General features: G+C 43.4%; 63 protein-coding genes and 1 pseudogene (1 of these 64 only partly in view). 27 read left to right on the forward strand and 37 right to left on the reverse strand.

Annotation, left to right across the window (positions count from 1 at the left end):
- The coding region (locus tag V756_RS0105055) for a hypothetical protein (RefSeq protein WP_024713722.1) at positions 1 to 862 on the reverse strand (862 nt) is incomplete at its 3' end.
- A gap of 126 nt (positions 863 to 988) precedes the next feature.
- Entirely contained in the window at positions 989 to 2,077 is a 1,089-nt protein-coding gene (gene cotH / locus V756_RS0105060; RefSeq protein ID WP_024713723.1) for a spore coat protein CotH, read from the reverse strand.
- 143 nt (positions 2,078 to 2,220) lie between these two features.
- Here cotH and V756_RS0105065 point away from each other — a divergent pair, with 143 nt between their 5' ends.
- Complete coding sequence (locus tag V756_RS0105065) at positions 2,221 to 2,835, forward strand: CotG/ExsB N-terminal domain-containing protein (RefSeq protein WP_024713724.1); 615 nt, start codon at positions 2,221 to 2,223, stop codon at positions 2,833 to 2,835.
- Between the two features lie 172 nt (positions 2,836 to 3,007).
- A complete protein-coding gene (locus tag V756_RS0105070) occupies positions 3,008 to 3,625 on the forward strand; it encodes a flavin reductase family protein (protein WP_024713725.1) in 618 nt (205 codons plus the stop codon).
- Positions 3,626 to 3,949: 324 nt separating this feature from the next.
- Here V756_RS0105070 and ggt read toward each other — a convergent pair whose 3' ends face one another.
- On the reverse strand, positions 3,950 to 5,527 hold the full coding sequence (gene ggt / locus V756_RS0105075; protein WP_024713726.1) for a gamma-glutamyltransferase: 1,578 nt from the start codon (positions 5,525 to 5,527) through the stop codon (positions 3,950 to 3,952).
- Between the two features lie 214 nt (positions 5,528 to 5,741).
- Between ggt and chrS the strand changes: the two genes are divergently transcribed.
- Genes chrS through chrA form a run of 3 tightly spaced genes read left to right on the forward strand, consistent with a single transcriptional unit; the run spans position 5,742 to position 7,358 of the window.
- Positions 5,742 to 6,218, forward strand: coding sequence for a chromate efflux transcriptional regulator ChrS (chrS, locus tag V756_RS0105080; RefSeq protein WP_024713727.1), 477 nt, complete (start codon positions 5,742 to 5,744; stop codon positions 6,216 to 6,218).
- A gap of 13 nt (positions 6,219 to 6,231) precedes the next feature.
- A complete protein-coding gene (gene chrB, locus V756_RS0105085; RefSeq protein WP_024713728.1) occupies positions 6,232 to 6,825 on the forward strand; it encodes a chromate efflux transporter subunit ChrB in 594 nt (197 codons plus the stop codon).
- Positions 6,822 to 7,358: a chromate resistance efflux protein ChrA gene (gene chrA / locus V756_RS0105090; protein ID WP_024713729.1), complete on the forward strand. Its 537-nt coding sequence runs from the start codon at positions 6,822 to 6,824 to the stop codon at positions 7,356 to 7,358. Before chrB ends, chrA begins: the two co-directional genes overlap by 4 nt.
- 26 nt (positions 7,359 to 7,384) lie before the next feature.
- Here the strand turns inward: chrA and V756_RS0105095 are convergent, their stop codons facing one another.
- Both V756_RS0105095 and V756_RS0105100 read right to left on the reverse strand, forming a co-directional pair.
- Positions 7,385 to 7,606, reverse strand: a complete 222-nt coding sequence (locus V756_RS0105095) for a hypothetical protein (RefSeq protein ID WP_024713730.1) — start codon at positions 7,604 to 7,606, stop codon at positions 7,385 to 7,387.
- Positions 7,603 to 8,148 (reverse strand): flavodoxin family protein, encoded by a 546-nt coding sequence (locus tag V756_RS0105100; protein WP_024713731.1) that lies wholly within the window; start codon positions 8,146 to 8,148, stop codon positions 7,603 to 7,605. The genes V756_RS0105095 and V756_RS0105100 overlap by 4 nt, the downstream gene beginning before the upstream one ends.
- Before the next feature lie 122 nt (positions 8,149 to 8,270).
- Between V756_RS0105100 and V756_RS0105105 the strand changes: the two genes are divergently transcribed.
- Positions 8,271 to 9,152: a LysR family transcriptional regulator gene (locus V756_RS0105105; RefSeq protein ID WP_024713732.1), complete on the forward strand. Its 882-nt coding sequence runs from the start codon at positions 8,271 to 8,273 to the stop codon at positions 9,150 to 9,152.
- 87 nt (positions 9,153 to 9,239) lie between these two features.
- On the opposite strand, the gene V756_RS0105110 is transcribed toward V756_RS0105105, so the two are convergent.
- The 5 genes from V756_RS0105110 to V756_RS0105130 all read right to left on the reverse strand — a co-directional run bounded on the left by V756_RS0105110 (position 9,240) and on the right by V756_RS0105130 (position 13,335).
- Positions 9,240 to 9,956 (reverse strand): endonuclease V, encoded by a 717-nt coding sequence (locus tag V756_RS0105110; protein WP_024713733.1) that lies wholly within the window; start codon positions 9,954 to 9,956, stop codon positions 9,240 to 9,242.
- A gap of 402 nt (positions 9,957 to 10,358) precedes the next feature.
- Positions 10,359 to 10,838 (reverse strand): toxin-antitoxin system YwqK family antitoxin, encoded by a 480-nt coding sequence (locus tag V756_RS0105115; protein ID WP_024713734.1) that lies wholly within the window; start codon positions 10,836 to 10,838, stop codon positions 10,359 to 10,361.
- Positions 10,822 to 12,624, reverse strand: coding sequence for a T7SS effector LXG polymorphic toxin (locus V756_RS0105120; protein WP_024713735.1), 1,803 nt, complete (start codon positions 12,622 to 12,624; stop codon positions 10,822 to 10,824). The genes V756_RS0105115 and V756_RS0105120 overlap by 17 nt, the downstream gene beginning before the upstream one ends.
- Before the next feature lie 18 nt (positions 12,625 to 12,642).
- Positions 12,643 to 12,903 carry a YwqI/YxiC family protein gene (locus V756_RS0105125; RefSeq protein ID WP_003227825.1) on the reverse strand — a complete coding sequence of 87 codons (261 nt, stop codon included), beginning with the start codon at positions 12,901 to 12,903 and terminating at the stop codon, positions 12,643 to 12,645.
- A 9-nt stretch (positions 12,904 to 12,912) separates the two neighbouring features.
- On the reverse strand, positions 12,913 to 13,335 hold the full coding sequence (locus V756_RS0105130) for a YwqH-like family protein (RefSeq protein ID WP_024713736.1): 423 nt from the start codon (positions 13,333 to 13,335) through the stop codon (positions 12,913 to 12,915).
- A gap of 393 nt (positions 13,336 to 13,728) precedes the next feature.
- On the opposite strand from V756_RS0105130, the gene V756_RS1000000124855 reads away from it, so the two are divergent.
- Positions 13,729 to 13,905 (forward strand): hypothetical protein, encoded by a 177-nt coding sequence (locus V756_RS1000000124855; RefSeq protein ID WP_497006351.1) that lies wholly within the window; start codon positions 13,729 to 13,731, stop codon positions 13,903 to 13,905.
- Here the strand turns inward: V756_RS1000000124855 and V756_RS1000000123280 are convergent.
- From V756_RS1000000123280 to V756_RS01000000121880, 6 genes and pseudogenes are all read right to left on the reverse strand, one after another.
- Positions 13,902 to 14,092: pseudogene (locus tag V756_RS1000000123280) on the reverse strand (DUF1963 domain-containing protein); the annotation flags it as partial. The gene V756_RS1000000124855 and the pseudogene V756_RS1000000123280 overlap by 4 nt on opposite strands.
- Positions 14,093 to 14,150: 58 nt before the next feature.
- The gene (gene uglF, locus V756_RS0105140; RefSeq protein WP_024713738.1) at positions 14,151 to 15,470 is read right to left on the reverse strand and encodes a UDP-glucose 6-dehydrogenase UglF; all 1,320 of its coding nucleotides are present in this window, start codon (positions 15,468 to 15,470) and stop codon (positions 14,151 to 14,153) included.
- A gap of 196 nt (positions 15,471 to 15,666) precedes the next feature.
- Positions 15,667 to 16,431: a tyrosine-protein phosphatase gene (locus V756_RS0105145; protein WP_024713739.1), complete on the reverse strand. Its 765-nt coding sequence runs from the start codon at positions 16,429 to 16,431 to the stop codon at positions 15,667 to 15,669.
- Between the two features lie 49 nt (positions 16,432 to 16,480).
- Positions 16,481 to 17,197, reverse strand: a complete 717-nt coding sequence (ptkA, locus tag V756_RS0105150) for a tyrosine-protein kinase PtkA (RefSeq protein WP_024713740.1) — start codon at positions 17,195 to 17,197, stop codon at positions 16,481 to 16,483.
- The gene (tkmA, locus tag V756_RS0105155; protein WP_024713741.1) at positions 17,187 to 17,933 is read right to left on the reverse strand and encodes a protein-tyrosine kinase activator TkmA; all 747 of its coding nucleotides are present in this window, start codon (positions 17,931 to 17,933) and stop codon (positions 17,187 to 17,189) included. The genes ptkA and tkmA overlap by 11 nt, the downstream gene beginning before the upstream one ends.
- A 230-nt stretch (positions 17,934 to 18,163) precedes the next feature.
- The gene (locus V756_RS01000000121880) at positions 18,164 to 18,307 is read right to left on the reverse strand and encodes a YwzD family small protein (RefSeq protein WP_003242876.1); all 144 of its coding nucleotides are present in this window, start codon (positions 18,305 to 18,307) and stop codon (positions 18,164 to 18,166) included.
- 203 nt (positions 18,308 to 18,510) lie between these two features.
- Between V756_RS01000000121880 and V756_RS0105165 the strand changes: the two genes are divergently transcribed.
- Positions 18,511 to 20,121 (forward strand): SWIM zinc finger family protein, encoded by a 1,611-nt coding sequence (locus V756_RS0105165; RefSeq protein WP_024713742.1) that lies wholly within the window; start codon positions 18,511 to 18,513, stop codon positions 20,119 to 20,121.
- Positions 20,108 to 22,876, forward strand: coding sequence for a DEAD/DEAH box helicase (locus tag V756_RS0105170; protein WP_024713743.1), 2,769 nt, complete (start codon positions 20,108 to 20,110; stop codon positions 22,874 to 22,876). Before V756_RS0105165 ends, V756_RS0105170 begins: the two co-directional genes overlap by 14 nt.
- A gap of 124 nt (positions 22,877 to 23,000) precedes the next feature.
- On the opposite strand, the gene V756_RS0105175 is transcribed toward V756_RS0105170, so the two are convergent.
- The 4 genes from V756_RS0105175 to V756_RS0105190 form a co-directional block, all read right to left on the reverse strand.
- Positions 23,001 to 23,858: a Cof-type HAD-IIB family hydrolase gene (locus V756_RS0105175; protein ID WP_024713744.1), complete on the reverse strand. Its 858-nt coding sequence runs from the start codon at positions 23,856 to 23,858 to the stop codon at positions 23,001 to 23,003.
- Between the two features lie 5 nt (positions 23,859 to 23,863).
- Entirely contained in the window at positions 23,864 to 24,637 is a 774-nt protein-coding gene (glcR, locus tag V756_RS0105180; protein WP_024713745.1) for a transcriptional regulator GlcR, read from the reverse strand.
- Positions 24,638 to 24,854: 217 nt separating this feature from the next.
- On the reverse strand, positions 24,855 to 25,196 hold the full coding sequence (ssbB, locus tag V756_RS0105185; protein ID WP_024713746.1) for a single-stranded DNA-binding protein SsbB: 342 nt from the start codon (positions 25,194 to 25,196) through the stop codon (positions 24,855 to 24,857).
- A 76-nt stretch (positions 25,197 to 25,272) separates the two neighbouring features.
- On the reverse strand, positions 25,273 to 25,656 hold the full coding sequence (locus V756_RS0105190; RefSeq protein ID WP_024713747.1) for a hypothetical protein: 384 nt from the start codon (positions 25,654 to 25,656) through the stop codon (positions 25,273 to 25,275).
- Positions 25,657 to 25,829: 173 nt separating this feature from the next.
- On the opposite strand from V756_RS0105190, the gene V756_RS0105195 reads away from it, so the two are divergent.
- Positions 25,830 to 26,240, forward strand: coding sequence for a YwpF-like family protein (locus V756_RS0105195; protein WP_024713748.1), 411 nt, complete (start codon positions 25,830 to 25,832; stop codon positions 26,238 to 26,240).
- Positions 26,241 to 26,697: 457 nt separating this feature from the next.
- On the opposite strand, the gene mscL is transcribed toward V756_RS0105195, so the two are convergent.
- Positions 26,698 to 27,093 (reverse strand): large conductance mechanosensitive channel protein MscL, encoded by a 396-nt coding sequence (mscL, locus tag V756_RS0105205; protein ID WP_024713749.1) that lies wholly within the window; start codon positions 27,091 to 27,093, stop codon positions 26,698 to 26,700.
- Between the two features lie 75 nt (positions 27,094 to 27,168).
- On the reverse strand, positions 27,169 to 27,594 hold the full coding sequence (gene fabZ / locus V756_RS0105210) for a 3-hydroxyacyl-ACP dehydratase FabZ (RefSeq protein WP_024713750.1): 426 nt from the start codon (positions 27,592 to 27,594) through the stop codon (positions 27,169 to 27,171).
- 191 nt (positions 27,595 to 27,785) lie between these two features.
- Here fabZ and rapD point away from each other — a divergent pair, with 191 nt between their 5' ends.
- Positions 27,786 to 28,850: an aspartate phosphatase RapD gene (rapD, locus tag V756_RS0105215; RefSeq protein WP_024713751.1), complete on the forward strand. Its 1,065-nt coding sequence runs from the start codon at positions 27,786 to 27,788 to the stop codon at positions 28,848 to 28,850.
- A 20-nt stretch (positions 28,851 to 28,870) separates the two neighbouring features.
- Here rapD and flhP read toward each other — a convergent pair whose 3' ends face one another.
- From flhP to V756_RS1000000123285, 5 genes are all read right to left on the reverse strand, one after another.
- Positions 28,871 to 29,680, reverse strand: coding sequence for a flagellar hook-basal body complex protein FlhP (gene flhP / locus V756_RS0105220; protein ID WP_024713752.1), 810 nt, complete (start codon positions 29,678 to 29,680; stop codon positions 28,871 to 28,873).
- Positions 29,681 to 29,712: 32 nt separating this feature from the next.
- Complete coding sequence (gene flhO, locus V756_RS0105225; RefSeq protein WP_024713753.1) at positions 29,713 to 30,525, reverse strand: flagellar hook-basal body complex protein FlhO; 813 nt, start codon at positions 30,523 to 30,525, stop codon at positions 29,713 to 29,715.
- Positions 30,526 to 30,684: 159 nt separating this feature from the next.
- Complete coding sequence (mbl, locus tag V756_RS0105230; RefSeq protein WP_003227776.1) at positions 30,685 to 31,686, reverse strand: cell shape-determining protein Mbl; 1,002 nt, start codon at positions 31,684 to 31,686, stop codon at positions 30,685 to 30,687.
- A 179-nt stretch (positions 31,687 to 31,865) separates the two neighbouring features.
- Positions 31,866 to 32,147 carry a sporulation transcriptional regulator SpoIIID gene (gene spoIIID, locus V756_RS0105235; protein WP_003221804.1) on the reverse strand — a complete coding sequence of 94 codons (282 nt, stop codon included), beginning with the start codon at positions 32,145 to 32,147 and terminating at the stop codon, positions 31,866 to 31,868.
- Between the two features lie 14 nt (positions 32,148 to 32,161).
- Positions 32,162 to 32,272, reverse strand: coding sequence for a protein usd (locus tag V756_RS1000000123285; RefSeq protein WP_010886628.1), 111 nt, complete (start codon positions 32,270 to 32,272; stop codon positions 32,162 to 32,164).
- Positions 32,273 to 32,496: 224 nt separating this feature from the next.
- On the opposite strand from V756_RS1000000123285, the gene V756_RS0105240 reads away from it, so the two are divergent.
- Together V756_RS0105240 and V756_RS0105245 are read left to right on the forward strand one after the other, a co-directional pair.
- Entirely contained in the window at positions 32,497 to 32,910 is a 414-nt protein-coding gene (locus V756_RS0105240; protein ID WP_024713754.1) for a MarR family winged helix-turn-helix transcriptional regulator, read from the forward strand.
- Between the two features lie 21 nt (positions 32,911 to 32,931).
- Positions 32,932 to 34,122: an MFS transporter gene (locus tag V756_RS0105245; protein WP_024713755.1), complete on the forward strand. Its 1,191-nt coding sequence runs from the start codon at positions 32,932 to 32,934 to the stop codon at positions 34,120 to 34,122.
- Positions 34,123 to 34,202: 80 nt separating this feature from the next.
- Here the strand turns inward: V756_RS0105245 and V756_RS0105250 are convergent, their stop codons facing one another.
- The 5 genes from V756_RS0105250 to V756_RS0105275 all read right to left on the reverse strand — a co-directional run bounded on the left by V756_RS0105250 (position 34,203) and on the right by V756_RS0105275 (position 39,924).
- Positions 34,203 to 35,609, reverse strand: a complete 1,407-nt coding sequence (locus V756_RS0105250; protein WP_024713756.1) for a right-handed parallel beta-helix repeat-containing protein — start codon at positions 35,607 to 35,609, stop codon at positions 34,203 to 34,205.
- A gap of 96 nt (positions 35,610 to 35,705) precedes the next feature.
- Entirely contained in the window at positions 35,706 to 37,178 is a 1,473-nt protein-coding gene (gene pucI, locus V756_RS0105255; protein ID WP_024713757.1) for an allantoin permease, read from the reverse strand.
- 169 nt (positions 37,179 to 37,347) lie between these two features.
- The gene (locus tag V756_RS0105260) at positions 37,348 to 38,706 is read right to left on the reverse strand and encodes an MFS transporter (RefSeq protein ID WP_024713758.1); all 1,359 of its coding nucleotides are present in this window, start codon (positions 38,704 to 38,706) and stop codon (positions 37,348 to 37,350) included.
- Positions 38,706 to 39,275, reverse strand: a complete 570-nt coding sequence (locus tag V756_RS0105265; protein WP_024713759.1) for an isochorismatase family protein — start codon at positions 39,273 to 39,275, stop codon at positions 38,706 to 38,708. The genes V756_RS0105260 and V756_RS0105265 overlap by 1 nt, the downstream gene beginning before the upstream one ends.
- Before the next feature lie 184 nt (positions 39,276 to 39,459).
- On the reverse strand, positions 39,460 to 39,924 hold the full coding sequence (locus V756_RS0105275; protein ID WP_081719783.1) for a hypothetical protein: 465 nt from the start codon (positions 39,922 to 39,924) through the stop codon (positions 39,460 to 39,462).
- Between the two features lie 281 nt (positions 39,925 to 40,205).
- On the opposite strand from V756_RS0105275, the gene amtB reads away from it, so the two are divergent.
- From amtB to V756_RS0105290, 3 genes are all read left to right on the forward strand, one after another.
- The gene (gene amtB / locus V756_RS0105280) at positions 40,206 to 41,420 is read left to right on the forward strand and encodes an ammonium transporter AmtB (protein WP_024713761.1); all 1,215 of its coding nucleotides are present in this window, start codon (positions 40,206 to 40,208) and stop codon (positions 41,418 to 41,420) included.
- A gap of 11 nt (positions 41,421 to 41,431) precedes the next feature.
- Complete coding sequence (locus V756_RS0105285) at positions 41,432 to 41,782, forward strand: P-II family nitrogen regulator (protein WP_024713762.1); 351 nt, start codon at positions 41,432 to 41,434, stop codon at positions 41,780 to 41,782.
- Positions 41,783 to 41,960: 178 nt separating this feature from the next.
- Complete coding sequence (locus tag V756_RS0105290; protein WP_024713763.1) at positions 41,961 to 42,542, forward strand: undecaprenyl-diphosphatase; 582 nt, start codon at positions 41,961 to 41,963, stop codon at positions 42,540 to 42,542.
- 40 nt (positions 42,543 to 42,582) lie between these two features.
- Here the strand turns inward: V756_RS0105290 and V756_RS0105295 are convergent, their stop codons facing one another.
- Together V756_RS0105295 and spoIIQ are read right to left on the reverse strand one after the other, a co-directional pair.
- Positions 42,583 to 43,005: a VanZ family protein gene (locus V756_RS0105295; RefSeq protein ID WP_024713764.1), complete on the reverse strand. Its 423-nt coding sequence runs from the start codon at positions 43,003 to 43,005 to the stop codon at positions 42,583 to 42,585.
- Positions 43,006 to 43,092: 87 nt separating this feature from the next.
- Entirely contained in the window at positions 43,093 to 43,968 is an 876-nt protein-coding gene (spoIIQ, locus tag V756_RS0105300; RefSeq protein ID WP_024713765.1) for a stage II sporulation protein SpoIIQ, read from the reverse strand.
- A gap of 140 nt (positions 43,969 to 44,108) precedes the next feature.
- On the opposite strand from spoIIQ, the gene V756_RS0105305 reads away from it, so the two are divergent.
- The 9 genes from V756_RS0105305 (at position 44,109) to pseI (ending at position 52,150) form a co-directional block, all read left to right on the forward strand.
- Positions 44,109 to 44,600, forward strand: coding sequence for a GNAT family N-acetyltransferase (locus V756_RS0105305; protein WP_081719784.1), 492 nt, complete (start codon positions 44,109 to 44,111; stop codon positions 44,598 to 44,600).
- A complete protein-coding gene (locus tag V756_RS0105310) occupies positions 44,597 to 45,115 on the forward strand; it encodes a DUF5362 family protein (RefSeq protein WP_024713767.1) in 519 nt (172 codons plus the stop codon). Before V756_RS0105305 ends, V756_RS0105310 begins: the two co-directional genes overlap by 4 nt.
- A gap of 262 nt (positions 45,116 to 45,377) precedes the next feature.
- On the forward strand, positions 45,378 to 46,382 hold the full coding sequence (locus tag V756_RS0105315; protein ID WP_024713768.1) for an SDR family NAD(P)-dependent oxidoreductase: 1,005 nt from the start codon (positions 45,378 to 45,380) through the stop codon (positions 46,380 to 46,382).
- 19 nt (positions 46,383 to 46,401) lie between these two features.
- Positions 46,402 to 47,346: a dTDP-glucose 4,6-dehydratase gene (locus tag V756_RS0105320; protein WP_024713769.1), complete on the forward strand. Its 945-nt coding sequence runs from the start codon at positions 46,402 to 46,404 to the stop codon at positions 47,344 to 47,346.
- 14 nt (positions 47,347 to 47,360) lie between these two features.
- On the forward strand, positions 47,361 to 48,557 hold the full coding sequence (gene pseC / locus V756_RS0105325; protein ID WP_024713770.1) for a UDP-4-amino-4,6-dideoxy-N-acetyl-beta-L-altrosamine transaminase: 1,197 nt from the start codon (positions 47,361 to 47,363) through the stop codon (positions 48,555 to 48,557).
- A gap of 11 nt (positions 48,558 to 48,568) precedes the next feature.
- On the forward strand, positions 48,569 to 49,318 hold the full coding sequence (locus V756_RS01000000121885) for a cytidylyltransferase domain-containing protein (RefSeq protein ID WP_032681781.1): 750 nt from the start codon (positions 48,569 to 48,571) through the stop codon (positions 49,316 to 49,318).
- Between the two features lie 24 nt (positions 49,319 to 49,342).
- Positions 49,343 to 50,434: a UDP-2,4-diacetamido-2,4,6-trideoxy-beta-L-altropyranose hydrolase gene (pseG, locus tag V756_RS0105335; RefSeq protein ID WP_024713771.1), complete on the forward strand. Its 1,092-nt coding sequence runs from the start codon at positions 49,343 to 49,345 to the stop codon at positions 50,432 to 50,434.
- Between the two features lie 15 nt (positions 50,435 to 50,449).
- A complete protein-coding gene (pseH, locus tag V756_RS0105340; RefSeq protein ID WP_024713772.1) occupies positions 50,450 to 51,037 on the forward strand; it encodes a UDP-4-amino-4,6-dideoxy-N-acetyl-beta-L-altrosamine N-acetyltransferase in 588 nt (195 codons plus the stop codon).
- Between the two features lie 63 nt (positions 51,038 to 51,100).
- Positions 51,101 to 52,150 (forward strand): pseudaminic acid synthase, encoded by a 1,050-nt coding sequence (gene pseI / locus V756_RS0105345; protein ID WP_024713773.1) that lies wholly within the window; start codon positions 51,101 to 51,103, stop codon positions 52,148 to 52,150.
- 112 nt (positions 52,151 to 52,262) lie between these two features.
- Here pseI and V756_RS0105350 read toward each other — a convergent pair whose 3' ends face one another.
- Positions 52,263 to 52,694 (reverse strand): DUF5392 family protein, encoded by a 432-nt coding sequence (locus tag V756_RS0105350; protein WP_024713774.1) that lies wholly within the window; start codon positions 52,692 to 52,694, stop codon positions 52,263 to 52,265.
- A gap of 242 nt (positions 52,695 to 52,936) precedes the next feature.
- Here V756_RS0105350 and cls point away from each other — a divergent pair, with 242 nt between their 5' ends.
- The gene (gene cls / locus V756_RS0105355; protein ID WP_024713775.1) at positions 52,937 to 54,385 is read left to right on the forward strand and encodes a cardiolipin synthase; all 1,449 of its coding nucleotides are present in this window, start codon (positions 52,937 to 52,939) and stop codon (positions 54,383 to 54,385) included.
- A gap of 21 nt (positions 54,386 to 54,406) precedes the next feature.
- Here cls and V756_RS0105360 read toward each other — a convergent pair whose 3' ends face one another.
- On the reverse strand, positions 54,407 to 55,180 hold the full coding sequence (locus tag V756_RS0105360) for a MerR family transcriptional regulator (protein ID WP_024713776.1): 774 nt from the start codon (positions 55,178 to 55,180) through the stop codon (positions 54,407 to 54,409).
- 144 nt (positions 55,181 to 55,324) lie between these two features.
- Between V756_RS0105360 and V756_RS0105365 the strand changes: the two genes are divergently transcribed.
- The gene (locus V756_RS0105365) at positions 55,325 to 55,714 is read left to right on the forward strand and encodes a DUF5362 family protein (RefSeq protein ID WP_024713777.1); all 390 of its coding nucleotides are present in this window, start codon (positions 55,325 to 55,327) and stop codon (positions 55,712 to 55,714) included.
- A gap of 34 nt (positions 55,715 to 55,748) precedes the next feature.
- On the opposite strand, the gene V756_RS0105370 is transcribed toward V756_RS0105365, so the two are convergent.
- Positions 55,749 to 56,088: the 3' portion of an NAD(P)-dependent oxidoreductase gene (locus V756_RS0105370; protein WP_024713778.1), read on the reverse strand. The gene runs 302 nt beyond the window's last position; only the last 340 of its 642 coding nucleotides appear in the window; its start codon lies off the right edge, out of view; it ends in the stop codon at positions 55,749 to 55,751.

The raw sequence follows: 56,088 nt of genomic DNA on the forward strand, positions 1-56,088 counted from the left end.
GGTGGGATTTTGACGATTGATGACCTGAAGACCCCGGTGATCGTTTAGATGATTTTGATGAACGATATGGTTTTGAAGATCGTAACGAACTGCTGTACACTTCTTCTTGTTTTTGGTCTGAATCTTTATTGTCTTCTTGATCATCATGTTCTTTTTTTTTATCTTCTTTTTTGTACGATCCTTTTGGGCCTAAGCTGATGCTTTTGATGTGAAAAGGATAGATGCGAAGCACCTCTTGATTTTTCACTAACGTATAATGACCGTCGGCATTATCTACAAGGATACCTTCAATTGCTTCCGGACCTCCGCGATTAATGGAAACCCATTTATGAGTTAGGCTCTTAAACACTTCGCTTAAATAATCAGCTTCCAAAACATCTGCGGGCGTCTGTTCTTCCATTTTCAAATCGGGCTCATGTTTACTTATACTTTTGATGTGATGAATATTAAAATACACTACTCCATCCTCGTTTGTGTTTAATGCAGCGTAATCATCTCCCAGCCAGACCAAACAACCTTTTTTGGATTCCGGTCCCCCTTGATTTAATTGAACGAATTGGTTCGTCAATTGTCCGATTAAGCTATGAAAATCATCAGCATCGGCCATTTCCTCAGTCTCAAGTGTTGTAGTGTTGTTATTGGTATCCTCAGTAATACTTTTCACATGTTCCAATTGGTAATAAATTATTTTTTTTTCAACTTGTAAAGCAATATAATCTGATTTTACAGCTGCTAATTTTCCTTGTTTAGATTCCGGGCCTCCACGATACACAGTAACAATTTTATCTTTCATTGAGTGCAAAAAGTTATAATAAGATATTTCATTATTATTTGAATGATATTTCATTCTCCTCTTGCTCATTCAAATTCCTCCTAGTCACTTATACATAGATGATAAACATACTGCATATATACGTGTCACATTTATTTGTTGAACTAATTCAATAGCCTAATTGTCTGTTTTTCAGCGAATACCTATATGATGCATTTACAAAATATTTAAATGATTCTTGAGGTATTGCGATCGGTTTTTAATATACTCACAAATTACAGCCGGCTCACGGTCAAAACGCTCAATATCATTCTTTTTGTATGGGTCCATCAGAACAAACGGCCTAATTTGTTCATACATCGCCATGATTTTCGGTTTCAAATATTCTATTGTAAAAAGAGATTGGAGCGTTTTTTCTAACAGGCGCTTGTAGGACTTGCGAAATTCGGGTTCATCCAATATCCGGGCGGTTAGTGTATTGAATCCTTGAATTCTTACATAATCGGCAGCCATCCGCTCTCCATGGATATCCCTGCCCCAGGTCGCATCATAATCCCAAGGAAGCACCTCAAATAATCCGGTTTCACTGCTTCTGTACAGCGCGTAATTGTGGACAAACCCGTCATAGTTTGAGGTGAATACAATGCCGGCGAGCCAGCGCAAATACTTATCAACATCCACATGCTTTGTCACTTCTGATTTAAACTGGGCTTTAGGGACAGTATTAATTTTAAATATCATATCCTGTAAATAAAAATCGTCTTCCTTAGTCCCTGTCTTCTTTTCATATCCAAGCTCCAGCGAGGTCTTCGTTTCTCTTTCCAAATCGCTCATCAGAGAAAAGTTAGCATCATCATCAACCGCGTAAAAAACCGCCCCGTCCGCCAGCTTCCTTTTTGCTAAATAATATTCATCGACGGATTCAAGTTCTAGATAAACCCCTTCATTCTTCCCGTTCACCTTTAAAAACACGAACTCTGCCTGTGGAGACAGCGTTCCAAGCTCCGAGAAAAAATCCAAAGACAATTTGTTTCTCATCATGGAAGGATCTTTATACTCCGCATTTAAGTGAATTTCTCGTGCACCGCGGAATGTTTTCGGCTGATAAAAAGAAATATGGTATGACTTCTTTTTAAAGTCTCTGATATGTGATCCCCGGTAAGCGATATCAATATCCAGCCTTTTTTGATTTACCTTCATCACAGCGGGCACCGGATCATCGTCCCATATATCCTTTTTTAATTCACGCAAATCTTTTGGATGAACAAACAGCTGATAAAGCGGCAATCTGGATTGATTCTTCATCCATAATCCCCCTTATAAATTTTAGGCTTTTATTTTTATGAGATCTCAGCGGAACACTTATACACTTTTTAAAACCGCGCGTACTATGAGGGTAGTAAGGATCTTCATCCTTAACATTATTTTTACAAAAGGAGGATTTCGAATTGGGCCACTATTCCCATATTGACATCGAAGAAGCGGTGAAATCCGCAAAAAAAGAAGGTTTAAAAGATTATTTATACCAAGAGCCTCATGGAAAGGAACGCAGCCATAAAAAATCACACCGCTCTCACAAAAAATCGCGCAGCCAAAAGAAATCTTACAGCTCTCACAAAAAATCACGCAGCCACAAGAAATCTTACAGCTCTCACAAAAAATCACGTAGCCATAAAAAATCTTACAGCTCTCACAAGAAATCACGCAGCTATAAAAAGTCTTACAGCTCTCACAAGAAATCACGCAGCCACAAGAAATCTTACAGCTCTCACAAGAAATCACGCAGCTACAAAAAGTCGTACCGTTCTCACAAGAAAAAATCACGCAGCTACAAAAAGTCGTACTGTTCTCACAAGAAGAAATCACGCAGCTATAAAAAGTCGTACTGCTCTTACAAAAAGAAATCACGCAGCTACAAGAAGTCATACCGCACGCATAAAACATCATATCGTCCCGATAAGAAAAAATCGCACCACGATTACTACAAACAAGACGATTACCACAGCAAAAAAGAATTCTGGAAAGACGGCAATTGCTGGGTAGTTAAAAAGAAATACAAATAAACTTAACATTTCACCATTTCATAGGCTGCCGGCGGATGTACGGAAGCCTATTTTTACATTTTCTTTATATAGATATATGTCATGACATAACATATGCAACACGCATCATTTGGTTTCCTTAAAACCAGTTCGTTATAATTAAGATATCCTAACGATAAAGGCGGTTGCTGCTATGTACATATTTCAAGCTGATCAGCTTAGTTCCAAAGACACATACAAGCTATTGTCGGGTGCAGTCATCCCCCGTCCCATTGCATTTGTAACAACACTTTCTTCAAGCGGAGCGGTAAATGCCGCGCCTTTCAGTTTTTATAACGTTGTCAGTTCAGACCCTCCGCTTCTCAGTGTTTCGGTTAACAGAACCGAAGGACGCCAAAAAGATACAGCCCGAAACACAGTGGAAAACGGAGAATTTGTCGTTCATGTCAGTGATGAGTCCATCATTGAAGACATCAATGAAACGGCAGCGAGCTTAGAGCCGGAGGAAAGCGAGCTCATACGCACCTCGCTTCATCCCGTCGAAAGCAAATCTGTTTCAGTTCCCGGCATTAAGGAAGCCCGCATTCGGTTCGAATGCACGTTAGAGCGGCATATCACATTTGACAATGACCAGGGCGTGACCACAGCGGATCTGCTCATCGGCAGAGTCGTCTGCTTCCACCTCGATGAAAAGGTGTATGATGCAGAAAAAGGATATGTTTTGACAGATGAATTACAGGCTGTCTCAAGATTGGCAGGAAACCACTATGCGAAGCTCGGCGAAGAATTTACACTGATTCGTCCCAGCTGAACAAAAGGACTATTTAAATAGAAGAAACTAGTCAAAAAGACCTTGTGATGACAACTTGCAGCCTTTAAAAAAGAACACCCGGAGAAAGCTTCGGGTGTTCTTTTATCCTTTTCCAGCGTGGATTGGAATGACAAGCTTTTGGATTTCAATGATGATCGTTTTTTAATTAAGAAAAAATTTGGTATTGGTAAATCCGGCTGATTGTGATTGACTCACTGCGTATTTTAGGGAACGGAATGATAGGCTGAAGGCAAACAGTATATGTACCACTTCATTGAGGTCTCATGTTTGCGCTTTTGATTTATATTTGTATCCTCTAGTTATTCAAATCCCCACAGCCGCCCCATCTCCCCGCGGGTCGGCTCCGCCTTGGAGAAAGCCCTCATCATCCACTTTGATTGCTGCTGCGTGTCCCATCAGCGGATCATAGTCACCGACTATCTCCACGAGATGTCCGCTGTCTTTCAGCTTTTCAATGATTTCCTCTGAGAATCTGCCCTCGACTCTCAGCCCCTCATATTCCTCTCCCCATGTTCTTCCCCATACCCAGCGCGGTTCGCTGATTGCCTGCTGTGGATGCATTCCATAGTCCAGCATTCGGGTAATAATGGCCGTCTGGGTCTGCGGCTGGCCCTCGCCGCCTTGTGTGCCGTACAGGATTTTCGGTTTTCCATCTTTGCAGACCATAGCCGGCATAAGCGTATGGAAGGTGCGCTTTTTCGGTTCAAGCGTGTTGACATGATCTTGATCCAATGAGAAAAATGATCCGCGGTTTTGCAGTAATATGCCCGTATCACCAGCAGTGACAGCCGAGCCAAATTCAAAGTACAAGCTTTGAATGAAAGACACTGCGTTGCCATCCACATCGATGACGGCCGCATATGCCGTATCACTTCCAACCGGCCTGCTTTCTGCCGGTTTTGCCAGATAGCCGATGTCTTCCGCCAATTGTTTCGCGTATTTTTTGTCTAAAAGCCTTTCAAGCGGAATGTCCGCAAAAGCCGGATCAGTCAAGACAGCATTTCGATCCAGGAAACTCTTTTTCAATGCCTCCACAAGCACATGATAATACTCAAATGAACCGTGTTCGATTTTGTTGAAATGATAGTTTTCCAGAATGTTCAGTGTTAATAAACCGGTAAAACCTTGTGAATTCGGCGGTGCCTGATACACACTATAACCTCGGTAATCACTTAATACAGGCTCCGTCCATTCGCCCCGGTGCGCTTTAAAATCATCAAGTGTCATGCAGCTGCCGTTGTGTTGTAAATACGAGACAATCCGCTGAGCAATATCACCTTCATAGAATGCGCTTCTTCCTTTTTCAGCAATCATGTTCAAGCACTCGGCAAGCTCTTTTTGCACAAAGCGCTCTCCCGGGGCAGGCGCTTTGCCGCTTCTCGTGAAGATGTCGGCTGTGTAAGGTGTGGAGGCCAGCAGTTCAAGATTCATTTCTGTGTGACGGCACTGATCGGCTGATACTGGAAACCCATTTTGGGCATAGTCGCGTGCGGGCTCCAACACGTCTGCTAGAGACATACGCCCATACTCCTTCAATACGGCATCCCAGCTATCAACCATCCCCGGCACGGTAATGGCACTGTCGATTCCCCGCAGCGGAATCGCGCTTTTTCCCTTATATACATCTCTCGTTACATTTTTCCCAGAACGGCCGCTGCCATTGTAGACTCTTACTGCATTTGATTCCTGATGAAAGGCCAGCCAAAAGGAATCCCCGCCAAGCCCCGTCATATGCGGATACACAACAGCCAGACATGCACTCACAGCAACAGCGGCGTCAAACGCGTTTCCTCCCTTATCCAGTATGCGGTTTCCGGCTTGAGAAGCGAGATAATGAGGGCTGACGACCATTTGCTTTGTACCGATCACAGATTTGTTCATCACAAGTCCCCTTTTTTTTAGAAATTTTCTTCAGTATAGGAAGCCTGATTTCCCACATCTACTGGTACGGCAGAAAAACTGACGAACTTTCTTCTTTTCGAAAACAACAAAACAGTATTTTATTCATTTTGAAAACAAATATAAAATTGATCTTTCGAAACGTAACTTTTGTGATAAAATGATCTCTAAAAGGCAATGAAAGCAGGTGAAGCAATTGAGTCATGATTATCAAATCCCCAACCTTGTTCTTGATGAGATCGACAAACAAATTCTCAGCATTTTGCACGAGGAAGGCAGGATATCTTATACGGATCTTGGCAAAAGAGTCGATTTGTCACGGGTTGCTGTCCAAGCTCGAATTAATCAATTAATCGAAGCCGGGGTTATCGAAAAATTCACTGCGGTCATCAATCCCGCTAAAATCGGCATCCATGTATCCGTGTTTTTCAATGTCGAGGTCGAACCGCAGTTTTTAGAAGAGGTCGCTCTTAAGCTTGAAGAAGAGCCTGCGGTCACCAGCCTCTATCACATGACAGGTCCGAGCAAGCTGCATATGCATGGGATTTTTGCCAACGATCAAGAAATGGAAGAGTTTTTAACAAAACGGCTGTATCCCCTGCAAGGCGTCGTCAGTGTTGATTGCCAGATGCTGATCAAACGATACAAAAGCCGTATGGGAATGAAGCTGTAAAGGAGAGAAACGAATGAAAAACCATCCTTATCGGGATATGACGGCCGCAATGGTGCGCACCGGCATATTGGGGTTCGGCGGCGGACCTTCCGTGATTCCGCTGATCCGCCATGAAGCGGTCAATAAATATAAATGGATTGATGATGATGAATTCGGAGAAATATTAGCAATCGCTAATGCGCTTCCCGGACCGATTGCCACAAAAATGGCGGCGTATCTGGGCTTTAAGCTAAAAGGCACGTTAGGCGCAATCGTGGCAACCCTCGCCCACATTCTGCCTACATGCCTTGCTATGGTAGGCTTGTTTGCCGCTGTAAATGTCTTAAGCCACTCAGCAGTTGTTGCCGGCATGATTGGCGCCGTAACACCGGTGATCGCCGTCATGCTCGGCATCATGGCGTACGAGTTTGGCCAAAAAGCGCTAAAAGGTTTCGGCTGGGTCACCGGCATCCTGTTTTTTATCATCGCTTTTATCGGCCTGCAAACGTTACAGATTAATCCAGGCCTTGTCATTATCATTTTCTTAGCGTACGGTGCGTTTCATTTTAAACTGAAGGACAAAATCACTAATAAACAATCAAAAGACAAAGGAATGTCGGCCTCATGATTATGATTTATCTATTTATGGCGTTTTTTATCGCAAACGTACTCGGGTATGGCGGCGGACCTGCGTCTATCCCGTTAATGTTTGAAGAAGTCGTCAATAGATACAGCTGGCTGTCAAACGACCAATTCTCAAACATGCTCGCCCTTGCGAACGCATTGCCGGGCCCGATCGCAACCAAAATCGCCGCGTACGTCGGCTACAGCGCAGGCGGGTGGCCCGGCTTCCTGATTGCGCTGATCGCAACCATCGTGCCGTCAGCGCTCGCCTTGATCGTCCTGCTGCGCATCATTCAGCGCTTCCGCCAATCCCCCATCATCAAAGGCATGACGCTGTCCGTTCAGCCTGTCATCGCGGTCATGATGCTCATTCTTACCTGGCAAATCGGCGCAGATGGCATCAAAGCAATCGGCTGGATCCAATCTATTGTGATTGCGGGAATTGCTCTCCTCGCCATGACAAAATTCAAGATGCATCCGGCCTTTCTGATTATCGCGGCGTTTTTATATGGGGGCCTTGTCATCCCTCATTTATAGAAAAAAGCACCTGGACAGGTGCTTTTTTATTTTGGCCCGGAAATGCCGTTTGATATGACTACTGTTTCTTCTCCTGCATCACTCTTGATGATTTGCTTGACTTGCAGCGTTGTGCCTGCCATTCTCACAGATTGCTGAACCTGACGCGAATTGGTTTCAACATGTATCCAAACAGGAGGCTGGACCTTCCAAAATAAAAAGAATGCAAGAATCAGCATGCCAGCCATGACCGACAGCAAACACTTCATATCGCATCGCTTCTTTTCAGTAAGCGGCTCGCAGCGGACAGCGCCTGATGATCATGAAGAATATCACCGGGACGATTGCCTTCTCCCAGCACATAGCCTTTAAAGGGCATCCCTATAAAATCAAAAATATGTTCAAATTGCTGAATCATCGGCAGCCCCTTTATTTTTGGATTATCTCCGCCCACTGCTGTTACATATGCCTGCTTCGCTGACATTTGCTGTTTAAAATCAGGAAATCTCGGATCTCTTAACGTCTGTGACCAGCGATCAATAAACAGCTTTAATGGCCCTGACATGCCAAACCAATAAATTGGGGTGGCGAATACAAGAATATCGCACGGCATTATCCGCTCAATAATAGAATCGTAGTCATCTTGAACAGGGCGAAAGCCGCCATGGGCGTGACGCAGATCTTCAATTGGCTGGATTCGATATTTCCGCAAATAAATGTGCTCCGCATCGAATCCTTGAACAGCCTTCTCCGCAAGAGTATCCGTATTTCCGCCAGACCGAGTTCCGCCATTAATAACCGCAATTTTCATGATGCATCTGCTCCTTTGTTTACGAATGTTTTTCTTCATCATATAATGGATTCATCAATCAATACAGATGATTATTTCGATTATTCCAATCGATGAAACCGATTTAGAAAGGGCGAGAACAAATGGAAATGAAGCAGCTGATCACCTTTATTACCGCAGCAGAACATGTAAACTTCACCTTAACCGCCAAGATGCTTAACTATGCACAATCAAGCGTTACCTCTCAGATCAAATCACTTGAAGAAGAAATTGGAACTCCTTTGTTTGAACGGCTTGGCAAGCGGCTTATCCTGACAGAAGCCGGTAAAACGTTCAAATCCTATGCGGAGAAGATCATTGCGTTAACAGAAGAAGCAAAAATGGCCGCAAATCAAGTAAGAGAAACAACCGGAACCTTGAAAATCGGGGCGACGGAAAGCCAATGCACATACCGCCTTCCGCCTATCATAAAAGAATTCAAACAGACTTTTCCTCAAGTAAAGCTGATATTCAAACCGTATATTTCCAACGAACAAGCGAAAGAACAGCTCTTACAGGGCCAGCTTGATATCACCTTTATTTTGGATGTGAACCGAACGGAAGACGCACTGCACGTTGAATCTCTGATTCAGGATGAAATCAAAATGGTAGCCGCCAATGACCATCCTTTTCCAGCAGACTCACCAGCAACCTTGAAGGATCTTCAAAACGAAACCCTTCTGTTGACAGAGGATGGGTGCTCATACCGCACGCTCTTTGAGAACACTTTACATGACGCCGGAGTCTACCCTAACAAATTAGAATTTGTCAGCATAGAAGCCATCAAACAATGCGTGATGGCCGGACTTGGAATTGGGCTATTGCCTGAAATGACAGTAAAAGACGATATTGCCGAAGGACGGATGAAAGAACTCAACTGGCAGAGTGATTGCCCCGTTTTCACTCAATTAGCATGGCATAAGGACAAGTGGATGTCTGCGCCATTAAAGGCTTTTATCGATTTGACGCGAAAAACACTCAAATAAAAATCTTATCTGCAAGGACGACAAGGTTTTTGATAAAGCAGACACCAAGCATACAAAAAAACACTTGATGGCTTAGAGCCTCAAGTGTTACACGTGATTTTTCTGATAAAATGTTCGCAAAACGTGCGTTTCAAGATCAGCCAAGCGTACAGGGATCGGCAGCCTGCTTTCTTGATTGATCAGGCTCATCGTGATCTGATAGCTGCTTTCTAAATCAATGTCATTTCCGCAAGACAAAAAGATAGGCTTCACGTCCCGCCGCGTCCGCAGCGCCCGGCCATATACCTCGCCGTCAATGATAATATCGGTATATGCACCGACTTCATTTTCAGGCATGACGAAATCGCAGCCTTTGATTTTGAGATAGGTTTTCGCAATCCCTATCGTCGGCTTATTGAGAAAAAAAGCCGCATGGGTGGCAACGCCCATATGATTGTAATGCAGATACCCGTTGCCATCAAACAAAAACACATCCGGCTCCGCCTCCAGCTTTTTCGCCGCTTCGATGATCAAAGGCAGCTCGCGAAACGCGAGAAAACCAGACACATACGGCACGCTGATTTTCCCCATGCTGTGCACCTTTTCAATGACTTCTTTCGTATCAGCGTCAATGACGATGATACTGCACACCCCGTACGGTTCCCCGTCCTGTTCCCAATAGGCGAGATCGACGCCTGCGCAGGTGTTGATGGAGTTTGGAGGGATGGTGGGTGATAGGTTGATTTTGGGTTGAAGGGATTGTTGTGTTTTTATAAATTCTTCTTTTTTGTTTAGGTTGAAGTGGTGTATTTGTTCTACATGCATTAAAATCGCTCCCCCATTATTATTACTTTAACAAAGTTTAACGTACGTAATACACTGGATATTCGCAAACTCATATACCTTCAAGTTTGGTATGACTGATACACGCCTTTCAAAGTTTGTACTTTCGTACCAATAAATCAATAATTCATTTAGCATCTCTTGATTTCTATTAATGAGTACCTAAGATAAATTCAATAACTAAAAAAACTTGCGAACTATGTCGCAAGTTTTTACAGGCAGAGTTTTAAAGGATACTACCTGAAAAGAACTGCAATTATGATATATATGTTCGTGAATTCTTAGTAAATACAAACATATATAATCCCATTCCTCTTCTATGGTTAGTACAATCCTTAAACTTCAAACAGATTTTTTGTCACACCATAGTTCAAATCGAAATTTTTATTTTTTCCTGCCTAAGTTGCGATTTATCTCTCTTCTTTTTAATAAAGTGACATATTGCGCGTTTTCTTTATCTTGTTCTAATTCTTTTTCAATTATAAGTTTTCCATTTTCATCCCATTCTTTATAGCTCAATTTAACTGATAACTCAACTTCACTTGTTGATTTAACAATTCCGTTTTCATGCCAATAAATACTTTTTCCATTAACTAATCCATATTTAAAGTACTCTTCACATTTTATTTTTCCACTTTCATAAAACTCGCGATTTAAACCATGAGCTAATCCATCTTTATAGAAACAAAAATACATTAGATTCCCGTTTTCAAACAGCTCGAATGCTAATCCTGTAAAAGGTTTTCCACCTTCATCTTCTGGGTTATCAAGAATCTCGTCACTATATGAAGTAAACCACAAATCATCAAAATTCACACCATTTTTCAGGACAAAATCCTTTGTATACTTATCCTTTTCTTCCATAATTAAGCACCTCTGGTATATAATGAGCTCCATCTGTAATGTATTCACAGTGTGGGCATCTTGGCATTGGGGACCCTTGGGGCATGAATTTATTAATTTTCCTTGCACTTATTACATATACCATAAATTCGTCTAGCTTTGCATCTGCCCTCGACAATAATGCCTCATTTAAAGCATACACTTCAGCATGAGAGCCGGCACCCAAAGTTTTTTCATAACCTGTTTTTAAATCATACGGCATATTGTTTATTCTATTTTTTATAATGTCATGTTGCACTTCAGGAGAGTAACCCTTAGATTCATTGATACCAAAGAAGTATTTACCAGTTTTCTTATCAAGAACACCAGCAAATGCAGGCCCTCTTTGCTTCTTCCCTACTCCTTTACTAATCAATTTATTTAGTTCTTGATGTACTTCTCCTCTTAAATTAATTCTTTGGTGAAGTTCCTCTTTTGATATTTCACCGTATTTATTTCGTAAGTAATCAATTCGGCTAGGTTTTTGAGAAATATCCACCTTTTTTGACTTAGGAATTGATGCATTATGATAAGGAGCATTAGCTTTTTGCAATTTATCAACATATCTAGCTGAACTAATTCCAACTAAACTCAAAGCCGCTTCCAGCGCCCCTTGCTTCCGCTTCTCCTCAGACACTTTGTTTCCAAACATATCTTTCCCTGTGACAGCTTCTGAGAATCCGTTTGATGCCACGAGGCCGTATGCGCCCATTTCTGTCATTTTGAGAATGTCTAGGGATTTTCCAGTTTTGTAGGCGTCTAAAGCGTGTTCTGCGGCAATTGCCGCTTTTCCAGTTTTGTAGATGGCTTTTCCGCCTTTAAAGGCGCGGCCTGCCCAGCCGACGACCGGTATAAATCCGGCTGCGGCCATCGCTCCCGCTGTCACACGTTCTGCGGCGGAGAGTTTTTCTCCGGTAACCGGATCAACGCCTTCGGTTGCCCTTTTATAATCATAATAGCCAGTGACTTCTCCAGTAAAGTTGCAAACTCCATCCCATGTTTTTTCGTACCACGGTTTGTTCGCTTCTTCCTCGGCTTTTTCCTGGAGCCGCCTTGCTTCTGCTTGCTGGGTTTTTGCATCAATATAGGTCGTTCCCTGTTTTTCTGCTTCAATGACGCTTTTGTAGATTTCATTGCTTTGGAAAGCTTTTTTGTCGTAATACATAGGGGATGCGCTTTTCCCGTTGCTGGTGGCTTGCATGAGAACGGAATATTTGCTGAGCACCGCGTTGTCCAGAGATTCTAAATTTTGATATTCAGTAGTGAGGGATTCGTCAAGCTTATCGACTGCCGTGATTGTGTCACGTCTGATTTTTTGGGCATCGCCCATCTTATCTGCATAGTCTTCAAGCGTGTACATGTCGAGATCAATAATATCGCTGATGCCAGACAAAATAGAATCGATTTCTTCTTTATGAGCGGAGACAATCTCAGAGGCTTTCAAGTCTCCGTTGGGCAGCTCATGATCCAAAAATGAAGTCTCCACGTATGAATCACTGAGTTCTTGATCTTTAATATCTCCCGAGATGCCATTTAAAAACGCAATTTGAGCAGAGACAAGCGTCAGCCAGCTTTCGACGATTTCCGCCTGCCCCTGAAAGAAATCTTTAATATTGTCCGCGCCTTTCCCTTTAAAATTGTCGCCTAAATCTGCCACTTCCTGAAACGCTTTTTTCAGCGTGTTCAGCTGCTCTTCCAGCGTCTCATATTGCTTTTTTCTGCTCTTCGCTTCTTCGATTAAAGATTTTGATTCAAATACTTTACTCATCGCACTGCCCTTTCTGTTCTATTTTACCGCTATCGCCTCGTCCTGTTCTTTGAGTGAATCTACGTTATCCTTTGTATCCTCGATATTTTTCTGTACCGCTTTTTTATAGTCTCCGAGCATGGTTTTGATGTTCTCCTCACGCTCATGATATTTTTTCGTATAATCGAGTTTGTTTTTTCCATTAGACCCGGCGGCGCCGATTGATACATCAGCAAGCGCATCTTTGACAGAATCCAATGTTTTGATGACTGTGTCGTACTTCAGCTTAATTTCTGACATAAAAAAAGATCACCACCATTTTAGTTTGCTAATTTGTTTTCCTGCTTCTTCTAAGAAATCTTCTCCCTTAGCAAGAAGATCGCCTGCGGTATTCGCTGCGCTTTTTGTCAAATTCAGCTCAAATTTCTCTGCTTCAAGCCTAAGTATTTTGCTTTGAATCGAAGCCATATAATGGTTATATTTATCATTCACAATCTTAGATGCTTCCGATTTCGCCTCTTCTCTGCCTTTGTCGAAATCATCCGCTTTTGTTCCCGTCCAGTGCTTGCCCAATTCCGGTTTCACAATTTCTTTGATTTCAGTAATGGCCTCTTCTTGCAGGGTGTCTATGTCTTTTTTTGCTTTTTTCAGTTTTTCGATCTTGTCTTCCACGTCGGAAATTTTTCCGTTGAGCGAACTTTTGATATCCGCCAGCATACTTTCATAACCCATCTGAATCACCTCTTAATACTCAAAAAGTCGTATGGAGGGGCTGATGAAGATAGACTTTTCCATACTTTATTTCCATATATTATATTTTAAAATAGCCAGAAGGCGGCTTAAATAGGGTAAACGGCTTAATTTAGGCGTATAATGCTCTCAAAAGGTAGGTCTACGAGCTTGTTTTTGTTCGTTATACAGCTAATGAAAACGTTTCGCAAAATGAAAACACCTAAAGTCATAGTTAAAAAGGCACTTGAAAGCGACAGATGCTATTGATCTGCCGCTTCTTATTTTGTTGTAATTACTGTAAAGATGGCGATAATGAGTGTATCCAGGCCGATGATGTAATTTTTTGTTGTCTTTCCTTTTCTGTCCTTCTTTGTTTTCGGTATTGCAGGCACATTGCTGTTTCCAAAACATGGTCTTTGGTCAATGCCTCTTACGGTGCTGAGCTTATTGATTATGTTTATGTTCTGCATCGATTCGGCCGCGTCTGATTTTGTCTTTTGGCTTATATTATTTCCGCTTCTGACCCTATTGGCATCAGGAGTGACCCTTTGGATCAAAAGCTTATATTAGCTGCAGTCCCAGTTGTACAAAACGTTTGAAAAATCTTTTTTCCTTAACCGAGGTCACTCCACATGAATCAATATCATCGTCTCAATCCATTTGCAAAAGAATGATGGTGGGTTTCCCGCGGATCATCCTTAGTAAAAGAAGCGTATCCGCCGATTTTATGACCGAAGCCGTTTTCAGCCACTTCATTCATCCGCAATAGACGAAAAAAAAGACTGGCGCTCAGCCAGTCTTTGCTTTGACAACTATTAAATTGCGCCAGAAGGAACAACCGCCTTCCGTCCCACAGAATAATACTCTACCCCAGCGGCCGCAGCTTCATCCAATGTATAGCAGTTTCTGCCGTCAAATATGAGCGGCGTTTCCATTAGATCCTGATAAGCTGTTAACGGAAATTGTTTAATGTCGGCCCAGTCGGTTAAAATCATGACGGCGTCGGCCCCTTTGACTGCTTCCTCGATCGTCTCTTTGTATTCAACAGCTTCTGGCAAAACACGCTTCGCATGGCCGGCGGCAATGGGATCGTATGCGTTAATATGGGCGTCGAGCGCAGCGAGGCGGTCCGCAATGACAATCGACGGCGCTTCCCTCATATCATCTGTATTCGGTTTAAATGACAGTCCTAAAAGAGCAATCGTTTTTCCCGTCACCCCGCCGAGCCTGTTCAGCGCTTTATCGACCAGCATCGCCTGCTGATTGTTGTTGACCTTAATGACCGATTTCAGCAGTTCAAAATTATGCTCGACATTGCCTGCAATTTGCACGAGGGCGTTTGTGTCCTTCGGAAAACAGGAGCCGCCGTAGCCTATGCCCGCTTTTAAAAACTGGCTCCCGATCCGCTTATCCTGTCCCATGCCGTACGCGACTGCTTCAATATCGGCGCCGACCTTTTCACATATATTCGAAATTTCATTTATAAAACTAATCTTAGTGGCCAGAAAAGCATTCGAGGCATATTTGATCATCTCGGCGCTTCTGATATCCGTTTGATAAATCGGGATTTGAAACGGGCTGAAAAGCTCCTCAAGCGTCTTGGCGGTTTTCTGATCCGCTGTTCCAATCACGATCCTGTCGCCATGAAAGGTGTCATAGATCGCCGACCCTTCACGTAAAAATTCCGGGTTGGATGCCACTGAAATGCTGACAGGCTCCGATAGATGTTCAGTGATCAGTCCATCAATCAAATCGTTTGTCCCGACTGGCACTGTGCTTTTCGTTACCACGATGGTGTCCTTTTTGACATGTCGAGCGATGCATTTGGCCACATCTGTAATATGCGCCAAATCCGCGTGCCCGTCGCTTTTCTGGGGCGTGCCGACCGCTATAAAAATAATGTCTGCCTGTGTCAGGCCTTTCTCATAGCTCGTTTCAAAGTCCAGCCGTCCATCAGCTGTATTTTTTCTCATCAGCTCTTCAAGACCCGGTTCAAATATAGGGGAAATGCCCTTTCTCATCTCATCAATCTTGTGAGCGTCAATATCAATGCAGGTTACATGATGTCCAATCTCAGAAAGAGAAACACCTGTCACAAGACCGACATAGCCTGTTCCGATGACTGTTATATTCATCTGTTTCCCTCCAACAGTTAAATTGCTGCTTTGCAGCTTTCGTATTATCGTATGAGAGCATCCTATCATGCATGCGGATGATCTCCAGCGCAGCCTGTCGGGTACAGCCTGTACAGATTTCTGAAATGTGATTCAATCATACAATATACTATTATATCGCTCTCATAAAGAAAGTGGTGAAATGAAAACCGGGTGTTTAAAAGAGCCCAAATAATTTTCTTCTTTTGACCCGCTGCGGAGGCCGTCTAGTGATCGTCTGGTTTTGCAGAAGAAGCTCGGCGTTTTCCGTCAGCATATAAGGGCATTCCGAACCGAATTCTTTCTCAAGAACATGAAGGGCTTTCTGGTAATGAAAGTCTCTTGTTTTCAGATTATGAGCATCTGAGGCTACGAAATGAACCAAATGGGCTTCAGTCAGCCGAAGAGAAAATGCTTTCAGCTGTTTTCCGAAAGTCCCTGCAAGACTTCCTGAAGTAATCTGAGATGACGCGCCTTTTTCCACAAGGTGATACAGCAAGGACGGGTTTTCGCGAAATTCCCTGTTGCGTTCTGGATGGGCGATAACTGGTATATATCCTTTCAGCTGCAAATCATAAAAAAGCTGCTCCGCATATCGGGGAACGTGATCAAATGGAAATTCAATCAGGATGTATTTCGTATCATTCAGCGAAAGCAGCTGCCGATCAGATAGGTCCTGTTCCAAACCGCCGTAGATTCGAATTTCCTGACCCGGAAGCACGGTTAATGGGATGTTTTCTTTAATCAAACGTTTGTTTAACTGATCTGCCGCTTCTCTGACTGCGGCTGGCTCGTTTTCGTACACACCGTTCTTATGATGCGGTGTCGCAATGATGCTCCTGATTCCCTGACGGCCAGCGGCTCTTGCCATTTCTATGCTGTCGGCTGAATCGCCTGCCCCGTCATCCATTGCCGGAAGAATGTGACAGTGAATATCTATCATGTCTTAGCCTCCCTTTTTTCGCAAAAATAAATAACGGGCAAGACGCACGTTATTTATTTTGTATGAAATTATCCTTGTTTCCGTAGTATCTGTATTCAGAGCGCTTCGAGAGCTTTTTGCCATTCATAATTGCCCCAAGGAGCTTCCTGCTGCATGATTCGAGCACCTCTTTCGCTTTTGCGGCTTGTTCTTTTTCTGTTTTCCCGCTTGAAATGACCAATACAGAACCGTCTGCCACGCTGCCTACAATCTGCGCATCTGCTACGGCGAGAATCGGCGGCGTATCAAAAATGACCATATCATATGCCGTACACGCTTCGTCTGCAAGCTCCTTCATCCACATCGAGGAGAGGAGTTCAGCCGGGTTTGGCGGGATCGGACCGCTCGTCAGCACGTCAAGCCGTTTTTCACTCGAGGCTTGTACAGTCTGCCTCAGTGAGCTTTTCTTTAATAAAACAGATGTTAAGCCACTCATATTCTCAAGATGAAAGGCCGTATGTACGGTTGGTTTTCGCAAATAAGCATCAATCAGGAGCACTTTTTTTCCCTGCTGGGCAAATACGACAGCCAGATTGGCGGCCGTCGTTGATTTTCCTTCTCCGGGACAGGCCGATGTGATCATCACTGATTTCATCGGCCTGTCCACTGAAGCAAATTCTATATTCGTCCGAATCGTCCTATATTGTTCAGAGTTCAAGGATTTCGGCTCTGTCATCGCAATGACATTCCCGCGCATCCAAGAGCCCCTGCTTTTCCTAAACGCCAAAATGTCCACTTCCCGCCTTTTCAGATTGGATACCGTGCAGACTCTTCCCTGTTTTCCGATCATTCGCTATCGTGGAAACCGTCCCTAAAACCGGAATGTCCAGCAATGTTTCGAGCTGCTCTTCCGATTTGATCGTATTATCTAAATGCTCAAGCAGGAAAGCCAGTCCGATGCTTCCCGCCAATCCGGCCGCAAACGCGATGGCAATGTTAAGAAGCGGCTTTGGTGATACAGGTGACGGATGTTCTAAAACCTCGGCTTTTGACAGAATACTGACATTGTCAACATTCATAATAGATGTGATGTTGGTTTTAAAGACAGATGCGATCGTATTGGCAATATGAGCCGCTGTTTCCGCGTTTTCATCCCTGACTGATATGTTGACCACTTGGGAGTCCTGTTCGCTGGATACGGAAATTTTGTCATTCAGCTCTTGCCATGTCATCGGCAGGCCCATTTCTTTAATGACTTCGTCTAATATGGCAGGGCTCTTAATGATGACGTTGTACGTATTGATTAACTGAAGGTTGGTTTGGACATCGTTAAATTGGACTTCTTTTCGATCATTTTTTGATTGATTGACCAGAATCTGAGTTGAATTTTCGTAGACGGGTGTAAGTGCGAAGAAACTGATGAGTCCGCCGGCAGCAGTGGCAGCTGCAGTCACAATCACAATCAAAAGTAAGCGTTTTGTTAACGTTGATAATATCTCTTTCAAACTAGTAGATTCCCTCATGATACCTCCAAATCTCTTAAAGCATCCTTTTACATTTACGATTATACAACGCAGAAACCACATTTCTCCAGATTTTCACGTGACAACATTCGACATTTTTACAAAAAGCTGTGGTGCGACCATTTATGTAAGCGCTCTATTAATTATCTTGACACAGCCGTCTCTTTTCCCCTATTCAGGCCGTCACGTCACCGCACATAAAAAAATCCCGCAAAAGGCGTGCGGGATTCTTATGTTGCATATCCATTTTTAATATGAGAAATCAAATTTTCAAGCATTTCCTTCGTCGTCATCTCAGATGACTGCTCACCAATTTCATGTGCATGCATCAAAATTTTCAGAAATTCCTCTTGATTTAATTTCTTTTCACTCATCTTTTTGTTCCTTTCAGCTTCCATTGAGTTGAAAACACGATTATTATATGATGCCGGTTATCAATTTGCAATCTCTAATACATCATTCGACACATTCCACTTTTTATGTCCTTTTTTAGGAAAAACTTTTTCAGGCCGATGTGTTGCGATATAATAGAGAAATTGGATCTTTTTATTACGTGACTCGGTTAGGAGCGATAATCATGCTTCAGAATATGATTTCCAAAGACGATGTGCTGGCATCTGCTGAAAAGTTGAAAGAACTTCTTCCTTACAATGAGGAAAATGTTCAGCTGATCAAAAAAGCCCTTATTTTATATCGGCAGGATTCAGTCTATCGTTTACAAGCAGTGAGTCCGACGGAAGTTACGGCTTACGTGCAGGATGTTGTGCCTGTGCGGGTCACATTGAACTTGTTTGTCATAGTCAAAAGCGGCTGTTCATGTCCGTCCGGAAGAATCTGCCGCCATATGCTGGCTGTTTTTTTATATGTATATGCAATGTTCGGGCGAGTGGGTACTTTTACAGAGTATTGGCTGGAGAGGGAAAAGCTTGAGGAAAGCAAGGAGCTCGTCCGCCGCCAATTTCAGGAAAAGGTGCTGCCTGATGAAGAATCGCTTTCAAGCTGGCTCGCTTTTTTTGATTCTGAGTTTTCTCTCTGGCAGGCGCGCACGCCGGAGGGCAGTCAAAACATGCAAGGCCTCTATTACGGCTACCTGTCCGCATTAAAAAAGCACACGCCGAATAAGCCAGAGCTGAAAAGCCTGTATCAGATTCATTCCGCGATTGCCGTGTGGCTTCGGATGTTCGCATTGATTGAAGCGGGCAAACTGAACCCTGAGAAAGACTTTTATTCCCTCAATCCGTATGTTGAACAGCTGATGGATACGATCTACAGCTCTATTGATAAATTGAAAACATACGCCTTGTCTTTTGCGCTTGATCCGTTTTTGGAAAAAACACCGGATGTTATCCGAAAGTTGCTGTTGAAAGAAGATATTTTTCAATATGAACGGATCCGCATCTTTGGTGAAATTTGGAGCGCGCTGCTGTCGCGGCCAAAATGGGTGGCACGCGAACAGGAGATTTTAAAAAAAGAAGCAGGACGGCGTTTTTCTCCTGAATTGCAATTTGGGCGCCTGCATTTGGAATTCCTGCTAAAAAATGATGACGTTATTTTTGAAGAAGCTGATCAATTTCCGCCGGAAGCACTGCCGTATACGTTTCAGTGGCTGAGTGAAATCACTGCCAAAAAGGATTGGAAACGGCTGAAAACATGGTATCAGCGGATTGAACCGATTGCGATGGGTTATACGAAGCTGGATAAGCCGTTTAAAGAGATTCGCGACGTGATCGGCGAGCTGTTCCTTCTGCTGAATGCCTATGTGAAGCAAACCAATGACCAAGCGCTGTTTGAACGCTATGCCGCAGGCTGTCTGCCGTATACGTTCACAGAATACAGCCATCATTTGTATGAGAAAAAACGATATGCCGAATGGATCGAAATTCACAGCCTTGTCGGCTTTTCCATCTATGAAATGGATAAAATGATGCTGAAAGAGATTGCAGCGAGCGATCCTGAGGCGCTGATACCGGCTTATCACAGAGAAGTGGCCTTTTTCATCGATCAGAAAAACCGCAGCTCATACAAGGAAGCCGCCCGGTATTTGAAAAAACTGCGCACCCTATACAGAAAAGCGAAGAAACTGAAGGTGTGGGAGCGTTATATTCAGCAGCTGAGCTCACATTATAAGCGCCTGCGCGCACTTCAAGAAGAACTGCAGAAAGGAAAGTTGATTGATGGCGAGTCTTAAAGAAATTCTCATCCACGTTGAACAAATGGAAGATGGATCATTTACACTCTCAGCCTTTGATGAGAATGAGCAGCCTCTTCCCTACAGCCATATGAAAAAGCATTTGTTCCAATGGCACGAATCCTCATTTTACGGAACCTTTCTCGAGGATGTCAGCTTCATCGGGACAACCGCTGTCTTGCTTTCTCCATGGATGACTGTAGAGCTTCTCGGCAAAAACTCGTTCAACTCATTCAGCTCCGTGCAGCTTACAGAAGAAACGGAGCCGCTGATTGAAGCGGCTTCGACCATCTATGAATTTATCGCAGACGGCGATTTTCTGCCTGATTATGAAGCATGGACAAACGGTGTTTTTCGCTGGAAGGACCGGGACAATATACTGGAGGGCTTTACTTCGGATTGGTTTTCCGCTGCCGTGCAGGATTACATCCAATACGATGATGACCTGCGGGAGAAATGGGAACACATCAAGGAGAAATCGCCTGCGGTCACGACATTCCGCGGACATTTTCTCGATGAAGAGGATTTTCTCGAAGGGATCGGCTGGATTGATGATCAATCACCATTTACAGTCGGCCTGCGCTTAAATGAACCGGATTTTGACGGAGACGATTGGAAAATTGAAATGTTTCTACGCGATAAAAAAAGCGGCACTGTAGAATTCTTTGACGGGCTGAAGAGTCTTAAGAAATCGTGGCAGGCGCACAGCGATAAAATCGCGCGTGAGCAGGATCGTTTTCACAGAACAGTGCCGTGGCTCTCATTTGATTCCGGAACAACGCTGATCTCAGAGGAAGAAGCTTGGATCTTCCTGTCAGAGGCGAGTGAGACGCTTGTCGATATGGGCGTTGAAATTCTTTTGCCGTCCTGGTGGCAGATTGTCAGAGACAGCAACATGATGCTGAAGGCAAAGGTGTCATCCGCCCCGCGCGGCGAATCGTTTGTCGGCATGAATGCGCTGCTTGATTTCAATTGGCGGTTTGCGACAAATGGCATTGAGCTGACTGAAGCTGAATTTAATGAGCTGGTCGCCAGCAACAGACGCCTTGTGAACATCCGCGGGCAATGGGTAAAAATTGATCCGCAGTTTATCAAACAGATGAAACGCCTGATGGAAAAAGCGGAATCGGAAGGACTCCACATGTCTGACATTTTGGCTCGCGAACTAATGGATCAGGGGGAAGGCGGGCTTGAGGATGCAGATCTGATCGATGCGTCCGCTTTTGCCGGCATTCAATTTGATCTGTCCAAACAGCTCAGGTCACTGATTCGGAAGCTTACGGCAGCGGAAAATCTGCCGGAGCACGACGTCAGCCCTTCTTTCCAAGGAACGCTCCGCCCCTATCAGAAATACGGCATGAACTGGCTGCTGTTTCTGCGGGAAAGCGGTTTTGGCGCCTGTCTGGCTGACGATATGGGGCTTGGGAAAACGATTCAAATGATCGCTTATTTCCTTCATGTGAAGGAAAGCGGACGGCAAGAAACGCCGCATTTGATTATCGCGCCGACATCTGTACTCGGCAACTGGCAGCGGGAACTTCAAACCTTTGCCCCTGATCTGTCTGTCGCGCTGCATTATGGACCGCGCCGTCCAAAGGGTGATGATTTCACTGCGTATTACGAAAACGCAGACGTGGTGCTCACTTCATACGGTTTGTCTCATGCTGATTCGGAAGAGCTGTCTTCTGTGACATGGAGTACGATCTGCCTTGATGAGGCGCAAAATATTAAAAACGCGCATACGAAGCAATCGCGGGCCATCAGAAAGCTGAAAGGACTTCACCATATCGCGCTGAGCGGCACACCGATGGAAAATCGTTTAACTGAGCTGTGGTCGATTTTTGACTTCATGAATAAAGGCTACCTCGGCAGTTTGACGGGCTTCCACAAACGCTATGTGCTGCCGATCGAAAAAGACCGGGACGAAAAGAGAATCGGACAGCTTCAGCAGTTAATCCGGCCGTTCCTTCTGCGGCGGACAAAACGGGATGAGGAGGTCGCGCTTAACCTTCCTGAGAAGCTCGAAGAAAAAGAGTTTATCCCGCTGTCAGCCGAACAGGCGTCACTTTATGAGCAGCTTGTCAAAGACACATTTGACCACATGACATCACTGACCGGCATGCAGCGAAAAGCGCTGATCCTCAGCATGCTCGGACGGCTCAAGCAAATATGCGATCATCCCGCGCTCTATTTAAAAGAAGATCAATCCGAGCTGCTGGCCGGCAGATCAGTCAAGCTCGAAAAATTGCTGGAGCTCATGACAGCGATCCGCGCCCAAAACGAAAGCTGCCTGATTTTCACGCAATACATTCAGATGGGGAACATGATGAAGCGGCTGCTTGAAAAAACATTCGGTGAGCCTGTGCAATTTCTAAACGGGAGTCTCACGAAGCAAGAGCGGGATACCCTCGTGGAGAAGTTTCAGAAAAAAGAATACCCGACACTCATTCTTTCGCTCAAAGCCGGAGGCACCGGGCTTAATTTGACCGCCGCCAATCACGTCATCCATTATGACAGATGGTGGAACCCGGCGGTTGAAAACCAAGCCACTGACCGGGCATACCGCATAGGTCAAGAGCGCTTTGTCCACGTTCATAAAATGATTACAACGGGCACAATTGAAGAAAAAATCGATATGATGCTCGAATCGAAGCAAACGTTAAACGATCAAATTATCCAAAGTGAAAAATGGATTACCGAGCTTTCCACACAGGAACTTGAGGATTTGTTTACATTAAGCGCTTCAGCGCGATGATGACTATAAAAAAGCTGGCTCTTTCAGGAGCCAGCTTTTTCCGTTCATAGCCGTCACGCCGAATTTTCAAAGAATCCGTTACGCCGGTTATCAACAGGATGCACTTTTGGTTTAGTCTATAAACCTACAATAAGTTCTTCATCATATGGGCGACGCCGTGTTCATCATTGGTCAAGGTGACGGCGTCGGCGATTACTTTGATATCTTCCCGCGCATTACCCATCGCCACACCTTTTCCCGCAGCCTCCAGCATCGATTTGTCATTTAAGCTGTCACCTACAGCCGCGGTTTCTTCGATCGGAATATTCAGCCGTGCCGCAAGCTTCTTCAGCGCCTGCCCCTTGGAAGCTTTGCGGGCAGTAAGCTCAAAGTTATGCTCAGCCGAACTGACAAGCGTTAAATCATCAGCATGCTCATATCTTTTCCAGCCTGCTTCAAGCTTCTCTTTGAAGAAAGAAAAACCGAGAATGTTATAAAAATCAAGCTGCCGGCAAGGCTCAAACAGCTCTTGAAACGAGTCGATGTAAGCGAAGCCGGATTGGGTGTATTGCACCTCGGCTGCCTGCTTAAGGACGACAAGATCCGCTTCCGGATTCGCGCTTTTGAATCGATCCAGCTCAATCTCAAGCAGCTCTCTTCCTTGCTGAGGCGTATAAATAGCTGACCCCGTGAATACTTCATAGTAATAGTTTTCCGACTCAAGCCATGAGAGAATCTCATACGCCCGTTGTTTCTCAATGGTTTCCTGATGATAAAGCCTGCCGTCAGGATCGTGAATAACGGCGCCGTTTGCGCTGATGACCCACGTTTTGATTCCAAGCGGCTCAAAGATCGACACGACATCAAAATAAGCGCGCCCGGTAGACACGACTACTTCAATGCCGTCTTGCTGGGCCTGCCGCAGAGCGTTTTCATTTTCCAAGCTTACCCGATGCTTACTGTTGAGTAAGGTTCCATCTAAGTCAATCGCAATTAATTTCACGTTTGTCAGCCCTTTCCTTCATTCTGCTCTGTCACAAGAAGTTCCACACCATTGCGGTCAAGCAAGTCACAAAACGCCTGATTCGGCAGCCTGTCTGTGATCAAGAGATCGATTTCACTCAGCTCCGCATACTGATAAAAACTAGTGCTTCCGAGTTTCGAATGATCTGCAAGTGCGATTACCTGCTTTGCCTGCTGAATCATTTTTCGCTTCACCATGCCATCTTCTTCATGCGCAATCGTAATGCCATGCTCGGAAATGCCAACCACACCGATCAGCGCTTTATCGACGTGATAGCTTGAAAGCTTTTCAATCACAGAGGCGCCGTACAGAAACCGGTGCTCCTTTTCCAGCTTGCCTCCGAGCAGATAGATTTCAATTCCCTCTTTATCGGACAGCACTTCCGCGAGATTAATCGAGTTGGTAATCACCGTACAATCCGCAGTCAAATGCTTTGCGCATGCCTGAACGGTTGTAGAGGCGTCTAAAATCACCCGGTCTCCATCATGTATGAGCGATGCGGCAAGCCTGCCGATCTTGTTTTTTTCCTCGGACACTGTTTTCAAGCGGCCGGAATAGCTTTGAATTTTCTGATGCACAGTCGGCAAAATGGCACCGCCTCTTGTGCGGATGATGGCATTTTGTTCCTCCAGCCTCACAAGATCCCGTCTCGCTGTGTCCCTTGATACATGAAGGAGCGTACAGATCTGCTCTGTTGTAATTCGATTATGCTGTTTTAAAAAATCCAAAATTGCTACTAATCTTTCTTCTTGGTACACGCTCTCATTCCTTTTCTTATCCATTATCTTTAAGTAATTATAAGTTTTAATTCAGTTTTATTCAATATTATTAAGTGATTTTAAGCAAAAATGCATCATAAGAACCATTAAATGACAAAAAGAAAGAACCAGTCTGGTCGACTGGTCAATTTTGAGGGGATGATGCGGAGCTTCTGATAATCGTGAATGAATAGAAAACGGGAGGATCAAGGGGATGTCAATCGGCAGCTTTTTCCCGGGGTTTAGGGTCCATAAAACGAACAGTGTCAGCCAGCACTTCTGTTACATAGACGTTAACACCTTCTGCATTTTCATAGCTCCTTGTCTGAATTCTTCCGCTTACGCCGACGAGAGAACCTTTTTGGCAATACAACGCCGTGTTTTCAGCTGTTTTTCTCCAAAGCGTGCAATTGACGTAATCGGCCTCGGTTTCCCCTGAAGCGTTTTTGAAGCTGCGGTTTACCGCAAGCGTAACGTGCGCAACTGCCGCACCAGCGGAAGTGTAGCGAAGCTCAGGATCTTTTGTTAGACGTCCGACAAGCATGACCTGATTGAACATGTGATTCCTCCTCTCCTTGCGGTTATATGTATTGTAGATGATACAATGAGAAAAGAAAAATGCTCAAAAAAGATTTTCAGCCTCTGTTTTTATCCCTCGTTTTCATTTTTCCTTCAGCTAAAAACATCTTTTGTTTTTTCCCTTTAAAGAAATATGTATTTTTTAAAAACCGAAAAAATATTTGCTTTGTCAGCCAATTCTGCGTGTTCATACACACGTAGGAAGAACCATCCCATGCAAACCACTGAAAGCTCAGTTTTTTTTCCGGCATAGACAGCTCGATTTTATACTGCTCCATGCCATCATGTGTTTCGTATAAAAAACTCATCCTCCCTTTTTTGTTCAAATGGACCTCAAACACGTCTTTACGGCTTAATATATATGCTTCATCCTTTTGGATCCAACGGTCTTCAGAAGGAGTGCCGTCAATATAAATTTCTTTTAAATGCAATTGATTCATACACATCTCTCCGTATTCTATAGTCAGTTACAGTATAATGAAAAAAATGAAATTATTAAATATTTCACCAATACAAAATTCTTTATCACCGGCATTGCAGCATTTTTTCCTCCAAAACGTTTATGTTATAATGGAAGGCAAGAAAACTTTGGAAGTAATCGGGGTGAGAAGAAATGAAAACCTTTAAACTGGTTGACCTGAATGTGGAACGAGTGGACAAGGAAGAACAATCAATTGAACAGTTTCCCCTTATTGACGGACTGATTATAAATAAAGAAGACGGTGAAAATCATTGGCTGATTGAGGCGCTTGTACAGAAAGAACATCTGTCTTTTTTTGAACAGCTTCAAAACAGCCAATCTGAAGCCAAAGTATTTGTAACGATCACGAAAAAAAGCAATCGCCCCGCCCAGCTGACAGCGGCAGTGAAAAATATCGTCAAGCTGGAAGAAAGCATACAGGTTTTACTCTACGGACAAATGGTCACAAGAAAGCAGCAGGGCACTGAAACCATTCTCGAGTCCCTTGTAAAAGAGGGTTATACAGGAACGAAACTGATTGAAGCGTTTAAGCAAAACATATAAAAAGTGAGAGGAACACGTCCCCTCTCAGATGCTGAGGCGGAGAGATGGAGTAAGCAGTCTTTTTATCACTTATCAGCGCTGCTCTCCTCAAGACACTCTAATTTGCAGACACCTGCAGAAGGTCAATAAACGGAAATACGAAAAAGCAGTCATGACAGCACTTTTATCTTACGGGATCTAATAAACATTTCGCCAACGAAGACATCAGCGGCGAAATTGTCAAGGCTAAACTGCACTCTCCAAATCTCTCCGTTATATATAAAGGAAAAAATGTCTATTTTTCATGAAAACGTAAAAAGCTGGCTTCGGCATCCCGCTGGTATGCCGGCATTATCAAAACCGGGCACGCGGCGTACAGTTTCACGAACATTGATGGAATCGAAACAGAAGCGAAAAGCACCGCCATGGACATTTTTCTGAATAAAAAAGACCGCCGTTTCCGAACGACGGTCTTTTTTTATTCCGGTGACTTTGTCTGCTGCTTCAGCAGATCTCTGATTTCCTTCAGCAGCTCCTCTTGCGCATCTGCCGCTTCCTCCGCCGCCTCTTCTTCCTCTGCTTCTTTTTTGCGTCTCAATCCATTCAATATCCGAATGACGATAAAAATGGAAAACGATATGATTAAAAAATTCACGATCGTCTGGATAAAGCTGCCGTACTTCACTACAGCATCACCAAACGTAAACGACAGGCCTGAAAAATCAAGCCCTCCCAGCAGCAAACCTACCAAAGGCATGATGATATCATTAACCAGAGATGTGACGATCTTGCCGAATGCCCCGCCAATTACAACACCGATTGCAAGGTCAACGATATTTCCGCGCATGGCAAAGGCTTTAAATTCTTTCCACATACAATCACCTGCTATTTTTCATATTTTTAAAAGAAAAAAAGACAAATGTGCCGTTGCCCATCTGCCTTTTTTCAATTATTCACCGAGAGCAAAAGTCAATTCAACTTCGCAAACGATTTCATCATCAACTGTGGCAACGCCTTTTCCGCGTCCGATTGTGCCGCGCGCACGAGTGATTTCAACCTCAAGATGAAGCTGGTCACCAGGCTTGACTTGTTTTTTAAACCGGCAATTGTCAATGCCTGCAAAAAACGCCAGTCTGCCGCGGTTTTCTTCTTTAATCAGCATCGCAACAGCTCCGACTTGAGCAAGCGCTTCTACGATTAATACGCCGGGCATGACCGGATACTGAGGAAAATGTCCGTTAAAGAACTCTTCATTTGCAGTTACATTTTTATAGCCTTTTGCACGTTTGCCCTCTTCAACTTCCGTAATCCGGTCTACAAGCAAAAATGGATAACGGTGAGGAATAATTTCTTTAATTTGCTGAGTATCAAGCATTCTCTTGACATCTCCTTCATCTGCATTAGTATGTATAGTCATCATTAAAGATCAAATCTGTACATTTGAAAAGTATATTATGAATTAATCTCTTTTTCAACTGCGCTAATATGTAACCTACTGTCAATGAGAGCCGTCAAAACTTATGATATGATAATTATAGATTTTACCAATAGCAAAGAGGTAGGAAAATGATTTCGAAGTTTATTGAAAAAAGGATGCAAAACATGTTAGACGAGTGGTATTCCGTAATGAGTAAACGAAAGATGGACCACGTTTGCACACTGAAAGAGAAAATTGACCAGCACCTTCCGAAGCTCAAAAAGAACACAAAACTTTGGATGCGTTATCAATTGTTTCAGACCCGCCATCAGCTGCTTTTTGAAAACCAGAACGGGCTTGATTCTATCTTCGATGATTTATACGATCAGGAAGACAAAATGGATGATGAATTGAAATATTATTTGTATTTTTTCTCAGGATTATACGAAATGGTCAAAACAGCTCCGAAACATGCAGTGAATCATTTTAAAAAAGCTGAACAGTATCTGGCCGCTATTCAAAACACGTTTGAAGCCGCTGATTTATATTATCAAACCGCCGGCGCCTATTACTTGATGAAATCACCGCCGCTTTCCATCCAATACGTCCAAAAAGCATTACACATCTACTTGCACCAATTCGGCTATATTAAAAAGGTGATCACCTGCAAACTGTTGCTCGCCGTTAATTATATTGATCAACAGCAATACGAAAAGGCTGAACAGCTTTTCAAAGAAATCATTACGAAAACCCAGCAATTACATGACGAAAACTTGCTGTGCCACGCTTATTATAACCTTGGCTTTTTAAAAGCGACCGAAAACAAAGACCAGGAAGCGCTTCTGTACTTTAAAAAAGTATTAAAGAACCAAGAATTTGAAATGAATTCCCCAGTCTCGTATCTGCACTGTGTGTATGAGTCTGTCAGAGCGCTTTTTAAAACAGGAAAGATCACAGAAGCAAAAGCCGTTCTGGAAAAAGGAAAAGAGTTATGTGAAAAGGTAGACATTCAAACCATTTACTTAAAATTAAAAACGCTTGAAGCGCTCTACACATCAAGTGAAGACCCCTATGATCAGCTGCTCGAATATGTCCTTGAATTAGAAAAGATTGAAGCGTGGGTCGATTTAGAAGTACTGTTAGAAGACATCACGGACTACTACAAAAAAAAGGACGATTTCGAAAAAGCCGCTTTTTTTATCATGCGCGGCTGATTGAAAACGCCCATTTCTTATTATCTGACTGAATTGATTAAACCGAGCATTTGATCTCCCATTGTAATCGTTCTGCTGTTCAGCTGATATGAACGCTGGGACGTGATCAAATCTGTCATTTGTTCTGAAATGTCGACATTGGACATTTCAAGCGAGCCCTGCTGCATGCCGATGTTTTGTCTATTCGCGCCATTCAGCTCTTCAAAAGCTGCCGCATTACCAATTGAGAAAAGGTTATTCCCTTCAGATTTCAGCTCTTGAGGGTTATTCACTTCGACAACTCCGAGATCAAACCGCTGAACTGCGTTTCCGTCAGATGCAGTTAAGGTGCCGTTTTTATTAATCGCGATATGCTTCATAGAGCTGTCGATATTCACTGTATTACCGTTTTCATCAAGCACCGGATACCCATTTCCAGTAACGAGCTGAAGCTGGTTGGCATTATTGGCTGAAGGCGTTACATATAATGCTCCGTCTCTCGTATACTGGCGGTTTCCATTTACATTCACCTGAAGATATTGGTATGGAGACGTAAACGCGATATCAAGATCGCGATCCGTCTTCTGAACGCTTCCTTGATCAGACACAAGGCGTGAATTCATCATCGCTCCAACGCCAAGGCGCAAGCCGGGCGGTGTTTTGCGGGCTTTTGCCACTTCCTCATTTTTTTCATCAACCTGATCGAATTGCTGTCTGACTAGCTCAGAAAAATTCGTATCTTTTGCCTTATAGCCGGTTGTGTTGCTGTTTGAAAGGTTGTTACTGATTGTATCAATCTGCTGCTGCAGCTGGTTTAAGGTTGTTGATGCCGTTAGCATTGACCTGAGCATAGTTGATGTCCCCCGTTTTTTCTTCCGTTATCTTAGATTTTTCCAATTTCATTGGCTGCTTTATCCATACTTTTATCGTAAGCCTGAATAACCTTCTGATTGGCCTCAAACGATCTGTACGCTTCAGTCATTTCTGTATAGGCGCTTGTCACATCTACGTTTGAAAGCTCAGAAACGCCTTGCTTTAATGAGTAGGAAACCTGATTATTTCCGGATGCGCTTGGCAGATCATTTCCGTCCGTCGTACTGTACAAGTCATTTCCGTCCCGTTTCAGATTGCGGACATCCTCCGCCATTCTGACATCAATTTTGCCGGCTGTCCGCCCGTTCGTTGTCACAGTACCGTTTTCAGACACTTTGAAATTCTCATTATCGACAGTGATTGGCTGGCCACCCGTTGATAAAACTGGGCGCCCATTGATCGTCAGCTGATTATTCTCATTTAGTGAAAAAGTGCTGCTTTTTGAATATCGGATTCCGTCTGCTGTCTGAACCGGATAAAAAAGTGCCGCGTTTTCCTTGGTTTCCGCATTAACCGGCACTTGGTTTTCAACCAATGTAATGTCTGTAGGCTGGTCTGTGGGCTTCAAGCTTCCCTGTGTGAAAAGAGGCTTAAGCTCCTGCATGTACACACCGGTATTCACGGAGCCAATCTCTGTCCTTGATGTTCCGGCCGGAGATTTTGATTCTATTCTGCTGAGCAGCATCTCAGGGAACGCGCGCAAAGAGCCTTGATCTGCTTTATATCCGGACGTATTTGCGTTTGCGATATTATTTGAAAGCAATTCCGTTCTTCGCTGCTGGGCAATCATTGCGGATGTTGCTGTATATAAACCTTTTAACAAATTTCCCACCTCTAAAATGGCATTTTTTCCAGTTGTCATATAGGAACGTTCGTTCTATAATAAAAATCAGTATTTTATCCTATTATCGTCATATATCATCCATTCGTGAAGGCTTTTCATAAAAAAACCCCATTCTTTTTCAGAATGAGGTTTGTGAAATCAGCTTAGTTTGCGTTTAGGAAGCTTGTCCATATTGTCAAGCATGACACCTGTACCAATGGCTACGCAGTCCATCGGATTTTCAGCGACGAGAACCGGTACCTTCAGCTCCTCAGCAAGCAGCTGGTCGAGGCCGTTTAAGAGCGCGCCTCCGCCGGTAATGATAACGCCGCGGTCAATGATATCAGCGGAAAGCTCAGGCGGCGTTCTTTCAAGCACTTGCTTCGCAGCCTGCACAATAACAGCTACAGATTCACGAAGGGCTTCTTCAACTTCTTTACTGTTTACTGTAATTGTTCTTGGAAGACCGGAAACCATGTCCCGTCCGCGAATGGAAATTTCTTCGTGACGTGCGTCTGGGAAAACCGTTGCGACTTTAATCTTAATATCTTCCGCAGTACGTTCGCCGATCAGCAGCTTGTACTCGCGTTTGATATAATTTAAGATTTCCATATCAAACTTGTCCCCAGCCATTTTAATAGAAGAGGAGGTGACAATATCGCCCATTGAAATAACCGCGATATCCGTCGTCCCGCCTCCGATGTCTACAACCATGTTACCGCTTGGCTGGAATATTTCCATACCCGCGCCGATAGCGGCAACTTTAGGTTCTTCTTCAAGATACACATGTTTACCGCCGCTTTTTTCTGCAGCTTCTTTGATTGCTTTTTGCTCAACGGATGTAATATTCGTCGGGCAGCAAATGAGCATGCGCGGTTTTGAGAACAGGCCTTTTACATTCAGCTTGTTAATAAAATGCTTCAGCATTGCTTCTGTTACTTCAAAGTCAGCAATAACTCCGTCTTTCAGCGGGCGAATCGCAACAATATTCCCAGGTGTACGTCCAACCATTCGTCTTGCCTCTTCGCCAACCGCCAGCACTTTGCCGCTGTTTTTATCAAGTGCAACTACGGAAGGTTCATTCAGAACAATTCCTTTACCTTTAACATGGATCAGTACATTTGCAGTACCGAGGTCAATACCAATATCCCTTGCAAACATCTATTTATATCCTCCTTGAAAATCTGTTTCACAGTAAATATCCACATTGTGCCCTAATTATATATATTATCATAAAATATAGAAAAATAGTTGGCAGCGCATTAAGTTCTTTACAAATTTTTGCGGATGTTTTATGAACGATTTCATGGAAGACAATCCCAACGGTTGACAGCAGACCATTATGACTGCTGAACAGGCTCCCCTTCGAGTATTTCATCTTTTTTATATTTCAGTTTTGTTGCTTCTCCCCCTCTTAAATGCCTGATTGATTTATGATAATCGAGTATTTCTTTCACTTCGTTTGCCAAGTCAGGATTTATTTCAGGCAGACGCTCTGTTAAATCCTTGTGTACTGTACTTTTGGAAACACCAAATTCCTTCGCAATGACACGAACGGTTTTCTTTGTCTCCACGATGTACTTCCCTATCTTGATTGTTCGCTCTTTGATGTAATCGTGCACACCACTCGACCTCCCTAAAATGGATGTGAGAAGTGTGAAATGAGATCCGTATTCTGTAAAGAGTCGTTCATTATGCCGCTTCTTCGTTGTATGGTTTTAAAAGTAAGTTTATGAAATATGCCCACGATCCCTCACCTCAAACACTCTCTTTGTTAGGTTTGTAACAGTGTATTAGCATTCTTTTGGGAATATGCTAAAAACTCAATAAGGACAAGGGGTGAAACGAACTTTTTGAGCTTCGGCCAACTATTTCGCGTCACTAAACTTTTATCTTTACATCCATTCAGCGCTCCTGTAAAATAAAAAAAGCAATTAGTTACTTAGGTAAGTTTTTTAGAAGGAGACCGACATGACCTACGTCAACAGACACCTCATTCATCAAATCAACCAAAGCGCCCGCCTGATTGCCAAGAAAGCCAACGAACAGCTGGAGCCATTCGGCCTTTATTCATCACAATGGTCAGTTTTATATTGTTTGCGTACGATCGGACCAATGACTCAAAAAGAGATTTGGTCCTATTTAAATGTGGAAGCGCCGACTGTAACACGGACGATCAAACGCCTGGAGGAGAACGGCTGGGTCCAGAGACGGCAAGGTGAAGACAAACGGGAAAAACTTGTTGTCCTCACAAAAGAAGCCGAGAAAAAATACGAAGAAATCAATGTAAAAATGCTCAAATTCGAGGAAGAACTGCTTGCAGATTTTCGTAAGGAAGATAAGGAAGCTTTTTCTCAGTTATTTCGCATGTTTTTACATCAATGAAAATAAGGAAGTGACATACATTTGAAAAAATCGGATGCGATATGGACCAAGGATTTTATTATGGTCCTGCTTGTCAATTTATTTGTGTTTGTGTTCTTTTATACATTTTTAACTGTACTGCCAATCTATACGCTTCAAGAGCTTGGCGGCACAGAATCACAAGGCGGGCTTTTAATCAGCCTGTTCCTTTTGTCAGCGATTATTACACGGCCTTTCTCAGGAGCCATCGTTGAGCGTTTCGGCAAAAAAAGAATGGCGATTGTCTCAATGGCGTTATTTGCGCTTTCGTCTTTTCTGTATATGCCGATTCATAACTTTTACCTGCTGCTTGGCTTGCGGTTCTTCCAAGGGATTTGGTTCAGCATTTTAACGACTGTTACAGGTGCAATTGCAGCCGACATTATTCCGTCCAAACGCCGCGGTGAAGGGCTTGGATATTTTGCCATGTCTATGAACCTCGCTATGGCAATCGGGCCTTTCCTTGGACTGAATTTGATGAAGGTCGTCAGCTTCTCTGTATTCTTTACAGCCTTTGCGCTGTTTATGGTTGCAGGCTTGCTTGTTTCGTTCTTGATCAAGGTGCCCCAAAACCAAGACAGCGGCACGACAGTATTTCGTTTTGCGTTCTCGGATATGTTTGAAAAAGGCGCACTTAAGATTGCGACGGTCGGTTTATTTATTTCTTTCTGTTATTCAACTGTCACAGCGTATTTGTCTGTATTCGCCAAATCAGTTGACCTTTCAGATATCAGCGGATATTTCTTTGTCTGCTTCGCGGTGACTATGATGGTTGCGCGCCCGTTCACAGGGAAATTGTTCGACAAAGTCGGACCGGGCATTGTCATTTACCCGTCAATCTTGATTTTCTCAGTGGGGCTCTGCATGCTGTCCTTCACACACAGCGGCCTAATGCTTCTGCTTTCAGGAGCGGTGATCGGGCTCGGATACGGGTCAATCGTTCCTTGCATGCAAACATTAGCGATCCAGAAATCTCCGGCACACCGCTCAGGTTTTGCGACGGCAACGTTCTTTACCTTCTTTGACAGCGGAATTGCTGTAGGATCATATGTATTCGGATTGTTTGTAGCGTCTGCCGGCTTCTCTGTCATTTATTTATCAGCCGGGCTGTTCGTTCTGATTGCTCTGCTTCTTTACGCGTGGAGCCAAAAAAAACCTGCTGAGTCCGAAGGAAAAGTGTCTATTGCAGAATAATGTAAGACTGCCGGGATTTTCCGGCAGTCTTTTTTTCATTTAAAAAGCGGCGCTCTCTTAGAGAACGCCGCTTATCGCAATTATTCAATGACAGGCCGCGCAGGTGAATCTGGATCTAACGTAAAATCATAGGAATCTTCATCACGATACATCGGATCGGCATAAATGGATTTCGAATCGTTATTTGTTGCTTTTTGATATGACGCAAATGAATCGTATTCATTCTTTTTCCACATCCATACGCCGTCTTGATCCGCTTCCTTATGATACACGTTATGATTGACCGTATTGCCTTCATTTTCTGTAAAATCGTTTCCGATAAATAATCTGGAATCACCAGCGGTCAAAATATTCTTTTCGATTGTATTGTTTTTCGTATCGTACTGCAACAGCAGCTGTCCGCCATACAGGCCCTTTGTGTCATTCCGGTACATAATGTTGCGGGAAATCAGAGAATTGCTGGTGCCGCCCCGCTTTTTGTCATATCCTCCGATTGAAATACCGGTGTACGCATTGTTGTACACTTTGTTGTCTGTTATCTGAATAGCATTCGCATATTTGCCTTTGTGTTCAGACGTTGCTTCAATTCCAATATCGTTATCGTGAACTGTGTTTTTCTTAATCTCGATACTGTGTCCTCCGTCGACATAAATTCCGCCCGCTGAGTAATCATCTCCATATGCAGGGTTTCCATAAGTCGAGTTTTGATAAACCGTATTGTTTTCTACGACTCCGTTTCGCACGTAATCGTTTTTGTCCGCGGTTCCCTCATAACCGATAAGGTCGATCCCGATGTTGTTATTGTTGCGGACCACATTGCCTGCAATCGTAAAGCCGTCAATATTTCCGTTTAGCACAACCGCTTCACTCGCTCCAAGCGTCAGATTCTCAACCGTATTGTCCTCGATTTGTATATCTTTCATGCTGCCAGTCCCATAGACTGCGATTCCGTGGGCATTTCCGTCATCTGCTTTTGTCTTAATATCCCGGACATGATTGTTCTTGATGGCAATATGGCTGCTGGAGCCTGCTACATAAATTCCCATAGCAGTTGCTCCCTCAGATGAAACAGAAAGATCTTGAATCGTTAAACCGCTGATGACAATGTTATGTTTATCGTGAATATGAATGAGCGGCGTTTCATATTTTGCGTCCGCAACGGATTCTCCGCTAATCACGACTTTTTCATTTTCATAGTTTCGGAACGTGATAGGCTTTCCGTCCGTACCGCTGTGTTTTACTTCAAGAATTTCATGATATGTGCCTTCCCGAATCATGACGGTTGTACCGGCGGCAGCCTCCTCTGAAGCATGCGCCAGTGTACGAAACGGCTTTTCTTTTGTCCCTTCATTTTGATCACTGCCATTTGGCGAAACATATAGGTAAGCCCCAGGCTCTTCTTCATTCGCTTTCGTCTTGTCATAAACGACAGCGAGGATGACAGACGTTAAAACACCCGCCAAAAGAATAAAATACCATTTTCTCATATTCGATTCCCATTTCGTTTTAGATTTTAAAACCATTATAAATGTTCTATTTATGGAAAACCATTTCAAAAATATGAAAATATACCGGCACATACCTTATTCAGCCTGACGAACCTCTCCAGATTCAAATGTTTCAATCGCCGATGACGCCGGCGGGTGAACGCGCATCAGAACAATATAGAAAAGAAATGAAATCAGCACACCGACAAACCAGGAAATGTCGTATAAGCTCTTCAATGCGGGAACATACATGCCAATCAGCGAGATAAGCGCACCCAAACTCGTGGCTGCAAACGCACGGTAATTGTAGCCTTTAAAATAAACATAACGCCCTGTTTCAGAATACAGATCATCTACCGAGAGCTCCCGTTTGCGAATGATAAAGTAATCAGCCATCATCACGCCTGCCACCGGACCAAGCATGCCGCCTATTAATCCGAGAAACGCATATACGCTTGTCGCACTCTCCATCAGCTTCCACGGAACCGTAAATAAAGCAAGCAATGCCGTGATAAAACTGCCTCGTTTGAAATTAATATATTTCGGCAGGGCATTCGCAATATCATAAGCGGGGGATACGATGTTCGCCGCGACGTTTACAGAGATCGTGGCGATGCAGAGCGTAATCACGGACAACGCGATGACATAAGGGTTATCAAACCTCGCCAAAATATCGACAACGTCCCAAATCGGCTCGCCGAAAGCGACCTGCGAACCGGAAGTCACGGTAATACTGGCGAACGCAAACAGCGCAAAGGTTCCCGGCAAGCCGTAAAACTGCCCTTTGATTTGCTCTTTTTGTGTTTCAGCAAACCGTGTGAAATCAGGGATATTTAAGATCAAAGTCGCCCAGATGCCAATGATCCCGGTAACCCCGGCAGCAAACGGCCAGAATGTTTCTGAAAACGTATGAAATTTTCCTGGCTGAGAATAGATCGGCCCCAGTCCTCCGGCAATATCGACGGCCCACCATACCATGCCGCCAAAGACGACATACACTAAAGGCCCCGCCCACACCTCAAAACGCTTAATCGACTCCATGCCGTGGTGCAATACGAGTAAATGAATGGCCCAAAAGAACACAAAAGAAAGCAAACCGGGCAAGTGAATGCCGAGAATATTCCACCCGCCGCCAACTTGTCCCCAGCCAGGCCATATATTTAAAAGCAAGATGTTCAGCGCCGTGCTTCCTGCAAAGGTTTGAATGCCGAGCCACATGATGGCAGTAAAAGCCCTTAGAAGCGCAGGGATATTAGCGCCGTATATTCCGTAAGAAGCCCTGATGATCACCGGAAACGGCAGCCCGTATTTTGTCCCTGCGTGGCCGTTTAAAGCAAGAGCGCCAAACAAGATGAGGGATGCCGTAATAATGATCGCCAGCACCTGCCAAGGCGAAAGGCCGATCGCGATTAACCCGCCCACCGTCGCGTAGGTCGGTATATTATGTATACACCCCATCCAAATGGAGGCAAAGTTCATTGCCTTCCACGTCCGCTTTCCCTGCCCCAAAGGCAGCAGGTCTTCATTGCTCAGTCTGTTGGATTGATGCTGGCTCTCTTTTAATTTCATAGCCGGCTCCCCTTTCACTATTGTCGTATGTTCAGTTTTCTGACATCGGATGTCACTTAATATAACTGAAAAGCCAGACAATAACATTGGCTATGTTATACAATTTTCCTGTTTCTATTTGAACAGTCTAAACAAGAAAAAGAGACAGACTCAGCGCCTGTCCCTTTTTTCATGATGCAGTTTTCATTAATGCCGCAAATCTCACAGCCATTAACAGGCTTGCTCCGCCCGTTATGATCATGATGGTTCCCATCATATCAAAGTGGGCTGCCGTGATTTCTTTCCCAAAAAGAAGACCAAGGATCACTGAAGACAAAATCGAACCTAAGTAACGGCAGGTTTGAAACAGACCAGAAGTGGTACCTACCATATTGGAAGGACTCGTTTTCAGCATCGCCGCCTGAAGCGCGACATTTCCAAGGCCGTAGCCTACACCCAAGAGCGATAGAATGAAGCCCTTTCCGATGGTCTGGACATTGATAAAAAAGAGGGTTAAGATGACCGCTCCAACCGTCATCAGAAGAGCGCCCGCAAAGATCGGCTTGACGACGCCTGAACGGTCGATCCATTTCCCCGTAATGGGTGACACAACAATGCTCATCCCTGACATAAACAGCATAAACAGACCGCTCGTTTGAACAGAAAGATGCATTTCATCCTGAAAATAACTCGGCAGCCCGAAAAATAAACAATAGAAGAAAACATTCAGCAAAATGAACTGAACATATACGGCCGATAAGTTTCGCTGCGTTTTAAACAGACGGACATCAATGAACGGCTTATCCGTTTTCAGCTCATGCCATACAAATGCACCGAGCAGAAGCACGCCAAGCACACCTTCAGCCGCATGCGGCGACGAACTGAACGACAGCAGGAAGGATAGGAGAAAAATGATTCCTCCGGCAAATAAAACGATTCCAAGGATATCAAGCTGCCGAATGATCGTTTTGATCCCGGCTCCTTTTTTCTGATCTTTCGGGAACATATATATACCTAATAAGAAGCTGAGGATAATAAACGGCAAATTGACGATAAAAATCGCCGGCCAGCCGCCCCATACAATCAAAAAACCGCCAACTGTCGGTCCGAGCGCCGTCATGGCAGACGCAAAAATAGAGAGCACCGCCAAAGCTGACGCCTGCCGCTCATGAATATGATTACGAATCAGTCCGACTCCTGATGGATAAATCGCGCTGCTCCCTACCGATTGAAACAAACGCATGACCAATAATGTCATAAATGTCGGTGCAAACGGCGCCCCGATGGCAGAAACTGCAACAAGAATGAGCCCGAATAAAAACAAACGTTTCCGCCCGATCAAATCACCGAGCTTTCCCGTTACAGGCTGAGCCACGGCACTCGCCAGGTAAAACGAGGAAATCAGCCAGGAAACCGTTGTAAACGACAGATGAAACTCATGCTGGATGCTATGGAGCGCAAGAGAGATCATAGACGAGTTCAGCGGATTCAGCATCGTTCCCGAAGCCACCGCTGTTAAAAAAACAGCCCGGCTTTTTTTCGATATCATCATTTTATTTGTGCCAGAAATTCTTCCGTTGTCCGCGATTTACCGATTCTCGGGAAAATAAAGCGCAGTGTGGCTTCATGCTCTTCCTCGCTGAACGTAGACATTGCGTCTGTAATGAAAATCTGCTGATAGCCAAGCTGGAACGCCTCGCGAGCCGTGCTTTCCACCCCGATGTTCGTCGCGATGCCGCACAAGACAATCGTATCAATGCCGCGGCGTCTCAGCTGCAAATCCAAATCCGTGCCGAAAAAAGCCCCCCACTGCCGTTTTGTTACAGTGTAATCTCCATCCTGCACACCGATTTCCGGAACAAATTCGGCCCAGTCCGCCGGCATTTCCCGAGAACCTCCCTGCTCAGGCTCATCTGTTTGCGGCTTCAGCGCATCTGCTCCGTCATGAAATGCTACATTCACAAAGCTGATAAACCCGTTATGTTTCCGAAATTCATCGATCAGTTTTTTCGCATTTGGGACAACCTGACCGCTTTGATCTAACGGCGCAATCCCTTTTTGCAAATCAATGATAACCAATGCTGTTTTTTGAAAATCAATGTTAAGTGTGTTCATTATACGTCTCCTCCTGATGCTGTTAGTGTTTCTCACATTGCATATTTTACTCTTTACTCTGACTAAGTTCTTTTATTATGCTTGTGAAACTCTCAGAAGAAGCGCTTTTCTCATGATTTTTCTTTTATGTAATAGTAACCGGTTGTGCATACAAACAAACCGGCAAGCACTGTAATCATAAGAGACGTCATCGCTTCATCACCTGCCTGCCGTCTATCGGTTCCTGCCTGAAAATGCCTATGAATTTTCGGCGATCCATCCAAAGCAGGATGAGACACATAACCATTAATATCGTGCTAAGATCCTGCACGCCAATATCAAAACAATAGTTAATCAAGACGATGTTCACTATAATGGGCATAAAAATAACTGTCCCTAATGCAGCCGTTCGCGGAATCAGTAATAAAACAGCTGCTAGAATTTCACCAAAACCTATAAACAGTTCATAGACATGAGAATAACCGAAAAACGTCCACGCGATGGTAAACCCCTTCCCGGCAGCCGCCTCGATTTCAGGCGTCACCTCGCCAAACTGGCCAATCACCACTTTCGCCAAACCGTACACGAAAAAATTAAAGGCTAAAAACAATCGGAACGTCGCGGGAATCGACTTGCGTACCGCTCTCCTCAACCTGCCGCCTTTATTCATCATACATCCCCCTAAGTGTATTATTTGATATAGTACACTTAATACAGTATAGAACTTTCTAATCAATGTCAATTCCCTTTTCCGCTCATATAAACAGATTCTTTTATAGATATAAAGTCTTGTATCACAAAAAATGCTTTTCTCCTTTCTTTCCATCCCTCGGTAACATTCCAAAAAAACCATGTCAGCAAATCTCACATGAAAATGTTTTATCATTCTTTTTTCTCTATAATGAAGAAATATAATAATTACTTTTTATTCTGAAAAATACGGAGGAATGAGACATGCAAATGGGCGATACAGTTTTTATGTTCTTTTGCGCTTTACTCGTGTGGCTGATGACCCCGGGGTTAGCGTTATTTTATGGAGGAATGGTAAAAAGCAAAAATGTGCTGAGCACTGCCATGCACAGTTTCTCTTCCATTGCTATCGTTTCCATCATTTGGGTTCTATTCGGATATACGCTTGCCTTCGCACCAGGCAATTCAATCATTGGCGGACTGGAGTGGGCCGGTCTGAAAGGAGTTGGATTTGATCCCGGCGCCTACAGTGATACCATTCCCCACTCATTATTTATGATGTTCCAAATGACGTTCGCTGTTCTGACTACAGCCATTATTTCCGGGGCTTTCGCAGAACGGATGCGATTCGGCGCTTTTCTTTTATTCTCGGTTTTATGGGCTTCCTTGGTTTACACACCGGTTGCGCACTGGGTATGGGGCGGGGGCTGGATTGGCCAGCTTGGGGCGCTCGATTTCGCCGGCGGCAATGTTGTTCATATTTCCTCAGGTGTGGCAGGCCTTGTTCTCGCTATTGTGCTCGGCAAACGGAAAGACGGCACAGTGTCTTCTCCGCACAATCTCATTTACACCTTCCTGGGAGGGGCTTTGATTTGGTTCGGCTGGTTCGGTTTTAATGTCGGCAGCGCCTTGACCTTAGATGGTGTGGCCATGTACGCCTTCATCAATACAAACACCGCGGCAGCAGCCGGGATTGCCGGCTGGATCTTAGTTGAGTGGATCATTAACAAAAAACCGACGATGCTCGGAGCAGTATCCGGCGCAATCGCCGGGCTTGTGGCAATCACCCCGGGAGCCGGATTTGTCACACCGTTCGCTTCTATTATTATCGGCATCATAGGCGGAGCCGTTTGTTTCTGGGGTGTATTCTCGCTTAAAAAGAAATTCGGATACGATGACGCACTCGACGCCTTTGGCCTGCACGGCATCGGCGGCACATGGGGAGGCATCGCAACAGGATTATTTGCGACAACCTCTGTTAACTCAGCAGGCGCGGACGGATTATTCTATGGTGATGCAAGCTTAATCTGGAAACAAATCGTTGCCATCGCTGCTACTTATGTTTTTGTATTTATTGTCACTTTCGTTATTATTAAAATTGTAAGCCTCTTCCTTCCCCTTCGCGCAACCGAAGAAGAAGAGTCACTTGGGCTTGACTTAACGATGCACGGGGAAAAAGCATATCAAGATTCTATGTGAGGAGTGACGCTATGAGCGGTCAAATGTTCAAGGTAGAAATTGTAACGCGTCCGGCAAATTTTGAAAAGCTGAAGCAGGAACTCGGAAAAATCGGAGTCACTTCTCTGACCTTTTCCAATGTTCACGGCTGCGGCCTTCAAAAAGCACATACGGAGCTTTATCGAGGGGTAAAAATAGAAAGCAATGTATATGAACGTTTAAAAATCGAAATCGTGGTCAGCAAGGTTCCTGTTGAGCAAGTGACTGAGACTGCTAAAAGGGTTCTGAAAACAGGATCACCGGGTGACGGCAAAATATTTGTCTATGAAATCGGCAATACGATCAACATACGGACCGGTGAGGAAGGACCCGAAGCACTGTAATCGTTTTGAAGAGATTCGGAATTTTAGAATCTCTTTTTTTTGCGCATAGAAAAACCCCAAAAAACAGTGTATCCTTTCGAATTCTCTTCAAGCGCCCCGCATTTTTGAATTCTTTTTTTGATTTGAAACTTTTTATGAGTATAATGAGTCTAATAATAAAAATGTAAAAGGTGATTATTTGAATTACGAAATTTTTAAAGCAATCAATGGACTATCTCATCACAATTCGGTTCTCGATTCTATCATGGTCTTCATAACGGAATATGCGATTGTCGCCTATGCTCTTATCCTATTGGCAATCTGGGTGTTCGGAAACACGGAAAGCAGAAAAAATGTGCTTTACGCGGGGATTACAGGCGTTGTCGGTCTTGTCATCAACTTTTTGATTACGAAAGTTTATATCGAACCGCGCCCGTTTGTTGAGCACACGGTTCATACACTGATTCCGCATGCTGCGGATGCTTCATTTCCAAGTGACCACACGACTGGTGCGTTAGCGATTTCGATTGCGATGCTTTTCAGAAACCGCAAAATCGGCTGGCCGCTTGTTATTTTCGGGCTTTTGACAGGCTTTTCGAGAATTTGGGTAGGGCATCACTATCCGGTTGATGTATTGGGCAGCCTCGTTGTCGCCATCATTATCGGGTTTGTTTTCTTCAGATTTTCAAATTTGCTTCGCCCGTTCGTCGATTTGATTGTGAGAATCTATGAAGGCATCATTCATAAACTGACGAAAAAACCAACCGATCAAAACTTCTAAGAAAGACAAAAGCCGGCGTCTGAAACCAAGACAGCCGGCTTTAATATTTTTCATACATCTCATGTTTTCTCCGCTTCACCAGCACAAACAAACCATAAAACAATCCAATTCCAGCAGCATCGATCAGCACATCCCGGATACAGCCGTTCCTGCTGAAGAAGAGCTGAAGAACTTCTGTGAAAAAAGCAAACGCGAATGAGCCGGCTGCCGCCGATTTTATGCTGTCCAGCTGTTTCCACAGCAAATAAGTCAGCACAAAGAAGGAAAACGCGTGCCCAATTTTTTGAATAAACGCTTCAGGTACAGTAAGCTCAGTAAAATCCATCACTAAAAACTGAGACAGGTCAGGATGCGGCTGAAAATGAAAAGCTACCGTTTGCGATACGACCATGCCGCTGAAGCTTTCCGTACTGACAGAAAGCAGAATAAAAAAGATCCAGCCTGCGAGCAATAGACGGTTCATGACATAACCTCCTTTATAGCGAACATGCCTATGTATAACTACAGTAACAGAAAAAAACGCCCATCACACGGATAGACGTTTTCTTGATTAAGACTGCTCAGTGTCTTCTGTTGTGCTGCTTTCTTTAGAACCAGATTTGTCAGATGAACCATCCTTTTTCTCACCGGATTTTTCCTCTGTTCCTTTTTCAGTTGGTCCTCCGCCCTTTTTCTCGGAAGATTGCTGAATGGATTCTTCTGTTTCTTGAGTGGCAGCTTTTTCTTCAGCAGCTGCTGCTTTTTCAATAGAAGAAACCGGCTTGTCCATAAAGTTCAGCGGGTTCATTGCGACTCCGTCTTTACGGATTTCAAAATGCACGTGGTTTCCGCTGTCTTCGCTGTAAAGGTTCTTGCCAGACTTCCCGATGACTTGGTTTTGTTTTACCTTGTCGCCTTGTTCAACACTCACTTCAGAAAGAGATTGATACACAGTCGATAATCCGTCGGCATGTTCTACTTCCACAACATATCCCAGCACTGGGTCTTTTTCAGCTTTAACAACCGTACCGCTCAGAGAAGCAGAAACATCGAAATCTTTTCCGTCTTTCTCAGCTAAGTCAATTCCTTTGCTTAAGCTGTACGTGTTATTATAGGTAACGAGTGCTGCTTCTTTTTCTTCTTTTGCGGCATCGGTTTCATAGAACTTTTTCACAACAGAAACGTTTTCAGAATCAACAACCGGCATTGCGACATTTTCCATTGACTTTCCTACTTCAACTGCATCGTCGTTGTTGTCATATGCGGAGTTTCCGCCGTTATCAGCCAACTGATCCTTTACCTCATCATTTGATACAGATTGATACCAAAGGACAGCTGTTAAAATGACGGCCGCACTGACTAAGTAGATTGCAGGGAACACCCAGCGTTTACGAAAAAACTGCTGAAGTTTTTTGACTTGAGAAGTTTTCTTTTCTTCCTCTCTCATTGTTTCATCACCTCAGCAACATTCTGAACACTTTTCTGAAAATATATACACTTAACCAAAAAAACTTTTTAGATGTAGTTTGCGCAGACTGATACGAAAATATGTCATTTTTTTGAGAGGAGTGCCACAAACGTATGAACATGACATTGCGTCTTGCTGAAAATAAAGATCTTGAGGCTGTTGTTGCGATTTACAATTCAACGATTGCTTCTCGAATGGTAACAGCCGATACAGAACCGGTAACACCCGAAGACCGGATGGAGTGGTTTTTGGGACATACAGAATCACGTCCGCTCTATGTGGCCGAGGACGAAAATGGGAACGTCGCTGCCTGGGTCAGTTTTGAAACATTTTACGGAAGGCCGGCCTATAATAAAACAGCGGAGGTCAGCATATACATTGACGAAGCATGCCGCGGCAAAGGCGTTGGATCGTATTTGCTCCAGGAAGCGCTTCGCATTGCGCCGGAGCTTGGCATCCGCTCACTAATGGCCTTCATTTTCGGTCATAATAAACCTAGCCTGAAGCTATTTGAAAAGCACGGATTTTCAGAATGGGGACGATTCCCGGGCATTGCCGAAATGGATGGCAAAAGATACGATTTAAAAATTTTAGGGAGAGAACTGTCATGATTAGTCTGGATAAGGATGAAAAAGAGATTGAAAATCATAATGAAGAACATAGCCCCGCTGAACAGGAGATCACACCTGCGGAAACTGAGAGCCATCAGCTGAGCGCCTCTGCTGTCAAGTCACTGTCAGACATTGCGAAGTGGGGCAAAATTTCAGGCATTTTGCTGATCATTACAGGATCGCTTGTGTCACTGTCTGCTTTGATGACAGTGCTCGGCGCTATCCCTGGCGTCCTGCTCATTATTTCAGGCGTCTTTCTGATGCGTTCTGCAAAAGCTGCCGCGGAAGCCGAAGGAAATCTTGCCGGCAGTGCCGGAGAAAGCATGCTTGAGAATTACGGGAAGTTTATTAAGATGCAGCTGTTTTACGCCGCATCCAGTATCGTCACTGGCCTGATTGGGATCATAATAGTCGTTTTTATGCTGGTGATTATCGGCATTGCCGCCTATGAAAGCACAGATACGCATGAAGATCCCGACTCCTATTATTATGAGGATGATCCGGTGTTTGAATAAATCAAAAAGATAGACAAAAATAGCAGAGGCATGAGTTAGGTATCGACCAGACTCATGCCTTTTTATGATGCTTCTCTGTATTATTCACTCTCCCCCGCCCCGCAGGATCCACAGTTACAGCCAGCCTCTCCTATTTCAATGAATGGACAAAATTATAGGTGAATCAGATAGGCTAGAGCAAACACAGAGTTTTCTTACAAGCATATACTCCAATAACCGACATTATTTTATCAATTCAAGAAAGAAGGAAGTGAGTATACTTGTGTTTTTCAAAGATAAAAAAATACTCATCATTGGCGGAACAGGCACGATTGGAAAAAGCCTTCTAAAACAAATCCTTAAAGATCAGCCAAAGGTTGTTCGAATATTCAGCAGGGATGAATATAAACAATTTATGCTAGAAAACGAAATCGGACCCAGAAGGGATATTAGATTTTTAATAGGCGATGTGCGAGATTATGACCGGGTGTTAAATGCAATGGACAGCATTGACTACGTCTTCCATACAGCTGCCATGAAGCATGTGCCCGCTTGCGAATACAATCCCTATGAAGCGGTCCTGACAAATATTATAGGAACCAATAATGTCATTAAAGCAGCAGTTGCTCAAAACGTGAAAAAGGTCGCTTTCACAAGTTCGGATAAGGCAATATCTCCAACGAATGCATATGGAGCAACAAAACTCACAGCTGAAAGATTAATTTCCGCAGCAGAATACAGCAAAGGAAAAGCCGAGACGGTTTTTTCTTGTGTTCGGTTTGGAAATGTAATGGGGTCAAGAGGTTCCGTGGTTCCATTGTTTACAGAACAAATCTTAACGCAAAAAAAAGTGACTGTTACGGATTTAAACATGAACCGCTTTATGATGACCCTGGATCAGGCAACATCATTATTAATGAGTGCGCTTAAAGAATCTCAAGGCGGCGAAATTTTCATATTAAAGATGCCGGTTATCTCACTGCGCGACTTAGTGACAGTTGTTGTTGAAGAAACATGCAAAAAACACAATTTGAATGTGGATGAAATTGAAATACAAGAGATCGGGCTGCGCCCCGGAGAAAAAATGTATGAAGAACTTATGACGTATGATGAATCGACAATGGCTTTTGATCTGCCTGAAATGTTTGTGATCCCTTCAACATATGGGAAAAGAGATCACTACGCTCAAGCAAAAAAAGCAGCTGAAGGAACCTATAGTTCAAATGATCAAGAGCAAATTTCAAAAGGAGAAGTCCTTACATTATTAAAATCGCAAAACCTAATTTAATCTGAGAAGGAAGATGATCATGAATATTCTCGTTACCGGTGGAGCAGGTTTTATCGGCAGATGGGTTGTGAAAAAGCTATTAGAAGACGGTCATCAAGTATGGGTGCTGGATGATTTGTCGAACGGCCGTTTAGAAAATCTAGAAGAATTGAAAAACGCCCCAGGTTTTATTGAGTTTATGAAAGGAGATATAAAAGATCAAAAAACATTAGAAAATCTTTTCCTGAAACAATTTGACATTTGCTATCATTTGGGCGCAAGCATAAACGTACAAGACAGCATTGATGATCCGAAAACCACATTTGAAAACGACACAATCGGTACTTTTAACATTTTAGAATTATGCAAAAAGCATAATGTGAAAGTTGTTTTCATGAGTACCTGTATGGTGTACGACAAAGCTGCATTTGCTGAAGGCATTAAAGAAACAGATCCTATTAAACCCGCTTCCCCTTATGCAGGAGCAAAGATCGCAGCTGAAAACATGGTGCTCTCCTATTACCATGCGTATGGTCTGCCAGCGGTGGTTATCCGTCCGTTCAATACGTATGGGCCTTTCCAGAAAACAGGTGGTGAAGGCGGAGTAGTCGCTATTTTTATAAAAAATAAATTGGACGGTAAAAAGCTGCATATATATGGTGATGGCACTCAAACCCGTGATCTTTTATATGTAGAGGATTGCGCTAATTTTGTCGTGCAGGCGGGTTATTCCCAAAAAGCAAATGGTGAAATTATAAACGCAGGCCTCGGAAAAGATATCTCTATTAATGATTTGGCAGAATTAATTGCAGGCGATAAACAAAGCATTCGCCATGTAGAGCATATACATCCTCAAAGTGAAATTCCAAAATTGCTGTGCAACTACGAAAAAGCAAAGAAAATCCTCAACTGGAGCCCGCAGGTCAGTTTGGAGGAAGGAATAAGAAAAACAGAGGAATGGATTAAGGGCACGAATCTTATTTAATAGGAGAATTGAACATGACAAGTGAGAATAAATTGGCCATTACAGGCGGCAAGCCTGTCAGAGATTCTTATCTTCCTTACGGCAGGCAATCGCTCGATGAAGAAGATATACAATCCGTAGTCGATATTTTAAGAGGAGACTATTTGACGACAGGACCAACAATTGCGTTATTCGAAGAAAAAGTCGCTGAATATGCTGGCAGCAGCTATGCCGTTGCCTTTTCCAGCGGAACAGCTGCTTTGCATGCAGCTTGCTTTGCTGCTGGTATCTCACAGGGTGACGAAGTCATTACTACACCCGTCACATTTGCGGCAAGTGCCAATTGTATTTTATACATGGGCGCCAAACCCGTTTTCGCTGATATTGACCCGCTCACATACAATATTGACCCTGATTCTGTCGAAAAGCTGATCACTCCAAAAACAAAGGCCATTATACCAGTAGACTTCACGGGACAGCCAGTGAATCACGATCAGATTCAAAAAATCGCAAAAGACAATAACTTAATCGTCATTGAAGATGCTGCACATGCATTAGGCGCTTCATATAAAGGGAAAAAAGTCGGTTCAATCAGTGATATGACAATGTTTAGTTTTCACCCCGTAAAACATATTACAACGGGCGAAGGCGGAATGATAACAACGAATAATAGAACATATTATGAGAAACTGCTTCAATTCCGCAGTCACGGGATAACCCGTGATCCTAAAAAGTTAACTCAAAACCACGGCTCGTGGTACTATGAAATGCACTTCCTTGGTTTCAATTACCGGATGACAGATATCCAAGCTTCATTAGGAATCAGCCAATTGCAAAAATTAGATGATTTTATTAAAAAACGGCACCACCTTGCCGGGATTTATAACGAAAAACTAAAAACCATCTCCCACATTCAACTGCCAATACAAGATGCAGCCTCAACTTCAAGCTGGCACCTTTATATTATTCAATTAAAGCTGGATCAGCTAAAAGGAAACCGCGATGATATTTTTAACGCTATGCAAAAAGAAAATATAGGGGTTAACGTTCACTATATACCCGTTTATTTACACCCTTACTATCAACGTTTAGGATATCCAGCGGGCCTATGTCCACATGCAGAAAATCTATATAAAGGAATCATCACCTTACCTCTGTTTCAATCAATGAACGAAAAAGATGCAGACGACGTGATCAAAGCATTAAAAAAAGTAGTGGATTATTATTCGTAGGAGGTGATGAGTTGAAAGTAACGGCTATAATCCAAGCACGGATGGGGTCCAGCAGATTGCCAGGCAAAGTATTAAAAAAAGTTTTGAATAAACCTCTGCTGGAATATCAAATTGAAAGAATAAAAAGAGCTGCGCTTATTGATGATATTGTGATAGCCACAACGACAAATGAGAATGATAAACCAATTGTCGAGTTAAGTAAGAGATTGTCTCTTACTTATTATTGCGGGTCGGAAAACGATGTCTTATCAAGATATTACGAAGCAGCAAAAATCAACAAAGCGGAAACGGTCATCCGCTTAACCTCTGACTGCCCTATTATCGATCATCGTGTCATCGACAAAGCAGTCAAATTTTATCTAGATTCAAATGGCCAATATGATTATGTATCTAACACTCTAGATAGAACGTATCCCCGCGGAATGGATATAGAGGTTTTTTCAGTTTCAGCATTAGAAAAGGCTCATGCCGAGTCCAGTCTTGAACATGAACGGGAACACGTAACACCCTTTATTTTCCTGAATCCCGGCAGGTTCAAGTTGGCTAATATCACCTATGACGAAAATCAGAATCAGCATAGGTGGACTGTGGACACACCTGAGGACTTTTTGTTAATCAAAAAAATCATAGAAAAACTATATCCAACGAATCCTGACTTTAGCTTAGAAGATACTTTAGCATTATTGAACGCATTTCCGGAGTGGTCTTTACTTAACGCCCGAATAGAACAAAAAGAAATCTTACAAGACAACAATGACTAGTTCAAATGATGATGAGGTGCTGTTATGAACATTCTTTTCAGAACAGATGCTTCAATTGAAATAGGCACGGGTCATGTCATGAGGTGCCTTACGCTTGCTCATGCATTGCGTAAAAAGGGAGCTAACATTACATTTGTTTGCCGAAGCTTACAAGGCCATCTAGCTGAGGTGATTCGCGAACAGCAGTTTGATCTCATTATGCTCCCAGCGCCTAAAAAGAATGTTTTGATCCCTAAAACAACTCTCCATTCTGATTGGCTCGGTGTCCCTTGGCATGTGGACTCAGCTGAAACCAGCCGTGCCATTCAAGACATGAACAAGGAAATCTCCCTTCTTATCATTGATCACTACGCAATTGATATCAATTGGGAGATGGAGGTAAAAAAAGATGCAAAAAAAATAATGGTGATTGATGACCTTGCTGATCGTTTACATCATTGTGATATTTTATTAGACCAAAATCTTTATCCTCATTATAAAGAGCGTTATGCCAACCTGGTTCCCAAAAGCTGCAAACAATTTTTAGGGCCGAAATACGTCTTATTGCGAGATGAATTTTATTCATTTCAACCCAATAACAAAAACTGTGACGGCAGTATAAAAAAGATTTTTGTCTTTTTTGGGGGCACTGATCCCACCAATGAAACGAAAAAGGTTATTCACGCCTTTAAGCAGCTTAACCTCCATGATATTGAGCTGGATATCGTCATTGGAAATACCAATATCCATAAGAATGACATTGAATCCATTTGCAAAAAACATGACTTTTGCAGCTTTCATTGCCAAGTGAATCATATTGCAGAATTGATGTACAATGCCGACCTCGCAATAGGTGCGGGCGGGACTTCCGCTTGGGAGCGTTGTTTTCTCGGCCTTCCAGCCATCGTAATCACCGTTGCTGAAAATCAAGAACGGATTGCTGAAACGCTTGATCAATTAGGCGCCATTCAATATCTGGGGCCTAAAGAATACGTCAAGGAATCAGATATCGTCTCCGCTATGAACGAAATGCTAAATAATCCCTCATCATTAATACAAATGTCACAAAAAGCCCGCATGCTGCTAGAAGGAAATATTGATAATCGCCAAAATCTTTTATTGGAAATTTTAACGTAAGGAAGGGATAAATCTGTGTTCAAATATTCCCTTAGGACATTAAAAGAAAAAGACTTAGACACAGTCCTCCATTGGCGGAACGATGATAGAATCAGACAATCAATGTATAACGACCAAATCATTACGGAAAAACAGCACCATCAATGGTTCGAGAAAGTGAATTCCTCGAAAACAGAACATTATTTTATCTTTACAATAAATCATACTGACATCGGCTTTGTCAGTTTTAAAGATGTTGACCATAAAAATCGCCATTGCTATTGGGGTTTTTATATCGGAGAGGCCCAGAGTCCAAAAGGGTCCGGTTCTGTCATGGGGTTTTTAGCATTAGAATGGGCGTTTCAACAGCTGGAGATTGAGAAAGTATATGGAGAAGTCCTGTCGAATAACGAAAAAAGTTTGTCCTATCACCAATCATTCGGTTTTAGCAAAGAGGGTCACTTTCGAAACCATATCGTAAGGAATAACAACTATCTTGATGTGATCCGATACGGTCTTTTAAAGGAAGAATGGGAAGCAGCAAAGCCAAAAGTAATGAAGAAATTAGCTGCAAGAGGAATAGATGGAAAAGATATTGATACAAATTTTCATAACATGACTTGAATGATGTTTTATGCCCTTTGGCTTTTATGGTCGGTATTCCTGTAAATAAAAGGAGGTGCAAAAATGAACGAAATCAATATAGAAGGAAGAAAAATCGGGCCGCATCATCCTCCGTTTATTATTGCTGAAATGTCTGGAAACCATAATCAATCATTAGAGCGCGCCTTTCATATTATAGAAGAAGCGGCTAAAGCAGGTGCACACGCTTTGAAAATACAAACATATACCGCTGACACAATGACATTAAATATGAATACAAAAGATTTTAAAATTGAGGATAAGAATAGTCTTTGGTCCGGCAGAACACTCTATACATTATACCAACAAGCGTACACTCCATGGGAATGGCATAAGCCAATCTTTGATAAATGCCGGGAACTTGGAATGATCCCTTTGAGTACGCCATTTGATGAAACATCTGTCGACTTTCTGGAGAACCTGGGTGTTCCTATATATAAAATCGCTTCATTTGAAAATACTGATATCCCTCTTATCAAAAAGGCCGCTGCTACCGGTAAGCCTATTATCATTTCCACTGGGATGGCTACAGTAGCAGAAATTGATGAATCCATAAGGGCCGCCAAAGACGCCGGCTGTAAAGAGGTCATACTTCTAAAATGCACCAGTACCTACCCGGCATCACCGGAAAACACCAATATTGCCACGATCCCTCATATGAAAAATTTATTTAACTGCCAAGTCGGCTTATCAGATCACACCATGGGAACAGGAGTGGCTGTCGCTAGTGTCGCCCTAGGCGCAACTGTGATTGAAAAACATTTCACTTTATCAAGAGCTGACGGCGGCGTAGATTCCGCCTTTTCACTGGAGCCATCCGAACTAAGGGATCTTGTCGTTGAAACTGAAAGGGCGTGGCAAGCAGTAGGGCAGATTACGTATGGACCCACTGACGAGGAAAAAGCTTCGCTCAAATTCCGTCGTTCTATTTATGTAAATAAAGATATAAAAGCCGGAGAGCCTTTCACAAAAGAAAATATTAAGATCGTTCGTCCCGGTTATGGTTTGGAACCAAAATTCTATGATGTCATGATCGGCAGAACAGCTAAGAAACATATTTCAGCAGGAACACCGCTGAGATGGGATTCTATATAGTTTATATATATACGCTCTGCGCTTTGCAGAGCTACAGAAGAAATAGCCATAAAAAACTGCACCCTGATCCAGCAGTCGGGGTGCAGTTCTAGTGTTCAGCTCTTTTTACAAACTACATTTTCTTGCGTCTGTCTTCCTCAGTTAAAAATTCCACAAAACTCCGCATCGCAAATGGTTCTTCCTTAATCTGGCGTGTATAGGAGTTTTTCCGCTCTTCTGAAAGGATTTCGCTCTTTTTGATCCTGTTCAGCATATAGATGTGCACCGTTTTTTGGATTTGTTTATGCTGATAGCCTGCTTCTTTGAAAAGCGCCAGCCCAAGCGCCGCTAAAAGGGCGAATATGCCAGCGCTGATCAAAGACTCCCTGTCAGCTGAAGCGTGAAATAGAAAAGCAGCCAAATGAAAGAGAGAGAATGCAGCAAGCGGAATAGCAAGAAAACGGTAAATGACCGTTTTTTTCATGAAAGGCTGTACGGCCTTTTGAATTTTTTGCATTTCTTTTTTAATGAACCCCGGCATTTGTTCGACCCTGTAAAAGTTCATGTAATCCTCCCCCTTTATTTGATGTTGCAAGCCTTCACGAACGTTATCATATGTGCTTATTTTAACGCAGGTGCAAGCTGGTTTAAAAGAAATCTGCCCGTATTTTCACGAAGAATCTGGATCTCAGCGCTTTATTCTTTTAAAATGTGAGTGTTATAATTTGTAATGGGAATCAGAATGCTGTTAATCATGGAATACTAATGGCAATCTTCTTGATAAATATGAATGAGCGGGGTTACAAAGTGAGTATTTTTTCCATCCTTTTATCACTTTTTTTCATTTTAAATATTCTTTTAGCCATCATTGTCATTTTTAAAGAACGGCGCGATGCCAGTGCATCTTGGGCGTGGCTGCTTGTTCTTTTCTTTATTCCCGTTTTAGGCTTTATTTTATACTTATTATTCGGCCATAATCTCAGGCGCAAGCATTTGTTTCAATGGGAAGACCGAAAAAAGATTGGAATTGAAAGACTGCTGAAGCACCAGCTAGAAGAATTAGAAAACAAGCAATTTCAGTTCAACAACCGGGCAACCTTTGATAACAAAGATTTAATTTATATGCTCATCATGAATAACCATGCCGTGTTTACGGAGGATAATTCGGTTGACGTAATCACAGACGGACGGGATAAGTTTCAGCGGCTGCTGAATGACATTTCGAAGGCTAAGGATCATATCCACTTACAATATTATATTTATAAAGGTGATGAATTAGGCAAAAAATTGCGGGACGCTCTCATCCAAAAAGCGAAAGAAGGCGTTCAGGTCAGGGTGCTCTATGATGAACTAGGGTCCAGAACACTGAGAAAAAAGTTTTTTAAAGAGCTTCGCGAGGCTGGCGGGCACGTGGAGGTCTTTTTTCCTTCAAAGCTCAGGCCGATTAACCTGCGGCTGAATTACCGGAACCACCGCAAGCTTGTCATCATAGACGGAATGACCGGTTATGTCGGAGGATTTAACGTCGGAGATGAGTATCTCGGGCTTAATCCAAAATTCGGTTATTGGCGCGATACGCATATCCGGCTTCAGGGAACAGCCGTGCATGCCATCCAGACACGTTTTATCCTTGACTGGAACCAAGCCTCCCATCATCATACGCTGACATATATTCCGAATCACTTTCCTGACTGCAGCCCGAAAGGCAACGTCGGAATGCAGATTGTCACGAGCGGACCTGATTCGGAATGGGAACAAATTAAAAACGGCTACATTAAAATGATTTCGAATGCCAAGCGTTCTATTTTGATTCAGACGCCGTATTTTATTCCGGACGCAAGCCTGCTGGACGCTTTAAGAATCGCGTGCCTGTCGGGCATTGACGTCAACATTATGATTCCGAACAAGCCTGATCATGCCTTTGTATACTGGGCGACACTGTCGTACATCGGCGATCTGCTGAAAGCCGGAGCCACCGTCTATATTTACGATAATGGCTTTATTCACGCGAAAACCATTGTAGTGGATGACGAAATCGCATCAGTCGGCACAGCGAACATCGATGTCCGAAGCTTCAGGCTGAATTTTGAGGTGAATGCATTTATTTACGATATCACCATAGCGAAAAAATTGGTTTCTACATTTAAAGAAGATTTGCTCGTATCCAGAAAATACACCTATGAGGAATATCTGCAGCGCCCCTTGCGGATTCGAATGAAAGAATCCGTCTCGCGGCTCTTGTCGCCGATTTTATAAGATGTGCCAAAACCCCGGCCTTTACGGCCGGGGTTTTTTCTGATGGTCACAGTACGTGATGATCGCCTCCCGCAAAAAAGCGGCAAGGCCTTCCCCATATTGGTTGATTGAGTCTGTAAATCGTTCGTCAGTGATATACACTTCCCCAAGCCCTCTGAAAATGTCGAGTGTGCAATCGTAATGATATTGGCAAATATGATGGCGAAACGCCCCCACAGCCTCCTGAACCTCTGGATCACCCGGCCCGTGTTCCATCCTTGCCGCAATTCGTCTGTAAATCGAATCAAATTCGGTCATGATCGCACGCCAGTCGTCCGCACTATAGGCAGATGTCCTTTTCTCTGTTTCTTCTGCGGCCTCTCTCCCATACAGCCTTCTGACTTCATCAGCGTATGTCTGCTGGTGCTCTTCAATGTCTTTCATGCTTAATCCGGCAAATAAATCCCGCTTATTCATAAGTTTTCCTCCCTCAATGGATTGAAGGGTCCTGTCAATCGTCTGTATCATCTCTTCCATTCTTTGTTTTTTCTTCATTAACATATCCTTTTGCGACTGAAGTGCCGCTTTCCGGTCAAAATTCGGATGATCCAGCATTTCTTTTATGTCATCCAGACGAAACCCTATTTCCTTAAAAAACAAAATCTGCTGCAGTCTTTCCAAATCTGTATCACTGTACAATCGATACCCCGCGTCAGTAAGCGCTGAAGGGGTCAACAGCTGAATATCGTCATAGTGATGAAGCGTCCGGATACTGACGCCCGCCACTTCCGACACTTGTTTAACTTGATATTTCATACATAACACCTCCTCTTCTGTTATCGTAAACAATCACGCAGCGTCAGGGTCAATCCCCAAAATATTAATTTCCATATACAAAACCTCTCACAAATAGTGTATAAAAGAAAAGTGAGTATTTTTTTGTAAAGGGGAGACAATTTCATGAATCCTGAAACAATGAACAAAACCCTCATAAGCATTTCGAAATGGGGAAAAGCAACAGGTATATTATTTATTATTATGGGTGCATTTGCCGCGCTTTCAGGCGCGTTCTTTTTTCTGATTGGTGCCGTTCCGGGTGTACTGCAAATTATTGCCGGCATCTTTTTGATGCGGTCAGCTAAAGAAGCAGGCCAAATGGCTGAACACAATAGCGGACAGTCTGAGGACTTAATGCTGGAGAATTACGCGAAATTTGTGAAGATGCAAGGGATTTATTTAATCGTCAGCATTGCTGTATCCATTCTTGCGATTATCGCCGTCTTCATCTTTTTCATGCTTGGGATTGCTGACGGACTTTTCAGCGATTATGATACGTACAGCACTTATTAATCAGAAAAACCCGGAGCCGGCTCCGGGTTTTTTATTATTCTGCTTCGCTTACCACTGTGAAGCGTTCGTTTTTGTGTGCAGGCTGTTCAAGCTCATCCAATACGGCAATGGCATAATCAGCATAGCTGATATAGCTGTCGCCTTTTGCGTTTACAATGACATTGTCTTTTCCTTTTTGGTAAGAGCCAGTCCGCTTTCCTGCCGGATCAAAAAATGCCGCAGGGCTGAGGAACGTCCAGGATATGGAGTCTGTCTGCTGCAAGTCTTTCAGGTTCTCCCCTTGATTTGATGCGGTCGGCAAATATTCTTTCGGGAATTCCGGCGTGTCCATTAAACGGGTGGTTTTGGCTTCATCGACAAACAGGCTTCCTGCT

The sequence above is a fragment of the Bacillus tequilensis KCTC 13622 genome (genome assembly GCF_000507145.1).
GTDB classification, from domain to species: Bacteria; Bacillota; Bacilli; order Bacillales; family Bacillaceae; genus Bacillus; species Bacillus tequilensis.

What these genes read in the sequence shown, in the direction of transcription:
- cotH (WP_024713723.1), bottom strand. Translation starts at nt 2,077, where the DNA reads ATGAAGAATCAATCCAGATTGCCGCTTTATCAGCTGTTTGTTCATCCA.
- V756_RS0105070 (WP_024713725.1), top strand. Translation starts at nt 3,008, where the DNA reads ATGTACATATTTCAAGCTGATCAGCTTAGTTCCAAAGACACATACAAG.
- ggt (WP_024713726.1), bottom strand. Translation starts at nt 5,527, where the DNA reads ATGAACAAATCTGTGATCGGTACAAAGCAAATGGTCGTCAGCCCTCAT.
- chrB (WP_024713728.1), top strand. Translation starts at nt 6,232, where the DNA reads ATGAAAAACCATCCTTATCGGGATATGACGGCCGCAATGGTGCGCACC.
- chrA (WP_024713729.1), top strand. Translation starts at nt 6,822, where the DNA reads ATGATTATGATTTATCTATTTATGGCGTTTTTTATCGCAAACGTACTC.
- V756_RS0105095 (WP_024713730.1), bottom strand. Translation starts at nt 7,606, where the DNA reads ATGAAGTGTTTGCTGTCGGTCATGGCTGGCATGCTGATTCTTGCATTC.
- V756_RS0105100 (WP_024713731.1), bottom strand. Translation starts at nt 8,148, where the DNA reads ATGAAAATTGCGGTTATTAATGGCGGAACTCGGTCTGGCGGAAATACG.
- V756_RS0105105 (WP_024713732.1), top strand. Translation starts at nt 8,271, where the DNA reads ATGGAAATGAAGCAGCTGATCACCTTTATTACCGCAGCAGAACATGTA.
- V756_RS0105110 (WP_024713733.1), bottom strand. Translation starts at nt 9,956, where the DNA reads ATGCATGTAGAACAAATACACCACTTCAACCTAAACAAAAAAGAAGAA.
- V756_RS0105115 (WP_024713734.1), bottom strand. Translation starts at nt 10,838, where the DNA reads ATGGAAGAAAAGGATAAGTATACAAAGGATTTTGTCCTGAAAAATGGT.
- V756_RS0105120 (WP_024713735.1), bottom strand. Translation starts at nt 12,624, where the DNA reads ATGAGTAAAGTATTTGAATCAAAATCTTTAATCGAAGAAGCGAAGAGC.
- V756_RS0105125 (WP_003227825.1), bottom strand. Translation starts at nt 12,903, where the DNA reads ATGTCAGAAATTAAGCTGAAGTACGACACAGTCATCAAAACATTGGAT.
- V756_RS0105130 (WP_024713736.1), bottom strand. Translation starts at nt 13,335, where the DNA reads ATGGGTTATGAAAGTATGCTGGCGGATATCAAAAGTTCGCTCAACGGA.
- uglF (WP_024713738.1), bottom strand. Translation starts at nt 15,470, where the DNA reads ATGAATATAACAGTCATCGGAACAGGCTATGTCGGTCTTGTGACAGGT.
- V756_RS0105145 (WP_024713739.1), bottom strand. Translation starts at nt 16,431, where the DNA reads ATGATAGATATTCACTGTCACATTCTTCCGGCAATGGATGACGGGGCA.
- tkmA (WP_024713741.1), bottom strand. Translation starts at nt 17,933, where the DNA reads ATGAGGGAATCTACTAGTTTGAAAGAGATATTATCAACGTTAACAAAA.
- V756_RS01000000121880 (WP_003242876.1), bottom strand. Translation starts at nt 18,307, where the DNA reads ATGAGTGAAAAGAAATTAAATCAAGAGGAATTTCTGAAAATTTTGATG.
- V756_RS0105165 (WP_024713742.1), top strand. Translation starts at nt 18,511, where the DNA reads ATGCTTCAGAATATGATTTCCAAAGACGATGTGCTGGCATCTGCTGAA.
- V756_RS0105170 (WP_024713743.1), top strand. Translation starts at nt 20,108, where the DNA reads ATGGCGAGTCTTAAAGAAATTCTCATCCACGTTGAACAAATGGAAGAT.
- ssbB (WP_024713746.1), bottom strand. Translation starts at nt 25,196, where the DNA reads ATGTTCAATCAGGTCATGCTTGTCGGACGTCTAACAAAAGATCCTGAG.
- V756_RS0105190 (WP_024713747.1), bottom strand. Translation starts at nt 25,656, where the DNA reads ATGAATCAATTGCATTTAAAAGAAATTTATATTGACGGCACTCCTTCT.
- V756_RS0105195 (WP_024713748.1), top strand. Translation starts at nt 25,830, where the DNA reads ATGAAAACCTTTAAACTGGTTGACCTGAATGTGGAACGAGTGGACAAG.
- mscL (WP_024713749.1), bottom strand. Translation starts at nt 27,093, where the DNA reads ATGTGGAAAGAATTTAAAGCCTTTGCCATGCGCGGAAATATCGTTGAC.
- fabZ (WP_024713750.1), bottom strand. Translation starts at nt 27,594, where the DNA reads ATGCTTGATACTCAGCAAATTAAAGAAATTATTCCTCACCGTTATCCA.
- rapD (WP_024713751.1), top strand. Translation starts at nt 27,786, where the DNA reads ATGATTTCGAAGTTTATTGAAAAAAGGATGCAAAACATGTTAGACGAG.
- flhP (WP_024713752.1), bottom strand. Translation starts at nt 29,680, where the DNA reads ATGCTCAGGTCAATGCTAACGGCATCAACAACCTTAAACCAGCTGCAG.
- mbl (WP_003227776.1), bottom strand. Translation starts at nt 31,686, where the DNA reads ATGTTTGCAAGGGATATTGGTATTGACCTCGGTACTGCAAATGTACTG.
- V756_RS0105240 (WP_024713754.1), top strand. Translation starts at nt 32,497, where the DNA reads ATGACCTACGTCAACAGACACCTCATTCATCAAATCAACCAAAGCGCC.
- V756_RS0105250 (WP_024713756.1), bottom strand. Translation starts at nt 35,609, where the DNA reads ATGAGAAAATGGTATTTTATTCTTTTGGCGGGTGTTTTAACGTCTGTC.
- pucI (WP_024713757.1), bottom strand. Translation starts at nt 37,178, where the DNA reads ATGAAATTAAAAGAGAGCCAGCATCAATCCAACAGACTGAGCAATGAA.
- V756_RS0105260 (WP_024713758.1), bottom strand. Translation starts at nt 38,706, where the DNA reads ATGATATCGAAAAAAAGCCGGGCTGTTTTTTTAACAGCGGTGGCTTCG.
- V756_RS0105275 (WP_081719783.1), bottom strand. Translation starts at nt 39,924, where the DNA reads ATGATGAATAAAGGCGGCAGGTTGAGGAGAGCGGTACGCAAGTCGATT.
- amtB (WP_024713761.1), top strand. Translation starts at nt 40,206, where the DNA reads ATGCAAATGGGCGATACAGTTTTTATGTTCTTTTGCGCTTTACTCGTG.
- V756_RS0105285 (WP_024713762.1), top strand. Translation starts at nt 41,432, where the DNA reads ATGAGCGGTCAAATGTTCAAGGTAGAAATTGTAACGCGTCCGGCAAAT.
- V756_RS0105295 (WP_024713764.1), bottom strand. Translation starts at nt 43,005, where the DNA reads ATGAACCGTCTATTGCTCGCAGGCTGGATCTTTTTTATTCTGCTTTCT.
- spoIIQ (WP_024713765.1), bottom strand. Translation starts at nt 43,968, where the DNA reads ATGAGAGAGGAAGAAAAGAAAACTTCTCAAGTCAAAAAACTTCAGCAG.
- V756_RS0105305 (WP_081719784.1), top strand. Translation starts at nt 44,109, where the DNA reads ATGACATTGCGTCTTGCTGAAAATAAAGATCTTGAGGCTGTTGTTGCG.
- V756_RS0105310 (WP_024713767.1), top strand. Translation starts at nt 44,597, where the DNA reads ATGATTAGTCTGGATAAGGATGAAAAAGAGATTGAAAATCATAATGAA.
- V756_RS0105320 (WP_024713769.1), top strand. Translation starts at nt 46,402, where the DNA reads ATGAATATTCTCGTTACCGGTGGAGCAGGTTTTATCGGCAGATGGGTT.
- pseC (WP_024713770.1), top strand. Translation starts at nt 47,361, where the DNA reads ATGACAAGTGAGAATAAATTGGCCATTACAGGCGGCAAGCCTGTCAGA.
- pseG (WP_024713771.1), top strand. Translation starts at nt 49,343, where the DNA reads ATGAACATTCTTTTCAGAACAGATGCTTCAATTGAAATAGGCACGGGT.
- pseI (WP_024713773.1), top strand. Translation starts at nt 51,101, where the DNA reads ATGAACGAAATCAATATAGAAGGAAGAAAAATCGGGCCGCATCATCCT.
- V756_RS0105350 (WP_024713774.1), bottom strand. Translation starts at nt 52,694, where the DNA reads ATGAACTTTTACAGGGTCGAACAAATGCCGGGGTTCATTAAAAAAGAA.
- V756_RS0105360 (WP_024713776.1), bottom strand. Translation starts at nt 55,180, where the DNA reads ATGAAATATCAAGTTAAACAAGTGTCGGAAGTGGCGGGCGTCAGTATC.
- V756_RS0105365 (WP_024713777.1), top strand. Translation starts at nt 55,325, where the DNA reads ATGAATCCTGAAACAATGAACAAAACCCTCATAAGCATTTCGAAATGG.